This is a genomic window from Planococcus sp. 11815, from assembly GCF_051096385.1.
Classification (GTDB): Bacteria; Bacillota; Bacilli; order Bacillales_A; family Planococcaceae; genus Planococcus; species Planococcus citreus.
On the sequence record NZ_CP096991.1, the window covers coordinates 313806 to 371476 of the forward strand.

The following is a 57671-nucleotide window of genomic DNA, read 5'->3' on the forward strand; positions in this document are numbered from 1 at the left end:
AATACGAGCGGCTGAAAAACCCTTCATTTGCGCCGCCGGGTTGGGTGTTCCCGGTCGTCTGGACAGCGCTGTACAAAATGATGGGCGTCGCCAAATACCGCGCGCAAGAAACAGCCAAACCACTCGGGCGGGAGCGGCAGGTTCTGGCTCCGTATGAACTTCAGCTCGGTTTGAATTTCCTCTGGTCGTTTTTGTTCTTTAAATGGGGGCTGCGGGGAACAGCACTCATCGAAATGGCGGCGCTTCTCGGCGCAGTCATTTGGGCGGCGTATGAATTCTATCAAATTGACCAACTGGCCGGAGTGTTGATGGTGCCGTATATCGCCTGGGTGGCGTTTGCGCTCGGGTTGAATTATTCATTCTGGCAGTTGAATAAATGATCGCCCGAAGTGTCGGAATCCCCAGCGGTTTCGGCACTTTTGTCCATTTTTTGACCTGGTTTTAAAAAAGTATTTCAAACACTGCAAACTGTTAAAAAATTATGATGCATAGTGGTAAGAAAACGACTACAATGAAGGAAGTTGACAACGTTCGAGGCATGGCCTTTTTGGGACTGTTGAAATCAACGCAGTTGAATGGTATCAGGAGGGAAATCAATGTTAAAAGATGTGTTTATCGGCTTGTCTCAAAACCGTCTCCTTACGGCTGCGGCCAAAAAGTACGGCTTGAAATTAGGTGCCCAAACCGTAGTGGCCGGGACCAATATCGAAGAGACCATTAAAAGTATCCGCAGTTTGAATGCGCAGGGAATCAGCGCGACGGTCGACAACCTGGGTGAGTTCGTTTTCGAAAAGGAAGCAGCGCTCGAAGCGAAAGAGAATATCATGGATATGATCGAAGCGATCCACAAGAATAAAGTCGATGCCCATATTTCCTTGAAACCGACCCAGCTCGGCTTGGATATCGATTATGATTTCTGCCTGGAAAACTTGAAAGACATTGTCGCACTTGCCCATAACTACCATATGCACATCAATATCGATATGGAAGATTACGGACATGTCCAGCCGTCGTACGATCTTTTGAATGCGCTTTCGAAAGACTATGATAATATCGGAACGGTCATCCAAGCGTATTTCTTCCGTGCCATGGACGATCTGCAGGAACATAAAGACTTCCGCCTTCGCATCGTCAAAGGCGCTTACAAAGAGCCGGCAGATGTTGCTTACCAGACGCGCGAAGAAATCGATGAAAACTTCATCAAATTGATCGAGTACCATTTGCTGAACGGCAAATTCACGTCGATCGCGACACACGACCATCACATCATCAATCATGTCGAAGCCTTCATCAAAGAACATGATATTTCATACGATAAATTTGAATTCCAGATGCTTTACGGCTTCCGCAAAGAGTTGCAGCGCGAGCTTGCGAATAAAGGCTATAACTTCTGCACATACGTGCCATTCGGCGATGACTGGTACGCCTATTTCATGCGCCGCCTGGCCGAGCGGCCGCAAAACTTGAATCTCGTATTCAAGCAAGTGTTCACGAAAAAGAACAATATCGCTATCGGGGCGCTTGCCGGAGCATTCATCCTGGGCCGTGCCACCAAAAAGCGCAAGTAAACAAAGGCGTCTCTTCCGGAGGCGCTTTTTTCAATTCCTAAAAAAATGGAGGTGTGTAAGCATGTACAAAACGACAATTACGCCGCGTGTCTCTGAGACCGATGCGGTCGGCCATATCAACAACACGAGTTTGCCGGTCTGGTTCGAAGCCGGCCGCAATCCGCTCTTTGAATTATTTACGCCGGACCACGATTTCTCCAAGTGGAAAATGGTCATCGTCAAAACGACGCTCGAATTCACCGGGCAAGTATATTTCGGAAAAGACGCCGAAGTCCATACTTGGGTCGAGCGCATTGGCAACAGCAGCCTCGAGTTGTACGAGGAACTGCACCAGGAAGGGCACTTATGCGCAAAAAACCGCGCCGTCTATGTCAATTTCAATCTGGCACAGCAGCACAGTGAGCCGATTCCGCCCCAAATCCGCGCTGAACTGAACAAGCATCTGCGTGAGGCGAACGGACACTAAACTATATAAGTTAAATCATTACCTACACGAAACGATATTTCAAAAAAACGGAAATCATCAAATCACACCCTATTCGTTCATTAGCAGGTGAAGTTGAAAGACCCACTATTTTATTGTTTGTCTACTTGATGAAAGAGTGGAAGGCGGCGACTAATGAATAAGCGAAAGGCACTTGAGCTTGTTCATTTGCGACGCATCTGCCTCGCAGATGTGGGAGCAGCTGAGTTTTGAACTCAGTCCTTAGCGAACAAGGGGTGGCTGAAGCCATGCCCTGGCAGCTGGCATCGCGACGTCCTGTCGCGCCAGCTGCATGACCCACATCCTGTGGGCCCGAAAGCGTCCGCCTGGAGCGATTTCACCAATCTCTTTAGGTATCATCAACCTTTAATTTAACCTATTATAGTAAACTTGGTCTGATCGAACTTCACTGATGCTTTGCGGATTCTGAATAGTTTTTTAATTAATGCGGCTCTTGAAAGGCCATTTGGACATGCTATAATAAGTCCATTCAAAAGAATATTCACTCATATAATAGCGGGAATATGGCCCGCAAGTTTCTACCGGTCCGCCGTAAACGGACTGACTATGAGAAGCAATGGAACGAAAAGAAACCGCCTATTTCGACAGGCGGCTTCCTTTTGCGTTTCCTTTCGGGAAAGCCCGGAGGACCTTGCTCCACTCATGGTTATGAATGGATGCGCGTCCTCCGGGCTTTTGTGCGGAGGATGCGGGAAAAGGAGCGGAAAACATGAAGCAGTTGGAAGAAAAGATTCTAGCGGACGGGCGGGTTTTGTCCGAAGCCGTATTGAAAGTTGATTCATTTTTGAACCACCAAATCGACCCGGCCTTGATGCAAGCGATCGGGGAAGAGTTCGCTTCCCGTTTTAAAGCAGCGGGAATCACAAAGATTTTGACGATTGAATCGTCAGGCATCGCGCCTGCAGTCATGGCCGGCCTATCGCTCGGCGTGCCGGTCGTCTTCGCGAGAAAGCGTAAATCGCTGACCTTGACGGATGGTTTGTACACAGCCCCTGTCCATTCCTTTACCAAAAATGAAACGAACGATATCTCCGTGTCCCGTGATTTTCTCGGGAAAGACGATGTCGTGATGATCATCGATGATTTCCTGGCGAATGGCCAAGCAGCACTCGGCTTGCTCGATATCGTTGAACAAGCTGGTGCGGCATGTGCAGGCATCGGCATCGTCATTGAAAAAGGATTCCAGCCAGGCGGGAAATTGCTGCGCGATAAAGGCATCCGCGTGGAAACATTGGCGAATATTAAATGGATGGAACCTGGCCACGTGGAGTTTTACGGGGAGGTGCCGAACTGATGAAAAAAGCCTTCGGAGAAGCGGCACTCGGCCTTCAACATGTCCTGGCGATGTATGCGGGAGCGATTCTCGTTCCCTTGATTGTTGGGGCAGCGCTCGGGTTGACGCCGGAGCAATTGACGTACCTCGTTTCGATCGATATTTTGCTGTGCGGCGTTGCGACGCTGCTGCAAGTGTTCAATTCCCGCTTTTTCGGCATCGGCTTGCCGGTCGTGCTTGGCTGTACATTCACGGCGGTCGGCCCGATGATTGCCATTGGCGGCCAATATGGCATTTCGGCAATTTACGGGTCGATTCTCGTTTCTGGCCTATTCGTCATTGTCGTTTCCGGATTTTTCGGCAGCCTCGTCCGCTTTTTCCCGCCGGTCGTGACTGGTTCAGTCGTCACCATCATCGGCATCACACTTATTCCGGTCGCCATCAATAATATGGGCGGCGGGCAAGGCGCGGAAGATTTCGGTTCGCTGTCCAATATCGCCTTAGCTTTCGGGACACTAGCCTTTATCATTTTCCTTTATAAATTCTCCCGCGGCTTTATGCGCGCCGTGTCGATCCTCGTCGGCTTGATTGCCGGAACGGTCGTTGCCGGATTTATGGGCAAAGTCGATTTCACGCCAATCGCAGAAGCGTCGTATTTCCATATGGTGGAGCCGTTCTATTTCGGAATGCCGACATTCGAATGGTCCGCGATCCTGACGATGATCCTAGTAGCGCTTGTGTCACTTGTCGAATCGACAGGGGTCTACTTCGCCCTTAGTGATATCACGAAAAAAGACATCAATGAAAAAGATTTGGCGAAAGGTTATCGTTCTGAAGGCTTGGCGATTTTCCTCGGGGGAATTTTCAACGCGTTCCCGTATACGGCCTACTCGCAAAACGTCGGGTTGATCCAAATGTCCGGCGTGAAGTCGCGCAAGATCATCTTTATCGCGGCCATCATGTTGATCGTTCTTGGGTTCGTGCCGAAAATCGGCGCCATGACGACGATCATTCCGACACCGGTGCTTGGCGGGGCGATGATCGCGATGTTCGGCATGGTCATCGCACAAGGCATTAAAATGCTCAGCGGCGTCATCTCGGAATCGCAGGAAAACTCCATGATCGTCGCTTGTTCTGTCGGCATAGGGCTCGGCGTAACGGTCGTTCCGGAATTGTTCGCGCTATTGCCTGCAGGCGTCCAGATCTTGACGAGCAACGGCATCGTTGCCGGGAGCTTGACGGCGATCGGTTTGAACGTCATCTTCCATATGCTGCCGTCCCGCAAACGAAAACGCGAGGCGCAAGCGGTACAATCCAATCAAGCAGTCACACCCCATGGGTGAATAGAAAAAGCTGTCCCTTCGTAACGCGAGGGGACAGCTTTTATTTTTGCGCCTGGCTTTTTTCGAGCAGGAATTCCAATGTCTTCTGGAGAGTTTCCTGTCCATCGTTCGTGTCCAAGGCGTATTGGTATTCATGCTTCAGGTTCTTATCGGTGCCGCGGAAAAAGACATCAGTGACATCGACGCCTTTGATGCGCAGGCTATCGGCAAGTGCGACCGATTGCGGCTCCAGTGGGTCGGCGTCGCCCGCTGATATGAAGACGTCCGGATAAGCGGGCGTCACGTGCTGGATGGTCGACATTTCATGGATGTTGCCGAATGTCTCAAAACTTTCGGCACCCGTATAGGCGTTCAAGAAGAAATCGATATTCGGGAAGCCGGATTCGCGCACGGTTGCCATATCGTATAATCCACAGAATAATATTGCCCCGCGCAATTGTTGAGGGGAAACGGTTGACGATAAGCCCATCGTTTCAGCGAGATCCGGGTTGGTCTGCAGGGCGGCCAGCTGGCTGGCGATCTGCGCGCCGGCGGAATCACCGCCGACAAAAATCCGTTCCATATCGCCGCCGTACTGTATAGCGGATTCATGTAAAAACTTCAAAGCCTCATTGGCCTGGATGACAGGTCCCGGATATAATTGGCCAGGCGCCAATGCATAGTCGATATTGGCGACCAGATAGCCGGCATTTGCCAGCGTCATGCCATAATCCTGGCGGCTGTCTTTGGAACCGCCGATAAAGCCGCCGCCATGGATCCATAAGATAACCGGCAAGGGGCCGGTAGCGTCTGCTGGATAGTAGAGGTCCATGAAGGCGTTGTCGGACGCATGATAGCGAATGTCTTTGACGACCTCGACATGGGAAGCGACTTCCGCAAAATTCGGAGGCGGGCTATATATGGCAGAGCCAATAATCGGGGCAGCTTTCTGCTCTTCCGTCAACTGGCTGGCCAGCACAAATCCAGCAGAGGCTAAGAAAGCCGCTGCGAGAAGTGCAAGTGTTTTTTTGGAAACGGATCGTTTGCGTTTCATGAGTTCCATCCTCTGCACGGCAGCTACACCGAAAATTCAATCAAGCTTATTGTCATCCTATCACGTGCCATCCTGCTCCTCAAAAGATTAACTGTCATGAAATTGAAATGGAACTGTAAGGTATTGGGGGTTCGACGCCTGCCAAATCGGGTATTTAGAGGAGAGGCCAATGGGTCATTTCTAAGAGTTGAAGGAGGGGTTTTCATGTTCGGATTGAGCGATTTGATAGCACTGGTCATATCTGCATTTATCATTTTACCGGTCGTTGTCTTTATCCGAGAAGCAGGCTATTTAATCGTTAGTGCTTTGCTTGGCGCGAAGAATCCGCGTTTAACAATCGGTTCAGGTCCCCGAGTCTTCAAGATCGGCATGTTTGACGTGAGAAAATATTATCATTTATATAGTTGGTTTGCCTACGATGATTTGAAGAGGCAAAGCAAATTCGCATACATCATGCTTTATGCCGGCCCGATTTTGGCAAATGTCATCGTGGCATTCGTCGTCAACGCACTAGTTGCCAATGGGGTTTTGGATCAATACGAGACTTTCTGGAACCGGTTTGTGTTCTACGGTTTCTATTTTGTGCTGTTTGACGCTGTGCCGATGAAAACGGCGAATGGCATGCCAAACAACGGCATGATCATCTATGAAATGCTGCGCTATGGAAAACGCACCGATTTTAATGATGAACCTTTCCTGCCATCGACAACCGAAGTCGAAGAGCAATACGAAGAGGAAATGGAAAAAGTAGAAGAGATGAAGGAAAATCAAAAAGACATCATTGAAGACGATGAAGATTACTCAGCAGAGCAACAGGAAAAAGAACGCCGTGAGAAAGAAGACATTGAAGAAAGCAAGGAGCGGCAGAAAGAGGAGTTGGAAAAAGCGAAGAAATTGACGATTAAACAACGCCATGAGCCAAAAGGCCAGCGCCCTGAGTGAAGGCAATATGCAATCAGGTTTGTCATGATATGATGGTCATGTCGAAAAAGAGGGAGTGAATATACATGGGTGAAAAAACAAAAGGAATTCATCACATTACAGCGATTGTCGGGGAAGCGCAGGAAAACACCGATTTTTATGCAGGGGTGCTCGGTATGCGCCTCGTCAAGAAAACGGTGAACTTCGACGATCCGGGTACGTACCATTTATATTTCGGGAACGACCAGGGATGGCCCGGCACTATCATGACCTTTTTCCCGTGGGGCAAAGCCTATCAAGGGAAAGTGGGAGACGGCCAAGTCGGCGTTACGGCTTTTGCTGTTCCGGAAGGCGCTTTTTCATTTTGGCGCAACCGGCTGGAGAGCCATAATGTTGTGTTCGAAGAGCACACGCGCTTCGGTGAACCGTATTTGCGTTTTCAAGACCCGCATGGCCTCGAGCTGGAACTGGTGGAGCGCGGAATGGGCGAAGCGAGCGGATGGACCGGAGGCGGCATTACACAAGAAAATGCCATCAAAGGCTTTGCCGGCGCTATATTGTTTACGGCCAATGCGGCCAAAACTGCCGAATTATTGGAAGAAGTGATTGGCTTCGTGCGTAAAGAAGAGCAAGGCGATTATGTCCGCTTTGTCTCGGATGGTGAGTTTGGAAACATATTGGATATCAAGCAAACCCGTGTCGGAACGGGCCAAATGGGCGTTGGCACCGTCCATCACATCGCATTCCGTGCGGACGACGACGTCGATCAATTGGAATGGAAAAACCGCATTGAAGCTTATGGGCTCGGCGTTACGCCTGTCCAAGACCGCAATTATTTCCGGTCGATTTATTTCCGTGAATATGGCGATCTGCTCTTTGAAATTGCCACTGACCCACCAGGCTTCACGATTGACGAAAGCCCCGACGCGCTCGGTGAGGAATTGAAATTGCCGAAGCAATACGAGCAGTACCGAAAACGTTTATTGGCGGAACTGCCGCCAGTGTATGCGCGCCCGCTTGAATAGCAAAGAAAAAGCAGCCTGGGTTTTCAACCCGGGCTGCTTTTTCGGTTTCATGAGGATTTGGAGAGCGCGCCTTTTAACACCAATTGGATGTTCTGTGGCCGTTCAGCGAGTCGTCTCATGAAGTAACCGTACCAATCTTTGCCGAACGGGACATAAGACGTCACCTGGTATTCTTCTGACAGCTCCTTCAACAAATCCGTGCGGAAGCCGTAGAGCATTTGGAATTCAAAACGGTCTTTTGGGATGCCTTGTTCTTTTATATAGTCAATCGCTGCATTGATAATATGGTGGTCATGCGTAGCGATTGAGGTGAACACCGGCTGGTCAAGCCGCAGCTTGATAAGCTTAAGGAAATTGGCATCCACTTCCTCAGCGGATTGATACGCCACTTGTTCGCTTTCCTGGTAGGCTCCTTTCACAAGCCGCAGCCTGACGTTTTGGAGTGCGTCCAAGTCTTGTTCCGAGCGGAAGAGATAAGCCTGGATAACGCTTCCGACACTGTCGAATTCCTCTCTTAAAGTATGCAATATATCGAGAGTGGGTTGGAGATGCTCGTAATTTTCCATATCCAGGTTGACGTAAATTCCTCGCTGTTCTGCTTCAGCCGCAATTTCACGGATATTTTCCAGGCAGAATTGGTCATCGATATCGAGCCCGATTTGTGTCAATTTAACGGATAAATGGGCATCCACTCCGGCTTTTGTGATAGCTTCGGCTGTTTGGATGATTTCGTTTTTTGCTTGTGTGGCTTCTGCGCGGCTGGTGACGAATTCCCCGAGCCGGTCAATAGTGGCGGAAATGCCGTCCTCATTCAATGCGCGAACGGACGCCATCATATTCGGAATATCGGTTCCAGCAACGACTTTTGCAGCGCCCAGCTGAAAGCCCCATTTTTTAGCTCCGCTGTTCAATAGCCGGTTATTGGATAATGCGATAAAAAAACTCCTTGTGATTCCCATTACTAGCCCTCCAGTAAAATAAAATATCAATGGCAATCCGCCCGTTGACAACAGCAGATCTAAGCGTGAATCAACCCAGTAGAACCAGCGGATGCTGAGCTTCTGCAAGGGATCGTTCTCCGTGTGGCTAGAGCATATCATAGAAATGACTGAAAATAAAAACAACTATTGAAATAATTATATTTCTTATTGTCTACCTTCCACTTATTGGGTTTTCGTAAACAAATTATTCAAAAAAGTTTTTCTAGAAAATGAAAATCCTGTCTTTTGAATGAAAAGAAAGCCTTTGTAGCCGCAATGGAAAGGTAAAAGGTGTAAAATAGGCGGTATGTGTTTACAACTATTTGCCGTATACGGAAGGAGGGCTTGCAGATGAGGGCATTAGCGAAAAAAGGATTCACTCTATCTGTACTTATATATGCCGTTCTTCATTTCATCCAGTATTTTTATGCCAATTCTTGGACCGAGGCGATGCTGCCGATTGCCGGCTTATTCAGTTTGGTGTTTGCGTTCGGCGTGTTGCCGCTCCGCAAGTTGCAGCTGCAGACATTCCTCGCGGTCACCGCAATCGGCGTGCTGGCGGCGACGAGCCAGAATTTCTGGCAGGATCTGGCGTCAGCGTTCGTCCAGATGAAAAGCCTGATCGCCTTATTGCTGATTGTTCCGATGATCAGCTGGGTGCTCAGGGAAGAGCCTTACATAGAAGAGATCATGAGCTTCGGCAACAAATGGCTGAACAAGAGCCAAACTTTTTACGCAGGACTGATGGGGATGACGCAGATCATCTCGCATTTCTTGTTGTTCGGGGTCGTGCCGATGATGTACAGGTTCATCGATTCATTTTTGAAAGACCATAAAGATGAAGCATGGGAAAATTACAAGGGCACTGCGATTCTACGCGGCTTCGCCTTGTCGACCATGTGGGTCATCAGCATTCCGAGCTTCATCTTCGCGGTGGGCGCAATGGATGCGGTGTTATGGAAGTCGATGCTACTCGGCCTCGGCGCAGCCATTGCCGGGACCTTGTTGTCTGTGGCCTTTGCGACGGCGGATGAGAAACGCTACGGCAAGGATTTCTCGGCCGTGCTGACGAATGAAATCGATAAGGCGGTGGCGAACTCCCGAAATGCCGGCAGCTGGAACAAAGACGTAGCCGAATTCGCTTTTCTGTTCATCTCGCTGTTCGGCACGATCTTCATCCTCCACGAATGGACGGGCGCTGACTTTCTTGTCGTCATCCCGCTGGTCATTCTTGTCTGGACCTTTCTGTACTTCCTGCTCAAGAGACGGACAGGAAGCTATGCACGGGAAGCGGCGATTTATTATAGAGAAGGTGTATCGAGGCAAGCCCAACAGTTCAGCATCCTGCTCGCTGCTGGCTTGCTCATTTATGCGCTCAATCAATCCGCAGTCGGCGATTACGTCATCGGGGCGATGAATTATTTGACCGGCCATGTGCCGTTTTTGAATTTGTTGTTCCTGATTCCGTTTATCGTCATCTTCTTGGGCTTTATCGGGCTCGGGCCGCTGCCGGTCATCGTTCTCGTGACAGGGGTATTGGAATCGGCGGTGCTGCCGTTTCCGCCTGAACTAATCGTGCTTGCGGTGACCTCAGGTAGCGTCATCTCGATCATCCTGTCGCCGTTTGTCATGCCGGTGATCATCTTAAGCAGCGTCAACGGGTTGAGTGGCATCCGCAATGGCTTGCGCTTCAATTTAAAATTCGCCATTGCTTTCTATATCATGATCCAAGTATTCGTCCAGACTTTACTGTATTTCTGGAGTTAAAAAAAATGCCCGAAGAGCTTAACGGTTCTTCGGGCATTTTTGGGTCTTAATTGAAAGTAGATCCCTTTTGTCATATAATTTAGAAAATATAGAAAAGGGAGGCTGTCTAATGTCCGAGAATGCTGTCGATACCTTATTGGTCAACCGTTATGTCAATGGAGTGCTCGATCCTGACAAGGAAATGCTCGGCCCTGTGAAGGACGGCGGGCACATTATTGCCCACACCGCGCCGGGATGCTGGGGGCCGATGATCACGCCGTGCATCCGGGGCGGCCATGAAGTGACGCAGCCGGTTTACGTTGAAGGTGCAGAGCCAGGCGATGCGATCGTGATCCGCATCAAGTCGGTGGAAGTGACTTCACTTGCTACGGCTTCCGGAAATGACAAGCCGATCGAAGGGCGCTTTCTGGGCGATCCGTTTGTGGCAGTGAAATGTCCGGGCTGTGGGACATTGTATCCCGAAACGGTGATTAAGGGCGTTGGCAGCGGTGCGATCCGCTGTGCCAATTGCGGTGAAGACGTCAGCCCGTTTGAATTTACGCACGGCTACACGATGACGTTCAGCGACAAAGGCGATGTCGGCATTACGGTGTCAAAACAAGCAGCAGAAACCATTGCGCAAGACGGCAAAGAATACATGAAAACTCCTGAACATTCGGTGCAAAACCCTGTGGTCACATTTGCACCGCATGATTTGGTCGGTACGATCGCGCGCATGCGCCCGTTTCTCGGGCAGCTCGGCACGACACCCTCCCGCCCGACGCCCGACTCGCACAATGCGGGTGATTTTGGGTCGTTTCTTGTCGGGGCGCCTCATGAATACACGAGCACGCAGGAAGAGCTCGAAACGCACCGGACAGATGGCCATATGGACATCAGCCGCGTGCGCGCCGGCGCAGTTCTCGTATGCCCGGTCAAAGTGAAAGGCGGCGGTGTCTATTTGGGAGATATGCACGCCATGCAAGGAGACGGTGAAATTGCAGGGCATACTTCCGATGTATCGGGTATCAGCCATTTGCAGGTACATGTGTTGAAAGGGCTTGGAAACGCTGGGCCCATCCTGTTCCCGAACGTCGAAGATCTACCCTATACCGCAAAGCCGTTCACGGAAGCGGAAAAAGCATCCGCCCAAAAACTCGCTGAACGTTTTGGCGTAGAAAAGCTGGAAGATTCGCTGCCGGTGTCATTTGTCGGATCAGGGCCGACCTTGAACGATGCAACGGAAAATGGCATGCAGCGTGCTGCGGATTTGTTCGGTGTCACAGTGCCAGAAATTATGAACCGTGCCACGGTGACCGGATCAATCGAAATCGGCCGCCATCCAGGCGTGGTCACCGTGACGTTCTTGGCACCGGAAAGCTATTTGAAAAAAGCGGGCTTATTCGACCTTGCGAAAGCGCAATATGGATAATAGGAAACCCGCCATTCAAGTGATGAATGGCGGGTTTTTGTGCATCTATTAAGCTTGCGGCGCATGGATATCCCAGGACATTTTCAACGAATCGGCCAAATACTCGGCAGCTTCCACGGCTTCAAAATCATCGACTTGAAACTCTGAGTGGTTGGCTGCATAAATCGATTGGCGCTCGCGGAAAAGCTGCTCCATCTCTTGTAAGGTCTTATCTTTAAGGAGCGGACGCGTTTCTGTCAGCACATGAATGCGTTCTTTCCAGGAATCCCAAGAAATATCGAAATACAGGACGGTGCAGTTGGCCAGGCAATGATTACGGTTTTCTTCCTTTAGAAAAGCGCCGCCCCCGACAGAAATCACGAGCAAGGGCTGGCTGCCAAACGACTGGATCAGTTCCCGCTCTTTGTCGCGAAACGCTTTTTCCCCGTAGGCCTTAAAAATTTCCGGGATCGGCAAGCCGAATGCCTTTTCGATTTCTTCATCGATGTCAATAAAATCGCGGTAAAGCCGGCGTGCCAATAATTTGCCGACTGTCGTTTTTCCGGCTCCCATAAAACCTGTGCAGACGATGCTTTTCTCACGGACGGACAAAGGGAAATTCAACGCAACCACTCTCTTTCTGTTTTAAATAATGTAAGTTTCCACTTCACCACTTTACCGCACTGCATCGGCGAATTGAAAGAGGGAAGTGAAAATATAAAGAACTTTCCACCGCAGCTTGATGAAGATAAAGGGTAGAGAAAAAAAGGAGGGATAGGATGAGCAGCACATACATATTAAGCGGATCCTATGCGACTGCTGAACAGGCGGGTATCACGCTTTGGGAATTAGAATCTGCTACAGGAAAATTGACAAAACAAGCAGAGGTGGCGGGAGTGGAGCGCCCTTCATTCCTGGCGGTCCATCCAAACGGCACCAGCTTTGTCGCGGTCAGTGAAACAGGCGATGGAGAAGTGGTCGCCTATTGGCTAAATCCCCAAAAAGGCTTGATTCAAGAACTGAACCGCCAAAAAGCGGGGGGCGACCATCCAGCCCATATCACGATCGATGAAGACGGGCAATGGGCGGTTTCCGCCACGTATTCCGGAGCGCACGTCACGGTTCATCCGCTTTCTGCGGACGGGTCGATTGGTGAAATGACCGATTCCAAGCGCCATAAAGGAAGCGGGGCGAATGCGGATCGGCAAGATGCCGCCCATCCGCATTCGGCTTTTCAATTGCCGGGAACGAATCGCTTTTTCGTCTCCGATCTCGGAATGGACGCAATTGTCCGCTACCGTCTTGACCTTCATTCAGGAAAGCTTGAGCAGGAAGCTGTGACCAAGACGGCACCTGGTGCAGGGCCAAGGCATCTGGCGTTTCATCCATCCGATGATTTCGCTTACGGCGTGAATGAACTCGATTCGACCGTTTCTGTTTATGCGCTAGAAGGCAAGGGCTTGAAAGAGGTACAGAACATTTCAGCACTGCCGGAACATTTCACAGGAACTAACACTTCCGCTGAAATTGCCGTATCGGGAGACGGGCGCTTTGTCTATGTTTCAAATCGAGGCCATGACAGCATAGCCGTGTTCCAGGTTGCGGAAGGCTTACTGGAATCGGTTGGCCATGCGGATGCCGGAGGAGCGGGGCCGCGCCATTTCACATTGGTGCCTAATAGCCCGTGGATTGTCATCGCGCATGAAGAGTCGGGAACGATCGCCGTCAAGAAAATCGGCGAAGACGGGATGCCAGGCGAGACAGCGGATAGTGTCGACACGGTCGCTCCCGTCTGTGTACGCTTGCTGAAATAACAAAAGACAGAGCCGAAGCCCTGCCCATTCACCAATCGGTTTGCGTTTTTTCCATCAGCCCTAGTTCTTTCAATAACCGGACTGCCGGGCTGTCGTTATTGCTTTCGAACGCTTTTTCCGTACATTCGGAATGCGGCGGGTAATTCAATTCCTGTGCATGGCCAAGCGTCGATTCTTCCAGAAAATTCGTCGGGTCGGATTGTTCGAAGCAGGACGGTGCGATAAACGTGCGATGCGTATGTTCAAGCACAATCCGGCTTTGTGTGGAAGGTTCGTTTTCCTGGGGCATGAAAAACCAGGCAGCCGCAGCAGCAATGAGCACGACTACAGCAACTATGACGAGCGGTTTGCGTTTCATCCTCCCGCCTCCTCGACGAGAATCTCCGCATCGCGGACGATATCTTCAACCGGGGGGTTCAGGCCATCATAGTCTTTCATGATGACGCCTTCGTGGTCGATCAAATAAAACGAAGTGCCATGGATCACTTGATCGTCATCTTGCGGCTTCTGGGCAATCGCCTTGAAGTTTTCAAGCGCAAAGTCGGCGATCTCTTCCTGGGAGTAGCCCGTCAGCAGATGCCAGCTGGTTAAATCGACATCGTAGTTTTCCGCATAAGATTTCAAGGTTTCTGGGGTGTCGACGGTCGGGTCTACGCTGAATGAAACGATTTCGACATCAAGCCCTTGCGCTTGAAGTTCTTCCTGGACGCCTTTCATATTCGCCATCATCGGCAGACAGACAGTGGTGCAATTGGTGAAGACAAAATCGGCCAGCCACACTTTTCCTTCGAGGTCGCTGGATCCGAAATCTTCATTATTATGGTCAGTGAATGTGAATTCTTCTGTTTCCCAATTCAATGGGTCGTCAATGCCTTGGCCACAGGCAGCCAAAAACAAGATGGCAATTAGTAAGAAGCTCAGTAAATAAGTTTGGGCTCGCAAAAATTTCGCGTCCTTTCTATGTTGAAGCTGGTCTGTCTTTAGCCTATTCCAAACCGCGCCTGACGACAAGCCGTTAGATCGGGAAAAATATGAAGACATTGCGACATTCCAGCCGTTTGTGGAATTTCTTGGCAGTCATCGGCATCTTAACAAGGACTTTACATTTCAAATGTAGAATAGAAACTAAACTTGGTTTTGGCCAAAAGGAGGCGCTGCATGGAATTTTTGTTGAACACATGGACGAAAGAACGGCTGCAAGCTTTTCATGAAGGACAGATGGTCGATGGCTATTTGTATTTCGGCGCACATGCATTTGGGGAAGAAACGACATTTTCGGTTTGGGCTCCTGACATTGAAGGCATCGACGTAGTCTGCGTGAATCCCGATACGGAAGACACATCCACTTATCCGTTAGAGCGGCATCCGCATGACGCGAGTATATGGGGGGTGAGCATCCCGGAAAATTTGGAAGGCCGTCTCTATGAATATGCGCTTCGGACGCCAAGAGGCGAAGTGCTGTGGAAATCGGACCCGTATGCACGGCAAAGCGAGAAACGGCCATTCACCAAATCAATCGTCTCGGGTCCTGGGGAGTACGCTTGGCCGTTGGAGGTCCTGAAACACAAGCAAACGATCAACGATAAGCATCTGGAACGGGCGATGGCCATCTACGAAGTGCATCTTGGCACTTGGCGGCGCAAAGAAAATGGGGAATTTTATACGTACCGTGAAATTGCAGATCAGTTGATTCCGTATGTCATCGAGATGGGCTTCACGCATATTCAAATTTTGCCGATTACCGAGCATCCGCTTGATGAATCTTGGGGCTACCAGACAACGGGTTATTTTTCGCCGACAGGACGTTACGGAACAGCTGAAGACTTAAAATATTTTGTCACATCCTGCACAGAGCATGGCCTTGGCTTGTTCTTGGACTGGGTCCCCGGCCATTTTTGCGTCGATCAGCACGGATTGGCGAATTTCAATGGCCAGCTGCTTTACGAAGAAGCGCGGGAAGAGCGCCGGATGAATCCGGATTGGGGCACGTTGAACTTTGACATCAACAAAGGCGAAGTGGTGAGCTTCATCTTGTCGAGTGCCCATTATTGGCTGGAGGAATTCAAGTTCGATGGCTACCGGATGGATGCGCTCGTCAACCTATTGTTCATCCCGAACATCAAAGAGCGTCCGCACAATGCGGAAGGGGCGGATTTCCTCAGGAAGTTGACGGCTAGTTTGAAGCTCCATTATCCGGAGAAATTGTTGATTGCAGAAGATGCCTGGCATTATCCGAAAGTGACCCACCCGGTCGAATCCGGCGGTGTCGGCTTTGACTATAAATGGAATTTCGGCTGGATGCATGACACGCTCGAGTATATGAAAACGCCGCCGGCAGAACGGTCGAAAGCCCATGGGAAAATGAATTTTTCGATGGTGTATCAATATGAAGAGCGCTACCAAGTGATTTTTTCCCACGACACTGTAGCGGATGGGCGAAAATCCCTGCTCAACAAACTGCCGGGCACGAGGGAAGAGCGTTTCCTCCAATTGCGTTTGCTGTTCGGATTTTGGATGGCGCATCCCGGCAAAAAATTATTGTTCATGGGCCAAGAGTTTGGCCACTTCGAGGAATGGGAATTCCAGCCCGAACTCGACTGGGCATCGCTCGAAGATCCGCAACATAAAGGGATCGCTGACTTCATGAAGGAATTGCTGGCATTCTACCGGAGCGAAAAAGCGTTTTTTGAACTCGATGATGAACGCGATGGCTTTATGTGGCTCGATGCCGACAACCATGAACAAAGCGTGGCGACCTTTATCCGCAGGGGATTTTTGCCGGAAGACGAATGCCTCGTGCTGTGCAACTTCTCTGAGCATCATTATGAAAGCTTTCATGTGGGAGCACCGCGCAAAGGCTTCTATGAAGAAATTTTCTCCACCAATTCAGCAAAATTTGGCGGCACGGCTGCAGAGTTGCAGCAGGCGGCAAAAACGCTCGATGTTCCGTGCGACAATCAGCCTTTCTCATTGAAGCTTGACTTGCCGCCGTTCACGATGAGCATCTGGAAAAAAAGAAAAGATGGGAGTGACTTATTGTGAATGAAAAAGTAGTTGCTATGCTTCTCGCAGGCGGACAAGGAAGCCGCTTGAAATCATTGACGTACGATATTGCGAAACCCGCCATTCCTTACGGCGGGAAATACCGGATCATCGATTTCCCTTTGTCGAATTGCACCAATTCGGGTATCAGCACAGTCGGTGTCCTAACTCAGTATCAGCCGCATGCGCTCCACCGCTATATCGGGCTCGGTACGCCTTGGGATTTGGATCGCCATCAAGGCGGGGTGACGATGCTGCCGCCTTATGCCGAAATCGACGGCATCAAATGGTATGCCGGCACAGCCAGCGCGATTTACCAGAACATCAATTTCCTGACCAGCTGCGAACCTGATTATGTCGTGATTTTATCAGGCGACCATATTTACAAGATGGACTATGAAAAACTCGTGGAATACCATAAAGAAAAACAGGCGGATGTCACGGTTTCTGTGTTGGAAGTGCCATGGGAAGAGGCGAGCCGTTTCGGCATCGTCAACACCGATGAAGACATGAACATCGTTGAATTCGACGAAAAACCCGAAAAACCGAAAAGCAACCTGGCTTCCATGGGCGTGTATGTTTTCGATTGGGAAAAACTGGAGCGTTATTTAGAGGAAGACAATAATATTGAAGAATCCACCCATGACTTCGGAAAAGATATCTTGCCGAAAATGCTAAAAGACCAACAAAAAATGGTGGCGTATCCGTTCAAGGGATATTGGAAAGATGTAGGGACGGTCGACAGTCTATGGGAGGCGAATATGGATTTGCTTGATCCATCGGCAGGGCTCGTGCTGCACGATCCGGCCTGGCGGATTTATTCATCGAATCCCCAGTTGCCGCCACAAGTCATCACGAAAACAGGGCGTGTACAAGGTTCGATGGTCAATGAAGGCTGTGTCATTAGCGGGACGGTCAAGCATTCGGTCATTTTCCAGAATGTCCTGGTAGAGAAAGAAGCGGTTGTAGAAGATAGCGTCGTCATGAGCGGCACGAAAATCGGGCAAGGGGCCCATTTGAGCCGGGTCATCGTTCCACCGGACGTGACGGTTCCGGAAAATTACCGGTTGCTCGAACCGGCAGCGGGCATCACGCTGTTAACGCAAGACTTAATCGATTCATGGAAGGAGAGTGGGCAGCAATGACTTTGATGGCCGCAGTGGACGCATCTGTAAAAGTAGCAGGGCTCCAAGACCTGACCATTCATCGATCGGTCTCCTCGATTCCGTTCGCAGGAAGATACCGCCTGATCGATTTCGCTTTGTCGAATTTGGTGAATGCGGATATCAACTCCGTCGGCATTTTCGCTTCGCAGCCCTTTGGGTCGCTGATTGACCATATCGGCGTCGGGAAAAGCTGGGATCTGGATAGACGTAAAGAAGGCTTGTTCTTCCTTCCGACCACCCATCAAAACGGGGGCATCGCGACAGTCGGTTCATTCCGTGACTTTGAAGAGCATCTCCAATTTTTTGAAAAGAGCCGCCAAACACATGTGGTGGTCACGAGCAGTTTTGTCGCGGGGCAATTGGATTATAAAGAAATGCTTGCCCATCACCTGGCATCCGGAAAGGACATCACCGAAGCGGTCGGTGCAAGCGGTTCTTTGAAATCGTATATCCTGTCACGTAGGTTGATGCTTGAATTGATCCGTTCCTATCGGGAAAAGCGCATTCTTAGCGTCGAAGATTTAGTGAACTTGAAAAAAGCGCCCTATTCATATGGCGTTTATGAATATAAAGGGTATTTCGCCATCATCGACTCGATCCAGCAATACTTTAAAGAATCGCTCGGGCTATTGGACGAGAACAACCGCCGATTGCTGTTTTTGCCTCAAGCACCGATCTACACAAAAGTGAAAGACGAGCCGCCGACCCGTTATCTGGACGGATCGAACGTATCGAACTCGATGATGGCAAACGGCAGCACGATCCTGGGCAATGTCAAAAACAGCATCATCAGCCGGGCGGTCACAATCGGTATCAATGCGAGTTTGGATAGCTGCATCATTATGCAGAAATGCACAATCGAGGAAAATTGCGAGCTCGCTTATGTCATTGCGGACAAAGATGTCTATATCGAAAAAGGCGTGAAGTTGATCGGCACAGCTGACCGGCCGATTGTCCTTAGAAAAGGCGAACGGGTCACGAAGGAGGATTCCCAATGAAGATTGTGATGGCCGCCGCGGAATGCGCCCCTTTTGCTAAAGCGGGGGGCCTGGCTGATGTAATCGGCGCGTTGCCGCAGGAATTGGCCCGCCTCGGACACGAGGTGCAGGTCATCATCCCGAAATACAGTTTGATTCACGAACGCTACCAGCAGCAATTCCAGAAAACGGAAGAACATTCCTTGGAATTTAAAGGCGAAGAGAAAAACTATGCAATGTACGAACTGAATGTGCACGGTGTCAGATTCCTGTTTTTGGAAAATGATTCTTATTTTGAACGGGACAGCATTTACGGTCCGGACGATGCCGAGCGCTACGCCTTTTTCAGCCGGGCGGTCCTGGATTTCCTGACGCGTTCTGATACAGCTCCGGATGTTCTGCATGTTCATGATTGGCATACGGCTGTTCTGCCATTTTTATTGAAGGAAGATCCGCAATACCAGCAGCTGTCCGGTCGCGTGAAAACCGTCCTGACCATCCACAATATCCAGTTTCAGGGAAACTTTCCGAAAGAAGTATTTTTGGAGCAGTACCGGATGGACGAAAAATTTTACGAAAACGGCCAAGTTGCCTGGCTCGAAAACTTCAATTCTTTGAAAACCGGTATGCTGTATGCCGATAAATTGACGACTGTCAGCCCGAACTACCGCGATGAAATCTTAACCGAAGCTTACGGGGAACATTTGGAAAATCTGCTTATTGAACGGCAAGCGGATTTGCATGGCATATTGAATGGCATCGATACAGAAGCCTATAACCCGAAAACCGATGAACACATCGCACAGACTTTTAGCGCAGAGGATTTGCAGGGGAAACAAGCGAACAAGCGCGCCATCCAAAAACGCTGCGGCTTGCCGGAAGAGCCGGATGTTCCATTATTAACGATGGTTTCTCGGCTTTCGGGACAGAAAGGGATCGATGTGCTCGAACAAAGCTTGCCTGAATTTTTGGAAGGCGATGTCCAGTTTGTGCTGCTCGGTTCTGGGGAAGTTCATTACGAAGAGTTTTTCCAGCGACTTGAAGTGGATTATGCGGGAAAAGTCTCTGTCCATCTTGGTTTTGATGAAGCCTTTGCCCATCAATTATACGCAGGCGCGGATATCTTCCTGATGCCTTCGCATTTTGAACCATGCGGCTTGAGCCAATTGATTTCCATGCGTTATGGCACGATTCCGGTGGCAAACCGGACAGGTGGCTTGCGCGATACGGTAGACGAATATAATGAAGACGATAAGACAGGAACGGGCTTCTTAAGCGATTTCAAAGCCGGCCATCATTTCGATGAAGCTTTATCGCGCGCGCTGTCCTTCTACGACAAGCCCGACCATTGGAATGCGTTGATCGATAATGGCATGGCGAGAGATTCCTCATGGTCGCGTTCGGCGAAAGAATACGAGAAATTATATACGAGCTTAAACTGAAGGGTGTGTTGAGAATGTTTTACTCCAAGGAGCAATTCAAGGAAGAATTCAACCGGCGATTAACAGTGGAAAATGGGGATAAAACAGAAAACACAGCCTATAACGTATTAGGAAAAATGGTTTGTGAACAAGTGTTGCAGGAATGGGACAAGCAGCAAGCGGCCAACCGGGACAGCGGCGACAAGCAATTGTACTATCTGTCGATCGAATTCCTGCTGGGCCGTTTGCTTGGGCAAAACCTGCACAACTTGGGTGCCTACGATTTGGTAGAAGAAGCGCTCGGCGAACTCGGCTATAAACTATCGGAAATCGAAGAGCTCGAACAGGAACCGGGGCTTGGAAACGGCGGGCTCGGGCGTTTGGCTGCGTGTTTCCTGGATTCACTCGCTTCGCTTGGCTTGCCCGGGCATGGCTGCGGGATCCGCTATCGCGGTGGTTTGTTCACACAGCATTTTATCAAAGGCTTTCAAGTGGAATTGCCGACCAATTGGATTAAAGAAGGGCAAGGCATCGAAGTACGCAGGGAAGATCTTGCACTCGATATCCCGTTTTATGGGGAAGCCAGCATGACTGTAGAAGAGCAAGGCGTCCGCACGGAACTGAAAAATGCGGTGTGGGTCAAAGCCGTGCCATACGATATGCCGATTGTCGGGGCAAAGGGCGGCACGATCAACACGCTCAGGCTCTGGCAGGCGGAACCGTCCGACCAGCCGTTGCCTTATGGGCTCGGTTATTTGGTGAATGAACTCGAGACGGCTAAAATATCCGACCGTCTTTATCCGGATGACGCACTTGATAGCGGAAAGCTGCTGCGCCTAAAACAGCAATACTTCTTGTGCAGCGCTTCTATCCGCACCATCCTTTCGACGCGCAACTTCGACATCGAAGAATTGCCTGAAAAAGTGGCGATTCAAATCAACGATACGCACCCGGCTTTATCGGTTCCGGAATTGATGCGGATCTTGATGGATGATTATGAGCTGGATTGGAATACAGCTTGGTCATTGACGACGCGGACTATCTCCTATACGAATCACACGATTTTGGAAGAAGCGATGGAAAAATGGGAAAGCCGACTGCTGCGCCAGCTATTGCCACGCGTTTACGAGATCATCGAAGAAATCGACCGCCGTTTCAGGGCCGAATGGGAATCGAAGGAATTGGATGAACAGGCGATCCACAAACTGTCGATCATCGACGGAGGCGTCGTGAAAATGGCCGTCTTGGCAGTCGTGGGCAGCTATAAAGTGAACGGGGTAGCAAAGCTCCATACCGAAATCCTGAAAAAACGCGAAATGAAAGAACTGAATGAATACTTCCCGCATAAATTCCACAACAAAACCAACGGGATCACGCATCGCCGCTGGCTGCTTGCGGCAAATCCGGAGTTGTCCTCACTCATTACCGAACACATCGGCCCTGATTGGATCCAACGGCCTGAACAATTAAGTGAACTCGCGTATCTGGCGGACAGCCGGCCATTTTTGGAAGCATTCCAAGCGATCAAAAAGCTGAAAAAAGAGCATTTGATACATCACCTCGAACGAGAGCACAATACTATCGTTGACCCCGATTCGATTTTTGATATCCACATCAAACGAATCCACGGTTACAAGCGACAACTGATGAATATATTGCATGTCCAGCAATTATACAAGCGCATTAAAAGCGACCCGAATTATCGACCGTATCCAAGGACCTTCCTGTTCGGCGGAAAATCCGCACCGAGCTATCATTTTGCCAAACAAGTGATCAAGCTGATCAATACGGTAGCCGAGCGTGTCAATAATGATCCGGTCGCCAGACGCCATCTGCACGTTGTGTTCGTCGAGGACTATAACGTCAGCCACGCAGAGTTCCTGATTCCGGCAGCGGACATCAGCGAACAGATCTCTACGGCTTCCAAAGAAGCATCAGGCACGGGCAATATGAAATTCATGATGAACGGCGCGTTGACCCTCGGGACCTATGATGGGGCGAACGTCGAGATCTTTGACGCAGTCGGCGAACAAAACGCTTTCGTCTTCGGCATGAGTTCAGAAGAAGTCATGCGTTTCGAGCATGACAAAAGCTATAATCCGAAAGACATTATCGAACAAGACCCGTCTATCCGCGAAACCATTGAAGAATTGGCGCGTGGAGAATGGTCGGATGGCCCCCATAATTCCGATTTCATCGTACGCCAATTGACAGAACACGGAGACCCGTTTTTCGTCCTTAAGGACTTAGGGGACTATGCAAAGACGCATGACCGTGTGCTCGATGCATACGAGCATCCTGTCGAATGGGCGAGCATGTGCGTAAGGAATATCGCCGCTTCCGGCATTTTCTCAAGCGACCGGACGATCCAGCAGTATTCCGAAGAAGTATGGGGATTGTCGAAAGTTCCGACTAACTGAAACCGGCAGGAGGATGAGCAATGGCACAAGCAAGTTTCGATAATACCGATCTGGCTGATTACAAAGCGAGCGGCGCGTTGGAAGGGAAAGTGGCGATTGTCACCGGTGCCAGCAGCGGCATCGGGCAAGCGGTCGCGATCGCCTATGCAAAAGAAGGGGCGCGTGTGGTCATTGGCTATCTTGATGACGAAGAAGGCGCCGAAAAAACCTTGGAGATCATCCAATCTTACGGCGGCGAAGGACGTGCTTTAGCAGGAGACCTTGGAAAATCCGAAAATTGCGATGCGCTCGTGAACTTTGCGCTCGAGGAGTTCGGCGCGTTGGATATCGTCGTCAACAACGCCGGGTTCCAATACCCGCAAACTTCGCCGCTCGATATTAGCGATGAGCAAATGCTGAAAACCTTCGAGATCAAGGCGTTTGCGATGTTTTACTTGGTGCGCGCAGCTTTGCCTCATTTGAAAAAGGGATCACGCATCATCAATACAGCTTCCATCAATGCTTACCGGGGCCATTCGGATCTCATCGACTATTCGGGGGCAAATGGGGCGATGGTCGCGATGACCCGTTCCTTGGCAAGACGGCTCGTCCGCGAGGAAATTGCGGTCAACGGCATCGCGCCGGGCCCCATATGGACGCCGCTCATCACGAAGACTTTCGGGGATCTGAACCCGGACGTCGCATCCGATTTTGGAGAAGACGTGCCGGCGGGGCGCCCAGGGCAGCCATATGAACTCGTGAAAGCCTATGTGTTCTTGGCAGATCCGCAAAATTCCTATATGACCGGGCAATTTTTGCATATGAACGGCGGCGACTATATGTCGACGTGAAAGCACGGGGATATCCCGTGCTTTTTTATATGGAGTTTCCGTGTTTTTCGTGAGCTGTGGTAAAATTCGGGTAAGAGGTGGAAAACATGCAAAAGCTAATGTGGCTCGCCGTTTTATTGCTGGGTTTAGTGGGCTGCGTCCCGCTTGGCGAACCGGCTAACCCGAAACCGGCGGAACCGGAGCAAAAAGCCGCGCCGGAACAACCAGGCGGGCTTGCTGTTCATTATATCGATGTCGGCCAAGGGTCCGCTGCCTATCTGGAATGGGACGGCTATTCGATGCTGATCGATGCCGGCGATTGGAACGCTAGTGATGTGCTGATGTATCTGGACAAACTGGAAGTCGAAAAAATCGATATCGCGGTCGGGACCCATCCGGACGCCGACCATATCGGCCAATTGGCGCGCGTCATCGAGACTTACGAAGTCGGGGAAGTGTGGATGTCGGGAAACCCGAGTTCCTCCAATACATTTATCCGGACGCTCGAAGCAGTCGATGAAGTCGAAATTCCATATGAAGAACCGCGGCGCGGGGACGAATACGAGATCGGCTCGCTGGAGATCAAAGTGCTTCATCCGAAAGAATTAAGCGGTGATACAAATGGCGATTCGCTGTCGTTCCGCATTAGTTACGGGGAGACAGCGTTCATCTTTACAGGCGATGCTGACATCCAGGCAGAGCAGGAAATGGTCGCGGGCAATTTGCCGCTGGGAGCGGATATCTTGCTGATGGGCCACCATGGCTCCAATACCTCCACAAGCCTGGAATTTTTGCAGGCAGTCGAGCCCGACGTGGCGATTTACAGTGCCGGCCTTGATAATCCTTATGGCCATCCTTATGCGGAAGTGTTAGCGTCTGTAGAAAACGAAGGTGCGGAAGTATATGGCACTGACGTCAATGGCACAATCATTGTCGAGACGGATGGCCAGGAATATAGCGTTGAAACGGAACGGGAAGGCGTCGCCAAAGAAGGCAGCAACCGCTGTGTGGACATCAACGGAGCCTCAACTGCGGAGCTGACGGAGTTGACAGGAATCGGCGAAGCATTGGCGGAGGCGATCATCGATGAGCGCCCGTTTGAAACGCTCGATGAACTGACGCGTGTCAGCGGCATTGGCGAAGGAAAACTCGCCGGATTGAAAGAACAGGGACTAGCTTGTGTAGGGGAGTGAGCGGATGAGAGGGGTATTGGATCGTTTTGAAGACGGCGGCGTGGCCGTCATCATCGCAGAACAAGCCGGGCGTGAATTCCATGTGCCACTGCGCTATTTGCCGGAAGGCAGCAGGCAGGGGATGTGGTTCACGCTGAGCATCGAAGACGGCCGGGTCGTGGATATCGAAGCAGATCTTACGCAGGCGAATGAGCGCATGGATAAAGCTGAAGAGCTGATGGCGCGTTTGCGCAGCAAAAACACAGGCAGCCGTTTCAAGCGAAAATAAAAAAGCGTATGGAGATTTTTTCTCCATACGCTTTTCTTGTGCTTATTTTTAAATGGATGCGAGTTCGGTCAGTTCCAGGTGATAGTCCGCTACTTCATTGCCTTTATAGAGATTGGTCGTATCGGTGAAATAATTGGAAATGGCAGCGTCGAATTCCTGGCCTTTAGCCGGCAAAGCGACGCGGAAATTCATCTCATATAATAATACGGCAATGTCATGGTAGGCATCGCTTGTCACTTTGAAGTCACACGAGATCTGCCTGCGGCCGTCCGTTAAGCTGCGAAGCTCAAGCTGATCTGTTTCGATTCGGCGGCCGTTTAATTGAATGATTTCACTCATTGTCTATTCCTCCGTTCCGTTTGCTGAAAAGCCTTATAGTAACGGTACCATGAAAAAAACACCAAAGCACAATCATGTGCTTTGGTGTCTGATTTTTTCTGCGCGTGTTTCTTGTCGTTTCGGTTTTTTGATATCGGCATAGATCAATGCGCCGACGAGGAACAAACCTAAGTATCCGACAACCGGATAGAACATGCTGACGAGTTTTGTGAACCCGACAAAGCTCAGGACGTAAGCGATGACTCCGACGATGATGACGAACGTACGGAATTTTGCTGTCCCCATCGGCACGAAGCGTGCGGAGAACGAAAACAGCATGCTGACGCCGGTGTTATAGATCATGCCGAACAAAATGACCGACATGAAGACGCCGAGGGCAGGCGACAAATCATCTGCGATTTGCAGCATCGGCATTTCTGCCGTGCCGACGACATCGACTTTCGAGAAAATCGCCAAATGGCTCAAGATGATCAGGATACCAAGCCCAAGCCCGCCGATCAATCCGCCGCGTGCCGCAATCTTTTCATCTTTTTCCGTCCCGCCCATGACGATGGCCATCGATGCGCCGACCGCGATGTTGAAGGAGACGTAGTTGATCGCAGACAACCACCAGTTTGCAACCGCAGACTCCTGTTCTTTGGCGATGGACTCAAGCGCTGAAAACGAACCGTCCATCGTCACTAGGCTATAGGCAGCGAGTGCGATGACTGACAGAATCAGGAACGGCGTGATGCTCCCGATGATGTTGATGACTTTTTGGACATTCAACATGATCGTCAAGATGATCAAGGCGGCCATGACCGTGCTGCCCAGAGCAGCTGACCAGCCGAATTGCTGGGAGAAAATCGAACCGGCTCCAGCGATCATGACAACCCCTACGCCGAATAAAGTCAAAATAATGATGTAATCGACGATGGTGCCGATCAATCGGCCACTGATGCCGAAAATGGCTTCTTTGTGGGAAGTGGTCCGCATGCGGCTGCCGAGGCGCGTCAAGCTCATCCCGAGATAAGCGAAAAATGCGGTGGCGATTACTGCTGCCACAGTTCCCATCATTCCAAAACTGGTGAAATACTGCAGGATTTCCTGCCCGGAAGCGAAACCGGCACCGACAATGATGCCGATAAAGGCGCTGCCCATTTTGATACTTTTAAACATCTTGCTCCCCCTCATTAAGCGTGCAAATTTACTTGTTTGAAAATTAACCTTTTTCAAATATAGCAAAATTAAAACGTTCTCACAAACCTAATTCGGAAAACAAGAGTATTTTACTAGTTATTCAGTAAGGGCTATGTAGCTAAATAATATTTGTGATATAGCATTTTTTGGAAAGTAAATAATAGGTGACAAAAAAATCCCGCACAGCCCTATGCTGTGCGGGATTTTAGGTGATCATCAATGATCTTTATTGGCCACAATAACCAATTTTCCTGTGTCGAGCACTTCTTCGTACTCTTCAGCTTCTTGTTTCGTGAGGCCGGCTGATTCCAATTTCGCGCGCAATTCATCTCCGCGTGAAGAAGTCATGTTTTTCATGCTGTCGAGGAAGCCTTGTTCTTTCATGCCAACCGATTCTGTATCTAGTGCTTTCGTGATGTCTTTCGTGCGTTTAGGGTCGTGAGCGAAAATATAGATGTCGTCATGCGTGAATCCTTGTGTTTCAAGCTTTTCAATTTCTGCTTTTGCTTGTACCGCGTTTTCAACTGATAGTTTAATTACCAAAACGAATCCCTCCAATATTTTCTTCTTACTTCCTATATACCACGTGCCAAAACTCTTAAACTATGCGGCGTGTGTTGAAATGATATACTGGGGAAAAACGGGAGGAGTGGTGACCATGAAAATTACGCCAATCGGTATTTGGGGCGGCTACCCGAACAAAAACGAAGCGACCTGCGCTTACTTGATCGAACAGGACGGCTACCGCTGCCTGCTCGACTGCGGCAGTGGAGTGGTTGCAGCGGTGCAGAATTATACGGAACTGAAAGACATCGATGCGGTCGTCATCAGCCATTACCACCCCGACCACGTGGCGGATATTGGCGTCTTGCAGCATGCGGCGATGGTCGGCATGCAATTGAAGGAATGGAATGTGCCTTTGCCGATCTATGCGCATGATAAAGACAAGGAAGGATTCGCTTCATTGTCTTATAAAGGCGTTACGGAAGGGCGTGCGATTCACTCGGACGACACGCTGGATATTGGGCCGTTCCAGGTGACCTTCTGCGAAACGGACCATCCTGTCTACTGCCTGGCGATGCGCTTCACGAATGGGGAGCGGACAGCGGTCTTTACGGCTGACACGGCATGGAAAGACGAACTCGTGCCGTTTGCTGAATCCGCTGACTTGCTTGTCGCAGAATCGAATTTATACGAAAAATACCTCGGCATCATCCAAGGCCACATGAGCGGCAGCCAGGCGGGGAAACTCGCCTCAGAAGCTTCAGCCAAACAGCTGCTGCTGACCCATTTGCCTCAGTACGGCGAATTGTCCGAAATCCTTGCGGAAGCGAAGAAAACTTACAGCGGAGATGTAGCGTTCGCTGAAATCGGCAAAAGCTATCAATTATAAGCAGAGCAGATAGTTTGAATTTGAAGGAATTTCCTCCTATCCTTATATCATCCGAATTGGATGAAAGGAAGTTGACACATGACACAACAAACAAAAGAGCTTGCAGTATCCATTCTGGATCTGGTGCCAGTACGCCAAGGCTTTCCGATGGTGCAAGCGTTCGAAGATATGAAAAACCTTGCACGCCATGCCGAGCAGTTCGGCTATAAGCGATTCTGGCTGTCCGAGCATCACAATACACCGACGCTCGCGAGTTCCGCGACGTCGATTCTCATTTCCAAAGTGCTCGAAGCGACCGAGACGATCGAAGTCGGCTCCGGCGGCATCATGCTGCCGAACCATACGCCGCTTGTCGTCGCCGAACAATTCGGCACGCTTGAGACGATGCATCCCGGACGCGTGAATCTTGGTCTTGGGCGCGCACCGGGAACGGATATGCAAACCGCGCGCGCGCTTCGCCGGACAACACAGGAAACTGCGTTCCAATTTCCTGAAGATGTCGAAGAATTGCAGCGCTACCTCGGCCCGCTCGAAGCACAGGAATCCGTTAAAGCCTATCCAGGCGTAGAGACGGAAGTACCGTTATTCATTCTAGGCTCAAGCACATCGAGTGCCGTGCTCGCAGCGAAGCTCGGCTTGCCGTATGCGTTTGCAGCGCATTTCGCCCCGCAGCAACTCGAGTCGGCAGTCGCCATCTATCGCAGCCGCTTCGAGCCTTCCGATACATTATCAGAACCGTATGTCATCGCTTGTGTGAATGTGGTCGGGGCCGAAAGTGCAGAAGAAGCGGAGCAGCTTTCGACATCGAGCGACCAGTTTTACTTGAACGTCGTCCGCGGCACGAAAAATCCATTGATGCCGCCTGTAGATACAATGGAAGGCCGCTGGAGCTATGCAGAAGAAGCGATGGTCAAATCGATGGCGCGCTATACGTTCAAAGGGAATGCCGAGCAATTGGGAGAACAAATCGGCCGTTTCGCCGGTTCATTGCCAATCGATGAATTGATGGCTGTTTCCTATATCTATGACCAGGAAAAACGTGTGCGTTCTTACGAAATCCTAAAACAAGCGGTATCGAATGCTGTCCGATTGCCATGAAATGTTCACCTTACCGGCGGCAACAGCCGCTCGGCTTCATGTATAATACTAGTGAAACTTGAAGTTTAAAGGTGGTAGTAATGTTATGGACTTTCTCTATTTTCCTGAAGATAAATCAGAATATATTCCGGGAATCATCTCGGTCGTCATCATTTTCATCCTATCGATCCTGATCGTCCGCCTGTTGACGAAAGCATCGCGGAAGCAAGTCAAAAAATTGAACGAGCAAGGATACCCGGTGATTTACGACCGCGGCGAGACACGGGAAGATGCTGATGAGCAAGCAACAGCGGAACGGCAAGCACATCCGAATACACCGGAAGAGCCGAAAGACACAAACGGCCCGCCGACCAAAAAGCCCTGACGTTTCAGGGCTTTTTCTCGTTAGTGGAGCGTGTATACTGAAACAATACTTTAAATGAAAAGAGTTGCCATCATGACAAAAAATTTAGCGGGCGGTTTTCAATGGGCGATTTTTCTCATCGCTTCATCCATTGCAGCCCCCATCGCCATCGCAAACATCTTCGGCATGGACACTGCCGATACCGCGCTGTTCTTACAGCGCACCATCTTCGTCCTCGGTATCGCCAGCCTCATCCAGGCCTTTATCGGCCACCGCTTGCCAATCAACGAAGGACCGGCTGGCTTATGGTGGGGCGTGTTTATCGTCTACGCCGGACTTGTCGGCGTCTTGTACTCAACTGCTGAGGAGTCTTTGCAAGTGCTGCAAAGCGGCTTGTTCTATAGCGGCATTCTATTTATTGTTTTCGCAGTCACGGGTGTAGTGGATAAGCTGAAACAATTTTTCACTCCTACAGTCACGTTTATCTATTTACTGCTGCTCGTGCTGCAGATCAGCGAATCGATCATGAAAGGCCTGTTTGGTATTTCATCGGAAGGGGATTTATTGGATGTGCGGGTGCTGTTGGCAGCGGTCGCTGTCATTTTAATCACTTTCTATTTCATGTTCCACCGTTCGGCTTTTATCAGCCGTTACTCAGTACTGTTATCCATCGCTTTTGGGTGGCTGTTGTTTTGGGCGATCGGCAAAGCGCCAAGTATTCCCCGAACTGACGGGGCATGGATGACATTCCCCGACATGCTGGTCTTTGGCCCGCTCGTCTTTGACGGGGGAATGCTGGTCACGACATTGTTCTTGACCATCTTGCTAATCGCCAATATGATGGCTTCGGTCCACGTGATGGAAAGCTTGCTGAAAAATGCTTTTTCCATCCAGTCAGAAGACCGCATGAAGCAGGCATCGGTTGCCTCAGGGCTGAACCATCTGCTTGCAGGGCTTTTTTCTTCTGTTGGCCCTGTGCCGATTTCCGGTTCGGCTGGGTTTGTCAGTGCAACAAGGACTCCAGGACTGCGCCCGTTTATCGTTGGCGGCGTCATCGTCACGGGCATCAGTTTGTTTCCTCAATTGATGGCCGTGCTCGCCGCTTTGCCGGCTCCGGTTGCCTATGCAGTCATCTTTGCGATTTTCTCCAAAATGGTGGAAATGGCTTTCAACGCGCTTGAAGCGGAACCAAATCGCAAACGATCTTATAAAGTGGCGGCTTTTGGCCTGATGACAGGTGTTGGTTTGATGTTCATCCCCACAGAAAGCATGGCCGGGCTGCCTTCAGCTGTCGCGGCCATTTTATCCAACGGGTTGATTTCAGGCACCATCATCGCCATCATTATCGAACAAGTAATGATTCGGTTCGTACGTGTGAAATAAAAACAGGCGGCATAAAGGGAGATACTTTATGCCGCCTGTTTTGTATTAATTTTGCTGTTCGATTTCTTCAGTTAAGCGTTCGAGCTCATCAATCAATTCGCCGATATAGGCGATTGTGTCGCGGAGTGGCTGTTCGGTTGTGATGTCGACGCCTGCCATTTTGGACAATTCGACAGGGGTTTTCGTTCCGCCTGCGTTCAGTACGCCGATCCATTCATCGACGGCTGGCTGGCCTTCCGTCAAGATGCGCTTCGACACTTGTGTGGAGATGGTCAGCCCGGCGCTGTAGGTATATGGGTAAAGGCCCATATAATAATGTGGCTGACGCATCCACGTCAATTCCGCACCTTCTGTGACTTCGACATCATCTCCCCAGAATTCCTCAAGCACGCCGCGTTTCAGCTCATTGAGCACACCTGCGTTGACGTTTTCCCCAGCGTCAATTTTTTTGTACACTTCACGCTGGTAGGCCGCTTCAAGCAAATGGGTGACGAAGTTATGGTAATAGGTTCTCGCCACAATCGACGAAATGACCCAGCGCTTGAATTTCGGGTCTTCGGAATTCTTCAGCAAATGATTCGCCACAAGCATTTCGTTCATCGTCGAAGGCGCTTCGATAAAGTACAGGGAAGGACGTGCGTTGAACAGGTTCTGCTCGCGGTTCGCGTGATAGAAATGACCCGCGTGGCCCAGTTCGTGCGCGAGTACGAATACTTCGTTCATGCGGCCGGTCCAGGAGATCAGGATATACGGATGGTCGCCATAAGGGCTCGCACAGAATGCGCCCGTCGACTTGCCTTTGTTCTGCGCAAAATCGATCCAGCGTTCATCGTACGACCGTTCCACCATATTCAAATAATCCGTTCCCATGATGCCAAGCGCCTCATTGATATACTGTTTCGATTCCTCGACCGTGATTTCCGGATCGTATTCGGGATCCAAGGAAATCTTCAAGTCAGCAAAGGTCATTTTGTCCAAACCGTGCGCTTTTTTCAGCAGGCGTGCGTATTTGCGCATATGTGGCGCCAGTTCCGTCTGGATCAAATCGATTTGACGGTCATAAAGCGTGCGGTCGACTTCCTGGTTGAACAGGAGATATTCGAAAATATTATCATAACCGCGCAAATCGGCAGTCGTTTTTTCGGTTTGTAATTGCATATCATAAGTTTTGGCCGTCGTGTGCTGGTAATCGCGCAGCTTATCGGAAAACGCCTTGAATGCGGCGCGGCGCATCTCGGTATCGGTTTCCGCTTCCCAGTCACCTTCGAACGACACATAGCTAAGCGGATAGGATTTGCCGTTTGCTTCAAAATCCGGGAAATCCATATCGACCATTTTCGTCGTATTGTATAGCTCGTAAGGCGCTTGGAAGACAGAGGAGTAGGAAGCCAATGCTTTTTCCGCGGCCGGATGCAATTGATGCGGTTTTTTGCGCAGTAATTTCTTCAAATAGCCTTCAAACTCTTTGGATTCTGACATCGCCTGTTTTAGCGTGTCTTCCGGCAATTCCAGCAGTTCGCTCGTCACAAAAGCGAGGCGGCTGCCGATCTTTGCGGAAAAAGCGCTGTATTTCCCGGCGCGCATCTGTGCTTTCGCATCGGTTTGGTCTGTGCTGTAGGACAGGCTTGCAAAAGTGCCCGGGGCGACCAGTTTTTCGGCAATTGCCAAATACGCTTCAAGTGCTTCCAATGCCGACTGGGCGTCGGTGATCTGGCCTTGGAACTTCTCGGCATAGGCTGCTGTCTCTTGGTCAATCTCCTCCAGAGAGGAATCGAATGCTTCGGGGCTTGCCATCAAGCTTTCTAAATTCCATGTTTCTTCTATAGATATTTCTGAACGTGGCGGTAAACTTTTAACCAATGATTTTCTCTCCCTTGTATTCCGGATGTCGAACTAATCATAAGTATAATGTCCAAATCACGAAAAGTAAAAAAGTTTTAAAATTAATAAGAAAATTATGAAAAATAGGTTTAAGCGATAAATGAGGCGGGTATCCAATTAGTACAAGGCGGAATGACCGTCAGAAGACACGAGCGGTTTTTACCGGAATCGCCTTCTGATGAGAATATGCACAGCCTTGGCGGAAAATTTGCTTTACTGGCGATATAGCTCTTGTCGGGAACCAGATGAAAATGGTTCAGCCTAAGAAGTTTCAACAGTAACAGGTAGGTTTTTTGTGTAAGTGCAACTGAACGCCTGGCTGCAAAGTCTATTGATCACTGAGAGGTATATGTGAGAAATCCAAAGACGGCCAGCGCCATTAAACTGCATAGGCGGGAGTTTTACATCGCCAACATGTACGTTTGTAGAAGAATTGAATAGAATTTTCCGCGTGCGAAAATCCTCCACGGACGAATCGGAGGATAAGGTAAGGAAGAGCATGATCCGAGTTTATCGGGTCATGCTTTTTCTATGCCTTCTGGCAGGCATCTTTCGCGATCATGTGGAATAGAGCAGAGGATAACTTTTGCAAAAGGAGTGGACGAGATTGAGTGAAACGGTAGAACATGCAATTCAAGATGAGTATGGAAAAGATTTTGCCTGGTGCTACGGATGCGGCCGCCTGAACGAAGACGGGCTTCACTTACGGACAGGATGGGATGGCGAAGAAACCGTGACTTTCTACGAACCGCGGAAAGAACATACGGCAATTCCCGGATTTGTTTACGGGGGATTATTGGCTTCGCTTGTGGATTGCCACGGCACGGGATCGGCGTCGCTCGCCCTTCACCGTAAAAATGGGCATGAGCCTGGCAGCGGGGAAGAGCCGCCGCGCTTCGTGACAGGTTCATTGCATGTCGATTTCCTGAAGCCGACGCCTCAAGGCAAGACCTTAAAAGCGGTAGGGAAAGTTGAAGAGATCCATCCGAAAAAATTCAAAGTGAATGTGGAAGTATTTGCAGGGGGTGTAAAAGTCGCAAACGGCGAAGTGGTTGCCGTGTTGATGCCATCGACTTTCACTTCTTGAAATGAAATGGGCGCCGGAGCCATCCGGCGTTTTTTTATGCGTTTTATCCCTTAAAGTCTATAAGACTTGTAGGGATTAAGGGGATGCTGTATGCTCAATGTATTCAAAGCTCTATTTCTAAGGAGGAACCCGAATGACGGAGAAAGTTTATGTAATTCATGAAAACGAAGAATGGACAGTCCATTTGTTTCGGCGCTTGGAAGAGCTCGGCGTGCCCTATGAAGATTGGTTTACCGACGCTGGATCGGTCGATTTAACGAATGAGCCGCCGCAAGGGGTGTTCTATAACCGCATGAGTGCTTCTTCGCATACGAGAGGGCATCGGTTTGCGCCTGAAATGGCCGAAGCGAAAATCTCTTGGCTCGAGCGCCACAACCGGCGCGTCGTCAATGGCAGCCGCGCACTCCGGCTTGAAGTGAGCAAAGTGAACCAATACATGGCGCTTGACGCAGCGGGAATCCGGACGCCGAAAACGGTTGCGGTGAGCGGGAAGGAACAACTTCTCGCAGCTGCTTCGGCTTTTGAAGGCGAATCATTCATTACCAAGCATAACCGTGCCGGAAAAGGGCTTGGTGTCCGGTTGTTCCATTCATTAGAAGCGCTGGAGGAATATGTGGGCGGTGGTGAATTCGACGAATCCGTGGATGGCATCACTTTATTGCAGCAATATATTCAAGCACCTGAGCCGTTCATCACGCGCTGCGAATTTGTCGGCGGCAAATTCCTCTACGCGGTGCAGGTGGATACATCGGAAGGGTTCGAATTATGCCCGGCCGATGCATGCCGGCTTGAAGACATCTCCTGCCCGGCAGATGGTGCGTCGGAAACACGCCCGAAATTCCAGATCATCGAAGGATTCGATAATCCAATCATCGCCAAATACGAACGCTTCCTTGAAGAAAACGGTATTGAAGTGGCCGGAATCGAATTTATTCAAAATGCCGATGGCGAATTGTTTACTTACGATGTCAACACCAACACCAATTACAATGCCGATGCGGAAGCAGAAAGCGGCATGTACGGGATGCTTGAATTGGCGAAGTATCTGGAGAACCAGCGGCAAAACCTTGCCACTTTTGCAAAGTAAATGGAGATTAACATGAAAAGAACGGCCGGATGCAAATTCGGCCGTTCTTTTCATATTGTCGATAAAGTTAAGAAGCCGTATTTTCCACAGCTGATCTCAAGACCCTGTGGGCAGGAGAGCTTCCTCGTCACTAAAAAACCGTCTACTCAACACAGCTTCGCTCATTCATTGCCGGGGGATGGACGTTTACTACCCGCCATTCAAGGGAACGGTTGAAAAAAGGGATTTGTTTGCGGAAGGGAGTGAACTCGCGATGGATAAAGAAACGCAGGAAGTGGAAGAACGGACGCCTTCGGAAGTGGAAGATGTGGCGGACGTGGAAAGCAAGGAATTAAAAACGGCGTCGAAATTCGATGGCATCTATAGCCGTGTCTCCTCGAACCGCCTGGAAAACTTGCGCACGACCCACATCGAAAACAAGGCGAAGGAATTGGCGCGCAAAGGCCACCGCTAAACTATTCCTCGCGCGGTAATTTTGCCATGGCGTTTGCGACTTCAAACGCTAAATCGTCGTTGCCGAATGATTGCAGTACTTCGAGCAGGACATCACCGCTGATGTCGTATTCAAATGCTTCGGTTTCTTCCATTGCTGTTTTCAGCAGTTGATTTTCAGCCTGTGCTGGATATGCTGCCGTATAAAGTGCGAGCGGGTCGATTTTATGATTGACGCACCATTGCACAAAGACGCGGACCATCGTTTCTTCGTCTTGCTGGTATTTCTTGATGATGAAATCTTCACGGCTTTCGTATTCCATGCGGGTCACTCCTTTTACAGAATCTTGGGATGTTTTTACAATAGCAGATAAATCACTCGGTTGCATGGACTTCCTGCATTGTTTGCTCTAGAATGGTCCATAGCACTGATAGTATCGGAGGGGAAAGAATGAAATTACTTCAAGTACGTAAAGGTCAATTCGTCTACTACAACAACGAATTGCACAAAGTTTATTCCGTTAAGCCGCTCGCTAAAAAATCGGTTTTGATGTTCCGCGTCAAGGACATGGAGCAAGTAGCAAGCCGTGCAGACGAAGTATCGCTCTATAAGCCGAAACATATGGATTCGTTCCTGTTCTTCGGGGAGCGCTACACATTGCGCGAAGACGTTTCCGCAGAAGAAGGCGGCTACATCCTGATCGCCAAGCCGGACCCGGATTATATGGACCATTATTCCTTGAATGAGTTCGAGAAAATCGAATCGGTTGAAGGCAAGAATGTCATCACGACAAGACAGAACACGGTCAAGTCGAGAGAATTTTTCGTGATGGTTCCGGGAGAAGAGCAAGGCAGCAACGACATTGCATATTACGATAAAGGGAAAGTGTCAGCAGAGCAGCAGCAGCATGATGCACAGCTTGCAGACGATCTGCGCGACAGAAGCTCGATTCGCCCGTCAATCGGCGATGTCTATTTGAACCTTGATAACACAGGCACGGCCATGGTCGTCGCGATCATGGGTGAAGAAGTGACACTTGGAACAGGTGACAAGCTGACGTTCCACGACTTGCATAAAGCGGACAATTGGAGCTACCTCTACAACGTAGCGGACGGCGATTTCCGTTAATAAAAAAGGCGGCCAATGAATGAACGAAGCATCCGCTGAGTTCATTCATTTGCGACGCATCTGCCGCGCAGATGTGGGAGCACATCTTTTACGTGAGGTTTGAGCAAAGCGAAAGCAGAGCAAACGGTTTTTCTTTTGAATGAACGAAGCATCCGCTGAGTTCATTCATTTGCGACGCATCTGCCACGCAGATGTGGGAGCACAGTTGTTATGGGAAGCTTGAGCAAAATGAAAGTTAAACATTTGGAGTTTCTCGATACTAAAAAAGGGAGCCGCAGCGGCTTCCTTTTTTTTATGCTTTATTTCACCAGAACATCCTGGAACTCTTCTGTGCGCTCGATTACTTTTTTGGCGTATGGGCATTGCGGGTCCACTGATTTGCCTTCGTTTCTTGCATGCTCAACCATTTTGCCGACCAGCTCTTTGCCCATGCCTTGGCCGCTAAGCTGCGGGGCCACTTCGGTATGATCAACCGTTAGCACATCGCCGTTTTCGACGTAGCTGACAAAGCCGACTTCCTCTGAACCGTCGATCATGGCAATGCGATTGTCTTGATGTTGAAAATCCATTTCAATTTCCTCCTTTTTAAAAAAGCATTCTACTTAAAAGGTATTCCCGTTCTTTTCAATAATATGCATAGCGGGTATGAAAGAAAAAAGGAGGGATGGCATGGAAGCCAATCAACAAGAACAACAGGCAGTCAACCAGATCGAAGAAGTCTTCGGTGAGCATAAAGGCTATCGGCGCGCGCATGCTAGAGGCGCAGGATATAGAGGACTGTTCGAAGGCAGCGGAGAGGCCAGTGAATTGACCGATGCTGCGCATTTTCAAAATGTAAAGGTGCCAGTATTTGTGCGTTTTTCCCATTTCTCGCCGGATCCCACTTGGGCGGATGCCATGTCGCCAGTCAAAGGCATGGCAGTCCAATTCAAGATCGGGCCGGAAGAGGTGACAAATATCGTGTCGGTGACTTCACCGGTGTTCTTCACCCGTTCACCGGAACGCTTCATGGAAATGCTTGAAGTATCCCGCTCTTTTCAGAAGGGCAGTCCGAAATTAGGGGAGCTGGCAGAGCTGCTGACGGATTTTCCTGAAGTGAGAGCGATGTTCTCGAGCGTGAAGAAAATGACGGTGCCAGAAAGTTTTGCGACAGGCATCTACCATTCCATCCATGCGTTCTATTTTGAAAAGGAAGGCAGCAAGAGACAGGCAGTGAAATATGTATTCGAGCCGGATGCAGGTGAAGACAAGCGTTCCTTAAAGGATATGAAAGACTTGCCTTTCGGCTATTACGAACGGGAATTGGCTGAGCGAACCACACGCAGCCCCGTATTTTTCAAGCTGTATGCCATCATTGGTGAAGCAGGCGACCCGACGGACGATCCGACGCGCGATTGGCCAAAAGACCGTGAACGCATCTTTCTTGGGCGATTGATGATCGAAGCGCCCGACGAGCAAGCTGAACAAGCCTTGTATGATCCAACCGCAATGACCGCAGGCATCAGTTGTTCGGAAGATCCGATTCTCCAGTTCCGCCGCGGTGCATACCGGCATTCTTACGAAAAACGCATAGCCGAAAATGAATGAACGGAAAGCGGTCTGAAAAGATTGCTGAAAATGTGCTTCTAAAGTAAAAGACAACCCGCTACATATCAGCGGGTTGTCTTTTTTAATAGAGCTTTCCTTGTTTATGCAGCACCGTCGATAAACGCTGTACGGCATGGATAAAACAAGTTTCGCGAAGTGGATATGGATTCCCGAAATATTGGGGAAGGATCGTGTCCATCGTTTCCTGCATTTTTTCCAACAACAGGCGGAATACTTCCGATTCTTCGTGGTATTGGGTTTCGCGGCCTTGCAGCCATTCGAGATAGGAGACGATGACACCGCCAGCATTGGCTAAGATATCCGGGATGATGATAACCCCTTCATTGTCCAAATACTCATCGGCAACACGCGTCGTCGGTGCATTTGCGCCTTCTACGATGATCTTGGCTTGGATGTCCTCCATATTGCCTTGGTGAATCTGGTCTTCAAGCGCCGCCAAAAAGAGTACATCGACAGGTAAAGTCAATAATTCTTCGCGCCCCCGGATTTCTGCTTTTATCCCAGACTGGTCGAGTTCTGCTGCATCTTTCGGTAAATCTCCCCGATTGCCGGAAGTGAAAGCGATCAAACTTGGTATATCGAGGCCGTCTCCGTTATACAGCGTGACGTTGCGATCGCTGACGGCGATCACTTGATTGTTCAAGGCGCGACATTGATAGGCTTCAAGTGCAGCGACAGATCCAACGTTCCCGAACCCTTGGACCGCCATTTTCAAGGGACGCTCCGCATGCTCCAAAGCTGTCTGCGCAAACAGGTTCCCGGAATTTTTTAGATGCTCTTTGTGTGCCAATACGTAATCGTGGATCAAATAGCGGAAAGTGAAATAGACCCCTTTGCCGGTCGCTTCCCGGCGTCCGAGCGAACCGCCGTTGACGACGCTTTTTCCGGTGAAGCTGCCGAGATAAGGCTTGCCGTGGTGGATCTTTTTATATTCCGCCATCATCCAGTCCATTTCGCGTTCGCCAGATCCCATATCGGGTGCTGGAATGTCTTTATCCGGCCCGATGACATCGGCAAAATAGCGGACATATTTACGCGAAACGATATTTAATTCCTTTTCGCTGTAATTGCGCGGATTGATGACGATGCCGCCCTTGCCTCCGCCGAAAGGCACTTGGTGAAGGGCATTTTTCAAAGTCATCAAAAAGGCCAAATTGACGACTTCATCTTCATTGACCCCTTCATAAAAGCGGATGCCGCCTTTATATGGCCCTAAGCTATCGTTATGCTGCACACGGTAAGCGGGGATCCGTTCGATTGTCCCGTCTTCTCGCGGGACACGTAAAAATGATTTATGGATATTGTTCGGCGTGGAGATAATTGCGCTTAATGAGTTAAATGCTTGAGTGCGGACCCCGTCGGTCAAATCAGGTAAAAATTCCTTTTTTTCGTATAAGGCATCGAGTGAATCCTGAATGATTTTCTTCGTTTCTTCTTCCAACGTGAGCACCTCCAAGATATTCATACTTCCTTATACCCCTTGGATGCGGCTTTAAGCTTAAAAAAAACCGCCGTTTTTTTAACGGCGGTCGGGAATTTATTTTTTGCGCTGCATTAATTGATGCTCCGTGTTCAAGGCTTTGAACAGCGCGATGACCATCAGGATCATGACGAACGAAAACGGCAAAGCCGCAATGATGATGGTGTTTTGCACAGCTGTCAAACCGCCTACAGAAAGCAGGATCGCAGCGACGAGCGACTGGGCGATGCCCCAGAGGATCTTAATCTGGTTGCTCGGAAGCAACGAACCTTTTGTCGATTGCATGCCCAGGACGAAAGTCGCCGAGTCTGCAGATGTGATGAAGAATGTGCTGACGAGCAAGATCGCGATAATCGACATGATGATCCCAAGCGGCAATTGGCTGAATGTCGCAAACAAAGTTTGTTCGGTCGGGAAGGCGGTCAAGTCGACACCGCTTTTTTGGATATCGATCGCAGTGGTCCCGAATGCGCCGAACCATAGCGAACCGAAAATCGTTGGAGCGAGGACAACGCCAATCAAAAACTCACGGATCGTCCGGCCTTTGGAGACACGGGCGATAAACATGCTGACGAATGGCGCCCAGGAAATCCACCATGCCCAGTAGAAGATTGTCCAGCCATCGAGCCAGCTGCGGTTTTCCGCATCAAGCGGTGCAGACTGGAAACTCAAGCTGATCAAATTCTGGACATAAGCCCCGAATGTTTCCGTAAAGAGATTGAGGATCAGAATCGTCGGGCCCAGAATGAGGACCAATACCAGCAAAGCGATGGCCAGGACCATATTGGTATTGGATAAATACTTGATTCCTTTGTTCAGTCCCGACCAAGCCGAGATGATGAACAAAAGTGTAACGACACCGATGATGACCATCTGCACCCAGTATTCCTGGGGTGCGCCGAATAGGTAAGCAAGCCCGCCGTTTATTTGGGCAGCTCCGAAGCCAAGCGATGTGGCGACGCCAAAGACGGTGGCGAATACAGCCAATACGTCAACTAATGTGCCAAGCGGGCCGTTCATCCGATCGCCGAATAGTGGCTTCAATGTGGTCGAAATCAGAGCTGGCTGCCCTTTGCGGAATTGGAAGAACGCCAGGGACAGTGCGACCATTCCATACATGGCCCAGACGTGGATGCCCCAATGGTAGTAAGTACGCTGCAAAGCTTCCTTGAAAGCTTCATCCGTTCCGGGTTCAGCTGTCGCTGGCTGGATGGCGAAATGAGACAGCGGTTCAGAAGCGCCGTAGAAGACGAGCCCGATGCCCATTCCGGCTGAGAACAGCATAGCCAGCCAAGTAAATGTGGAAAATTCAGGCCGGTCCGAATCCCGGCCGAGGCGGATTTTGCCGTAGGGGCTAACGATGATGACGATGACAAAAATCAGCAGAAGCGCCATGATCATCAAATAATACCAGCCGAAAGCTGTATTGATATAAGTTCGGATTGTTCCTGTAGCCTGTTCAAATACTTCCGGCGCGATAACTCCGAAGCCGACGGTCAAAATGACAAGTGCGAATGCGATATAGAAAACTTTAGTTGCTTTGTTCATGTTTCCTCCTATGATGTTTTTTTAACATAACTATTAAAGGTATAGGAATGCGGAAGAATAGTCAAATGCTTAGCAGATAATAAAAACTTGTGATTTGATATTCTTATTTGGGAAAATGAGGATAATAAAATCCCCTGCACAGACTGCGCAAGGGAGTCATTCACCAGCCGTTCCATTCGTTTTGCTGTTCCTCTTCCGCGACGATGCGCAGATCATCGGCCGAGATGATGAGGATGTCGTATTCGTTCTTTTCAGCATAGCGTTCGGCTTCTTGTTTGATGAACTTCGGCGAGCCTTCCGTTTCCTCGTCGTAAATCAGCAGGATGCCGTCGGAATTTCGGAGGAAGAACTTATTTTTCTCGACAAACTGCCACGGCGCCTCATAAGGCTTGTTCGTCAAACTGCGGTGGAAATCGGCTTGGGATAACAGGAATTCGTATTTTTCCTGTTTCGCTTCGTTCCAGTTTTTCTCCTGGTCCTCGAAAGGTGTAAGAATGGCGAAATGCAGCTGTGGAAATTCCTCCTGCAATTCGATCACCACTTCAGCGGCCCAAGTTTCGACGCCCAGCTGGCCGCTCAAGATCACCCATTCGAGCCCTTCGTCGACCAGTGCGCGCAGGCGGTTTTCGAGCGCTTTCTTGATAAAGCGCACCCCTTCGTGCTTGTCGTCGAATATGCCGAGCTCATGTGGTTTATAGCCGGTGATGACTAAGCGTTTGAGCATATCGTCTCCTCCTTTATGCAAATCAGTGTTATCAGTTTAACGCATTTTCTTCCATTATGGAGAATGCACGTCTCGTTTGCATTACCAGTCTTTGTGTAACTGAATATTCGCTTTATGGTAAGCTGAACGAAAAAAGGAGTGAGATCAGTGGCCAATATTGAAGAGGTAGAGCAGGCAAGAAGCCGCATTCAAAACATCATCCATAAAACGCCGATTGTGCATTCACAGTCGCTCCAGGAAAAATGGGAGCGCCGCGTGTTCTTGAAAGCCGAGCATTTGCAGAAGACGGGCTCGTTCAAGATCCGCGGGGCGGCGAATGCTGTGACGAATGCCGTATCGAACGGGGCGACGCTCGTAACGGCCGCTTCTTCCGGCAATCACGGACAAGCGGTCGCTTATGTGGCCAACGAGCTCGGCATCTCCTCTGTTATCGTCGTGCCGACGGACGCAAGCCCGGCAAAAGTCGCAGCGATCAAAGCATATGGCGGACGGGTGGAATATTGCGGCACGACTTCAGCGGAGCGGATTCCGCATGCCAAGTCGCTGGCGAACCAACTGAGTGGCGTCTACATTCCCCCGTATGACCATCGTGACATCATCGCTGGACAAGGAACAGTCGGCTTAGAGATAGTCGAACAAATGCCGGATGCCGATGTCATCGTGGTGCCTGTCGGCGGCGGCGGATTGATTTCGGGCATCTTGACGGCAGTGAAAGCACGGCGTCTGGATGTATTGGTGATCGGCGCAGAGCCGGCGCTTGCGAATGACACGGCCTTATCTTTGGAGCGGGGAGAGATTACAGCGATCGGCCCGACCGAAACGATTGCCGACGGCTTACGGACCTCGCAGCCCGGCGACTTGACCTTCCCGATTGTAAACGAGTTGCTCGACGGGCTGGTGTTGGTGGAAGAACAGGAAATCATTGAAGCGATGCGCGATATCGCTGTCCGCACGAAGCAGCTGGTGGAACCTTCAGGGGCAGTTGCCGCAGCGGCCATCATGTCGGGCAAAGCAGGCACGGCGGATCAAACCATCATCGCAGTGATTTCAGGCGGCAATGTCGACCTCCCGCGTTTTGCGGCGCTGTTGAACGCTCCTGAAAATGAATAGATCGAATTGCTTTGAGCCGAGCCCTGATTGTGATGGGGCTCGGCTTTTTGGCGCGGGTAGGCGATTGCATAATGGCGATGAAAACGGTAACATAAAGTTTAAGTATTCTGAACATACCGACTAGTCGGTATTTATAATGAAGGGGGAAGCAATATGCCAGTGATGGATTTATTCGATTTAACCGGAAAGACAGCAATCGTAACAGGAGGCGGCAGGGGGCTTGGTGCACAGATTGCAGAAGGATTTGCGGAAGCCGGTGCCAATGTGGTGCTATGTTCACGAAAAGTAGAAGCGTGCGAGGAAGTCGCTAAGCAACTCGAAGCGAAGGGCGTGAAAACTTTGGCGCTCGCTTGCGACGTCACCAATCCACAAGACGTTAAAAATGTTGTCGAGAAGACTGTCGAGGCGTTCGGGACGGTCGATATCCTCGTAAACAATTCAGGGGCTTCCTGGGGAGCGCCTGTGTCAGAGATGCCGCTTGAAGCATGGAATAAAGTGATGGCGGTCAATGTGACTGGCACGTTTCTTATGAGCCAGGCTGTTGGGGAAGTGATGATTTCCCAAAATAGCGGAAAGATTATCAATATCGCTTCGGTCGCAGGGCTCGGGGGGATCGACCCGCAGCTGATGGATGCAATCGGCTACAATACAAGCAAAGGTGCGGTCATCACATTTACAAAAGATTTGGCGGCGAAATGGGGGCGCCATAATATCAAGGTCAACGCTATCGCACCTGGATTCTTCCCGACGAAAATGTCGAAAGACGTGATGAAGCACGGCGAGCAAGGCTTGCTGGCGAGGACGCCGCTAAACCGTTTCGGGACAGACGAAGACCTGAAAGGCGCGGCTTTATTCCTGGCAGCGAGAGCATCGGATTACGTGACGGGCGATGTCGTGATGGTCGACGGCGGTATGCACGCCATGTAAGGGATCGGCCACTGGATGCAATACATATTTGAACAACAAAGGGGACGGAGAAGATGAAAGCTGAGGCGAATATATACCGGGGCGCTGATTTCTTGATAAAAGCCGCGGGTCCGATCTTTACACCTGAACAGTTTACCGATGAACACAAAATGATTGCGAAAACAGCGAAGCAGTTTCTGGAGAAAGAAGTGCACCCGCACAACGAACGGCTGGAGGGCCAGGATTTTGAACTTGTCCAGGAGCTCTTTCACAAAGCGGGAGAACTTGGCTTGCTCGCGCACAGCATTCCGGAAGCTTACGGCGGGCTCGGGCTCGATAAAATCAGCAAAGGGCTGGTCGGCGAATCGCTCGGACCGGCAGGCGGATACGGCGTGGCGCATTCCAACCATACATGCATCGCGACCTTGCCCATCACGTATTTCGGCACGCAAAAACAGAAAGAATATTATTTGCCAAAACTTGCAAGCGGCGAATTTATCGGAGCGTATTGCCTGACAGAACCGGGAGCGGGTTCGGATGCCTTAGCTGCCCAAACGACTGCGGTGCTGAATGAAGAAAGGACGCATTATTTGCTGAATGGTTCGAAGTTGTACATCACCAACGCCGCGTTTTCCGATACCTTCATTACCTATGCGAAAGTGGACGGCAAAGCGTTCACGGCATTTATCGTCGAAAAGAAACATCCTGGCTTATCGCTCGGACCTGAAGAGAAGAAAATGGGCATCAAAGGTTCCTCGACGCGCCCGGTCATTTTCGAAGATTGTAAAGTTCCGGTGGAAAACGTGCTTGGAGAAGTCGGAAAAGGCCATCTTGTGGCATTGAACGTCCTGAATCTCGGCCGCTTTAATTTAGGGTCGGCCTGCATGGGTGCTGCTAAATTCAGTTTGTCGCTGGCGCTTGGCTACACGCAGGAGCGCAAGCAGTTTAACCGCGCCATTTCGGATTTTTCGGCGACGCAAGAGAAAGTGGCGAAGATGGCTGTGCGCATTTTCGCTTTGGAATCGTTGCAATACCGGACCGCGGGCTATCTTGAAGAAGCGCTCGGCGGATTGTATGAATCGCAGGACCACGGATTGATCGCCAAGCGGATGATGGAATATGCCGCTGAATGCGCCATCTGCAAAGTATACGGTTCAGAAACCTTGGATTTCGTCGCGGATGAGAGCCTGCAGTTGTTCGGCGGCTACGGCTATATCCAGGAATACAAAATCGAGCAAGTGTACAGGGATTCACGCATCAACCGCATTTTCGAAGGCACGAATGAAGTCAACCGGCTGCTCGTTCCGGGCAATGTATTGAAAGCTGCCGCAAAAGGCGCACTTGACCTGGAAGCAGCAGCGACGCAAGCAGTTGAAGAAATGCAGACGCCGGAAGTGCCGTATATCGGAACGCTTGCCCGCGAAACGGAAGCCGTGCGGGCGATGCGGCGCGTCTTCCTCAGTATGCTCGGGCTGGCCGCAAAATCCTACGACCCAGGGATCGGGGAGCAGCAAGAAGCGCTTTTGAAACTCGCCGACCTTGCGATTGACTTGTATGCGGCCGAATCAGCCGTCGCGCGGACGCAGCAAGCGCTCGAACAGAATGAAAACAAAGCTCAACATAAAGTGGAGATGACACAAGTGTTCATCGATGATGCCTTGCTCGAAAGCGAGATGACGGCGCGTCAAATACTCCAAGGCATGACAGAAGGAGAAGAACTGGCGCGCTATACAGCGATGGCGACCGGCGAACTCAGCCGCTTGCAACGCGGCGGGACAGTTGCAGCTAAACGCCAATTGGCCCGAACGATTTATCAGGCAGGGCAGTATATCAGCTAAGGGGGAAACGAGATGAAAGTGGTGAAATTCGAGGAATATGGTGGCCCGGAAGTGCTCCAATATATCGATTCGGAACAACCAAAGCCGAAAGATCATGAAGTGCTCATTGAAGTGAAAGCGGCAGGTGTCAATTATGCCGATACGGCAAGACGTGAAGGGAAATATGTCGTGCCGACCGAATTGCCATATATTCCGGGCTCTGAAGTGGCGGGAGTGGTCGTCGAAGCAGGAGCGGGCGTCACCCGTTTCAAAACGGGCGACCGCGTCGTCGCCTTGATCGAATCGTCGGGTTACGCTGAATATGTGGCGATTCCGGAGCAGGTATTGACGCCGGTGCCGGAAGGCGTCAGTTTTGAAGAAGCTGTCGCATTGCCGCTTCAAGGCTTGAGCGCTTACCATATTTTAAAAACGATGGGCCGTTTGGAACCGGGCGAAACGGTATTGATTCACGCTGCTGCCGGAGGCGTCGGGACGATTGCCGTGCAGCTTGCGAAACTTTTTGGTGCCGGGAAAATCATCGCTACGGCGAGCACGGAAGAAAAACTGTTCCATGCCGAGAAGATGGGCGCCACTCATTTGGTGAATTACAGCGAAGATGGCTGGGTAGGGCGCATCAAAGAAATCACTGAAGGCAAAGGCGTCGATCTGGCGCTTGAAATGGTCGGGGGCAGCGTCTTCAACGATACGCTGAAGACCTTGGCGCCGTTCGGGCGATTGGTCATTTTCGGTGCGGCAAGCGGAGAGCAGGCGACATTCGCACCGGGTCAATTGATGAAGCGCAATCAATCGGTCATCGGTTTTTTCCTGCCGCAGATCATGCGCAAGCCAGAATTATTCCAGAAAAGCTTTCAGGAGTTACTCGAATATATGGATAGCGGGCAATTGAAATTGACGATCGGCGGCACATATCCGCTCGAACAGGCCGCTGATGTGCACGAATTGCTGCAAAGCCGCAAAACGATCGGGAAGCTGGTGCTGAAGCCATGAACGACGTCCAACAAGCCGAAACCCAAGAGCTTTTTGACAAACTTGAATTGAAGCCCGTGAGGCATCCATTGCCGTTTAGGCTGAACCACGTCAATTGCTTCATGGCAAAAGGGGAGGATGGCTGGACGATTATCGATACCGGGTTGAACAATGACGCTTCGAGAGAGTTGTGGGAGCAGGAAATCGGGGATGACAAGGTGGAGCAGATTCTCCTGACCCATTACCATCCCGATCATTTTGGCTATTCAGGCGGATTGCAGCAAAAGACCGGCGCACGGCTGTCGATGAGCAAAATCGATGCGGACGCAGGAATGAAATCGTGGGATGATGCATTTTTGAATGCCTTGCCAGGCTATTACGAGGCAGCGGGCATCCCACAGGAAGCGTCGCAGGAAATGGCGGACAATACGAGAGCCTTTCGACCGCTCATTTCCCCGCTTCCGAAAGTCGATCATCATTTCGAGGAAGGGGAAAAAGTGCGCATCGGCCGCTTTGATTATGAAGTGCTGTTCGTGCCAGGACATTCGGATGGCATGGTGTGTTTTTACCAACGCGAGCACAATGCGCTGTTGGCGGCGGACCATATTTTGCCGCGTATCACGCCGAATATTTCCTATTGGTTTCACGGCGACCCGAATCCGCTTATGACGTATATGCATTCTTTGGAGAAAATCCGTGAACTGGATGTGGAATGGGTCATCCCATCGCATGGCGAAGCGTTCCAAGGGGCTAACAAACGAATCGATGAATTGCTTGCCCATCACGAGGAACGTTTGAATGCGACTTGGCGGATGCTTGAACAACCGCTGACGATTTTTGAAGTGCGCGAGCGTTTATTCGACCGGCCGTTGACAGTCCATGAAATGCGTTTTGCAGTTGGGGAAACTTTGGCGCATCTTGAATATTTACGCGCCGAGGGCAGATGCGAACGGGTGATGGAAGCGGAGCGCTGGATTTATAAACAAATTTAAAAAGGATGTGTCAGGATGAGAATGTTGATGGTAGGAGCAGGAGGCATCGGAGGTTATTTCGGTGCGCGTTTACTGGAAAAAGGGGAAGACGTAACATTTTTGGTCAGGGAAGGACGCAAGAAAAAGATTGAAGAAGAAGGCTTACGCGTCAACAGCCGGCACGGAGATCTGCATCTCCAGCCGGCTCTTTTGACGAAAACGATGCAAGCCGAGCCGTTCGATATTATTCTGCTATCGACGAAAGCGTATCAGCTTGAACAAGCCATCGAAGACATCCGTCCATTTGTCGGCGAAGAGACGATGATCTTGCCGCTGCTGAATGGCATTGCGCACGTTGAACAGCTCATCTCTGCATTCGGGGAGGAAGCGGTAATCGGCGGCTTATGCTTTATCGAGACAACCATTGCCGAAGACGGTTCGATTGTCCAGACGAGCCCGATTCATCAATTGGTTTACGGGGAACGGGGAGGCGAAAGGACAGATCGCATCGACAAATTGAAAACGCATTTCGATGGAACGAAAGCGGAATTTGTTTTGAGTGAGGATATCGATCAAGACATGTGGCATAAATACATGTTCATCACGGCGATGTCCGGCATCACCTCGCTCATGGAATCGCCCATCGGCCCGATCCGCAAGCTGCCGTCCGGCCAATCTGCCATCCAATCGCTGCTCGAAGAACTTGAAGCGGTCATGATGGCAATAGACGCGCCAATCAAAAAAGGGATTGCCGCCATCCAGCTCGACAAAGTGAACAGCATGGACGACAGCATGAAATCATCGATGCAGCGCGATATGGAGAAAAGCCAGGGCATCGAAGCCGACCATCTGCAAGGGCATCTCATTGAAAAAGCCCAGCAAGCCGATGTTCCGGTGCCAGTGCTCGAGACCGTTTATACGAAGCTGAAACTGTATGAAGAAAATAACAATAGAAAGAAATAAAAAACAGAACATTTACAATATTAAATTACTCCTCTATGATTAAACAAGATGTGCAGAAATTTCAAAAAAGACAAAAGGGAGTTGGGAAATGTGAATGCAATTGCTTTAGCTGCTATGGGGTTATTTATATTCGTTCTCGGATACCGGTTTTATTCCAAATTCGTAGCAGAAAAGATCTTCAAGCTCGACCCGAATTACGTGACACCGGCCCACCGTTACAAAGACGGCGTCGACTTTGTGCCGACCAATAAGTTCGTCTTATGGGGACATCATTTTACATCGGTTGCAGGGGCTGCACCGATTCTCGGGCCGGCCATCGCCGTTTATTGGGGCTGGCTGCCAGCGGTCCTATGGGTCGTCTTCGGTACGGTGTTCGCAGCCGGCGTCCATGACTTCGGGACGCTTGCGCTGTCAGTCCGCAACAAAGGGCAATCCGTCGGGACGCTCGCCCACCGCTTGATCGGCCAGCGCGGGAAAGTGTTGTTCTTGTTTATCATCTTAATCTTGGTTCTCATGGTCAATGCGGTATTCGCTTGGGTCATCGCGAATTTATTCATCTCGTATCCCGCCAGCGTCATTCCGGTATTCATCCAAATTCCACTTGCGATTTGGATCGGCTACGCTGCTTACAAGCGAAATATGAAAATGCTTATCCCTTCTTTGATAGCGCTTGCAATCATGTACGGGACAGCAGTCATTTCCAGCCAAGTAGACTTTTTGCAAATCGATCTTGTCCGCTATATGGGCGGGGAAGAAGGCGCCGGCCTGTTCGGTCTTGGGGCCATTTCCAGCGCATTCTTCATCTGGATTGTCGTGTTGATGATTTATGTCTACATCGCATCCACCTTGCCGGTTTGGAAACTTCTCCAGCCGCGTGATTTCATCAACTCCCACCAATTGATCGTCGGCCTTGCAATTTTGTATCTAGGGCTATTGTTCACGAATCCTGAAATCACAGCTCCGGCAACCAACCCGGGCGCAGATGTCTCTTGGTTCCCGTTGCTCTTCATCACGATTGCTTGTGGTGCGATTTCCGGTTTCCACGGACTTGTTTCTTCGGGGACTTCATCGAAACAGTTGGATAAAGAAACAGATGCACGCTTTGTCGGGTATTTGGGAGCTGTCGGTGAAGGCGTGCTCGCGTTGATCTCGATCATCGCCGTCATCACGCTATTCCCTGACCGTGCAGCATTCAGTGCTTCTTACAGCAGCTTTGCTGACGCAAGCGGCGCCGGTCTTGGAAACTTCATTGAAGGTGCGACCATCCTTGCTTCCGGTTTGATGATTCCGGGGTCAGTCGCTTCAACGATCGTTTCGATCATCGTCGTTTCGTTCGCTGCCACAACACTTGATACATCTGTCCGCCTCATGCGTTATATCATTTCAGAGCTCGGCGTGGAATACAAAGTGCCTCAACTTGAGAAAAAGCACGTTGCGACGTCGATTGCGGTGCTTTCGAGCATGGCGCTTGTCATCTTGCCGGAAGGTCCGAACGGATTCGGTTCTGGCGGCTACTTGCTATGGCCACTGTTTGGGACATCCAACCAGCTGCTTGCCGGAATCAGCTTGCTGTTGATTTCGATCTGGCTGCGCAAGCTCGGAAGAAATTACATGATCACCATTATTCCGATGGTGTTCTTGATGTTCATGACGTTATGGGCGATGTTCCAGCAGGTGTTCCTGCAATGGGCTTGGTACAATGAAGGGTCGAATACATTGCTATTCGTCTTCGGGGCCATCATTTTCGTGTTCACTTTATGGATCATCTTGACGGCTGCACAGGCGCTCATGAGCAAATCAAATCCTGGATTTTCAGACGAAGATTTGAAATAATGGCTTTACAGAAGGTGCAGGAAATCTGCCGCCATTAGAACGTTCATTATTTATAGTAGGAAATGCCAAGGGATCATATTCATGATCCCTTGTACTTTTTTCAGGAAGAGGTGCCGTTATGCCGATTAGCGACAAACTGAAAAAACTAATCGACTGGTATGAGGCTGTCTTGGAACATCCGCACCGAACGGAAATTGCCCGGGAACTCCGCAGTGAAGACGATTTGTTCTTATTGATGCTGTATTCGGAAATGCTCGGCATCCCGAATCCGGTCTATTACTACACGCTCGAGCTTTATCCGTACATGATCGAAGAATTCCACGACTGGCATTTGCGTATGGGAATGGAAAAATCCCCGCTGTCTGGAATCCGTTGCTGCTGATATTTAACGAAACGAGGGAATGGCATGGACGTGTTATCGAAAAGCATTATTTTTGTCGGAGGCAAGGGCGGTGTCGGCAAATCGACATCCGCTGCAGCCATCGCCTGGCAATCCGCAAAAGCGGGGTACAGGACTTTGCTGGTCTCTACTGACCCCGCGCATAATGTCGGGGATATCTTCAACGAACAAATCGGCGGCCGCACAAAAGAAATCGCCGACAATTTATACGCGCTTGAAATCGATCCGGAAATCGAGACGGAAAATTACATCAAAGGCGTCAAAAACAATATCCGCGGGACGGTCCACACAAGCATGATGGAAGAAGTGAACCGCCAGCTCGATACAGCAAAAGCCTCTCCTGGAGCGGATGAGGCGGCGCTTTTTGACAAACTGATCCACATCATTCTCGAGGAGCGCCAGCATTTCGACAAGCTGGTGTTCGATACGGCGCCGACAGGGCACACGATCCGGCTGTTATCGCTGCCGGAGCTGATGGGCGTATGGATTGAAGGTTTGCTCGATAAGCGCCGCAAAACCAATGAGAATTATACGGCGCTGTTGAATGATGGCGAACCGCGCGAAGACCCGATTTACGATGTCTTGCGCGAACGTCAGGAACGCTTCTCGAAAGCGCGTGATATTTTACTCGACGCTAAGCAAACCGGTTTCGTTTTCGTCTTGAATCCGGAGCGCCTGCCGATTTTGGAGACAAAAAAAGCACTGGAGCTATTGGATAAATACCATCTCCACGTGAAAACCTTGATCATCAATAAAGTGCTCCCGGAACAAGTGGAAGGCGCGTTTTTCCAAGAACGCAAAAAGCACGAAACCAAGTATATGGACATGATTAAAGAAACATTCCCAAAACAGCAGCTATTGTATATTCCGCTGTTTTCGCAAGACATCATCAGCAAGCAACAGCTAGAACAATTCAGCCAACATTTTCAGGAGGGTGACGCAGTTTGAAAGCATTCGTAATGGAAGCAGGACAATATAAACTAAAAGACATGCCCGAACCAACAGCGCAGCCAGGAGAAGTAGTCGTGAAAATCCGCGACGCAGGCGTCAACCGCCGCGACCTTGGCCTGTTGAAGCGCTACGGGGACAACCCGGAAGCGTTGATTATCGGATCAGACGGTGCGGGCGTTGTCGAATCGCTCGGAGAAGGCGTGACGGCTTTTGAGGTGGGTGACGAAGTGATCATCAACCCGGCACTGCGCTGGGATGAAAACAGTGACGCCCCGCCAGCAGGCTTCGATATCCTTGGGATGCCGGATCACGGGACGTTCGCTGAAAAAATCGCCATTTCCGCAGAACAGCTCGAGAAAAAGCCGGCCCATCTATCGTGGGAAGAAGCAGCTGGGCTCGCTTTGCCTGCTTTGACCGGGTACCGTGCTTTGTTCACGAAAGGGCAATTGAAAAAAGGCGATACTCTGTTCATTCCGGGCGCAGGAAGTGGCGTCGCGACGTTTTTGATTCAGTTTGCGAAAAACGCTGGTGCGACGGTCATCGTTACCTCAAGAAGTGAAGACAAACTTGCCCAGGCAAAAGAAATCGGCGCTGACATCGCCATTCCGACCGACAGCGATTGGGTCAAGGAACTCGAAGGCCAAACGATCGACCTCGTCATCGACAGCGTCGGTGGTGCAACGTTCAACCGTTCCCTCGACGTATTGAAAAAAGGTGGGCGCATCGTCATTTTCGGTGCGACGACCGCTGATAATGTCGATTTCAATTTGCGCAGCTTCTTCTACGGACAATATCAATTGTTCGGCTCCACAATGGGCAGCCGCGAGGAACTGCGTGACATGATCCAGCACATCGAACAGCACGATACCCATCCTGTCGTCGACCGCGTCTTTTCCTTGGAGGAAGCGCAAGAAGCGTTCGATTTTTTGGCGGAAGGCAAGCAGTTCGGCAAAGTAGTTTTGCGTGCTTCCGAATAAAAAAATGAAACTTTTTTGATCATCGGCCGTATATAAGGGTAAGAAAGCAATTTGACTGGAGGTCAACCTAATGGAGAACACAGGAATGAAAATACTCGTCCACGCCAGTGCGTTTTTCCTTCCGTTTCTTGTCCCGGTGATTGTCTTTATTCTTTCGGCCGATCAGGAAGTTAAGAAACTATCGATTCAAGCTTTATTGTTCCAATTGGTCATGAGTGCATTGATTTTTGTATCAAGCTTACTGACAGTGGTTTTAATCGGATTCCCGCTCTTGCTGTTGTTCGGCGCCATTGGTATCATCGTGCCGATCATCGCGATCATCAAAGCCTTGAACAACGAGCCTTACGATTATCCGGTCGTCGGTTCGTGGTACCAATAATGGAATAGAAGTAGCATCATAAAACCCGCCGGGAATTTTCTCCGGCGGTTTTTTTGTGGAATCAAGTGTGTTAAGTACGAGAGAGGGAAGTAGTAATTTTTATATGGGGGATTGCGCTCCAATCGAACACCCCATATAGCTCGGACTACGTGAAGAGTATAGTATAGGAAAGTGAGTAGAAAAGCTTCCGCTTTTCGACTGCGTTACAGGGGGCTGCTTTCCGAGGGGCGGGTGTTGAGCCAATGTGCCGCTAAGTGCACGGCACATTTGTCTCGCCAGCCTGCGCGGTCCCTCAGGAGTCAGCCCCCTTCCACTCCGTCTCTAGCTTTAGAGGGGAAAATCATTTCTTCAGCTCCTTTAAAATGAAATGTAGAAATTCATCTTATTATATAGCTTGCTTCAAACAGGTAGAAGAATGAAGGGTCACGTGTCTTCATCCACAAAACAAACCCATAAATTTAACTTGCTCAATTAGCGGCTTGTCAGACGCACCATCTCGGGAAGCGATTCCCCCGCTAGCCGGCAATTGGTTAGAGAAGCAGATCTGATTATACATTCTTCACATAACGGAATCTTTAAGCCGCCGAGCGACACGGGTGAGCCGACGCAATGAGACAGGCGTTCTTCCTGGCTTATTGCGGGAGGCCAACCCAAAGCAAGGCGGCGAATACCAACATGGAGCTCCATTCAATATTCAGCAACCTTGTTACAAGAAAACTTTCGCTATCAAGTCCAGCTAAGCGCGACCGCCAAGCGACTTTGATTTTCCATCATTCAAATTCACCAATAAAAAAAGTGCAACGGCCTGAGCCGCTGCACTTTTTGTTATTCGAAAATATAAGATAAAGCTTTGATCGCCTCGTCGCAAGTTTCGACGGTGGCGTTCGCTTTTTGGGATAGCTCTTTTAGCGGATGGTGCAATTTTTCAGGGCGGATAACGATGAGCGGCTTATGGCTTGCCAATGCGGCGCTTGCATCCATCGCTGTGTTCCACTGCTTGTACTGCTCGCCGAACAAGGCGATGACGAGGTCCGATTTTTCCATCAACACGCTCGTGCGCAAATTATTGAAGCTGGATGCTGCGGCATCCTTGAAGATGGCGCTTGGCTGTTCGCCAAGGATCTCTTCGCCAATATTGTCGGAGCGGTCGTGGTCTTCCATCGGCCCGACGAAATCGACTGGCAAATCGAGCGCCAAGGATTTCTTTTTGATTTCTTCGCGCCAGGAGCTGTGAATTTCGCCGGCAAGGTAAACGGTTAATCTCATGAGTCTCATCCTCCATTTTCCATTTCCTCTTAGTGTAGCATAAAGCAGTAAGAGTCGGAAAAGGATTCAGACAATTTGGCGTTCTTTCGTGCGGACGGGCATGCATGAAAGTACATGGCTGATTTTGAAATGGCGCTTCTCGCGGCGCAAAAAACAGTAAGCTTGGAACGAATCACCGCTGACTTTCAGGATTTTGACGCGGCGTTTGCTGATGGTACCGTCATTTGCGATATACATCATGTCGATCAATTGCCGGTATTTGAATGCTTTTAGAAGTTGTGCTTTCATGATAACCCTCCTTAGATAAGAACGTTTGTTCTCATTATATACCGGGCAGGGGAATGAAACAAGTGAAATGAATCGTGTATAATGGAACGAACGTATATTCTTTTATATAGAAGAAAGGGGAGCTTTTCATGAAATTCATTCATACCGCTGACTGGCATCTCGGGAAATTGGTGCAGGGCGTACATATGACAGAAGACCAGCGATTTGTGCTGGATCAATTGATCAAAGCAATCGAACAGGAGCGTCCCGATGCACTGGTTATTGCGGGTGATTTATATGACCGTGCCGTGCCGCCGATAGAAGCGGTGCGTTTGCTGGATGATCTGCTCGCAAAAATCGTGCTGGATATGAAAGTGCCGATTATTGCCGTGGCAGGCAACCACGACAGCCCGGGAAGGCTTGATTTCGGGAGCCGCGCATTGAAAAGCAACGGCCTCCATATCGCGGGCCCGATCCGGCCTGAATTCGAACCGGTCGTTTTGAGCGATGAAGCGGGCGAAGTTCATTTCCATCTGGTGCCGTACACGGATCCATCGATGGTGCGCTATGTATTTGAAGATCCGGACATCAAAACCCATGACGATGCGATGAAAGCGATGACCGGACGCATTTCCGCTGAAATGAATCCGTCGGCTCGCCATGTGTTCGTCGGCCATGCGTTCGTGACGCCTCGCGGAGAACAGGAAGACAATACGAGCGATTCCGAACGGCCGCTTGCGATCGGCGGGGCGGAACACGTCAGCGCGCAGCATTTTCAGCCGTTCCATTACACAGCGCTCGGCCATTTGCATAAAGCGCATTACGTATTGAATGAAACGATCCGCTATTCAGGGTCGCCATTGAAATATTCAATATCGGAAGAGCATCATCAAAAAGGGTTCCATGTGGTCGAATTAGCTGCAGATGGATCTGTCACGGTCGACAAGCGCTTGTTCGAAGCAAAGCGCGATATGCGTTCAGTGGAAGGGACAATCGCGGAAATTATGGAGCATGAGAGAAGCGACGATTATGTCTTCGTTACCTTGCTCGATGAGACGCCCGTTTTGTATCCGATGGAAAAAGTGCGCTCGGTGTATCCGAACGCGATGCATGTGCAGCGCAAAACGTTCGCGAAAGAAGCCGGCGAATCGACCATCAGCAGCCGCCGGAAAATGGACCCGATGCAATTATTCAACGCTTTCTATGAAGAAGTAAAAGGAGATGCACCGTCTGCAGAAACAGCTGAACTGTTCGGTGACGTGTTGCAGGAATTCCTGCAGGCAGATTCTGAACGTGAAGAGGTGAAGTCATGAAACCCGTTAAATTAAAACTGACGGCATTCGGCCCATACCGTGACAGCGAGGAAATCAATTTTGAGGATTTGGAAGGCAATCGCCTATTTGTCATCTCAGGCAGCACCGGTTCCGGCAAGACCAGCATTTTCGACGGCATTTGTTTCGCGCTCTACGGCTCGGCAAGCGGCTCGGACCGCAGTGAACCGAAAAACCTGCGCAGCGATTTCGCCAAGGATTCGGTCCATACTTCGGCAGAATTGACCTTTGAAGTGCACGGCACCACTTACCGCATTCTGCGCCAGATGAGCCATGTGAAAAAAGGCAATAAAAGCGCGACCGGTGAACGCTATGAATTTTTCGAAATGACCGATGCGGGCGAAAAGCCATGTGTCGAGCGGCAAATCGTCTCGGAGCTCAATCGGCGCATCGAGGAGATTCTCGGGCTTACTTTCTCTCAGTTCAACCAGATCGTCATGCTGCCGCAAGGGGAATTCCGCAAGCTATTGACGTCTGAAACGGATAATAAGGAAGCGATTTTGCGGAAGATTTTCCGCACCGAACCGTACCGCTTGGTTGCCGAGCGGCTCAAGCAGAAAAAAGAAGAGGCGCAGGACCTTTTTAAAGCGCAACAGATGCTTTATAAAGAACAACTGCAGGCGATTGCAGGTTCGTTGCCGCAGCGTGAATCGGCTCTTTTTGAAGTGTTCGCACAAGGCGATTTCCAGCGCAGCCAATTACTCGCCGGGCTTGAAGAGGAGATCCGCCATTACGAATCGGAAAGCATCAGCCTGCAGGAGCGCTATCAGCAATCCTATGATTTCCACAATAAAAAAATGGCCGAGTTCCACGAAGCGAAAGGCTGGAACGGACGCTTCGACGAATTAGAAGCGAAACAGCGCCACTTGCAAGAACTGGAGCAACAGCTTCCAGCGGTCAAAGAATGGGAGCAGCAAGTCACAGCAGCGGATCAAGCGGGCATGATCACCGGCTTGGAAGAGCAGGTGATGGATCTTGTAGCCAATGAACGCCAAAAACGCGAAGAATTACGTCGTGCCGAGACGGCTGAACAGAAGGCCCAGGAAATGAAGCGGCAGGCGCAGCAAGTGAAAGACGAAGAAGAAAGCCGCCATGAACAGCGTCAAGCTGCACAGCAAGCGCTGATTCGTTTGCATGATATGGAAGCAGGCGTAAAGGAACTGGAACAACAGCGTGCAGCTGTCCAGCAATTGGAGAAAGCTGCCATTCACGCCAGAACGGCATTGCAAAGAACGGATGAACAAGCAGCAAGCGCCGAGCAACAACTGGCGCAAACGAAATCATTCATTCAACAGTTGGAAGAAAGACTGGAGCAGTTCGACGAAAAGCGGAACCGCCAGAACCGATTGGCGGAACAACAGCGCGTCTTGGCGGAATATCTTCGCTTGGAGCAAAAGCTCGAAGGTTTGGCCGAGCAATCAGCGGGAGATCAGGCGAAGTTTGAACAAGCGCAAAAAGCCTATCAAACGATGGAACATGATTGGTTTGCCAATCAGGCAGCGCTGCTCGCATCGAATCTGCACGACGGAGAAGCATGCCCTGTTTGCGGCAGCCTCGACCACCCAGCAAAACAGCTAAGCAGTTCTGCAGCAGTGGACCAGCAAGCGATGGAACAGGCCAAGCAAGTGTTGGCGCAAAGCGAGCAAAAATTCCGTAAAACGGAAGCGGAACAAGCCGCAGTTCATGAGCAGGCGGCAGTGAAGCGCGAGGAACTGGACGGCATGTCGATTGCTGCTGAACAAGCGTCAGCGCAATTGGAGACGATACGGGCTGAACAGCATTCATTAACTGGAGAGCTCGAGCAATTGCAGTCCGATAAAGAGCAGCTGCGCAAGCGTAAAGCGACATTCGTAGAGATGGAAGACCAGTTATCAAGATTGAAGAAAC

The 57671-nt window shown here is 50.1% G+C and carries 55 protein-coding genes, 1 pseudogene and 1 riboswitch (2 of these 57 cut by a window edge); of the genes and pseudogenes, 40 read left to right on the forward strand and 16 right to left on the reverse strand.

Annotated features, from left to right (window positions below; all coding sequences use genetic code 11):
• From M1Q06_RS01725 to M1Q06_RS01745, 5 genes are all read left to right on the forward strand, one after another.
• Positions 1-380 carry the 3' portion of a TspO/MBR family protein gene (locus tag M1Q06_RS01725; RefSeq protein ID WP_434401198.1) on the forward strand. The gene continues 118 nt to the left of window position 1, outside the view, so the window shows 380 of its 498 coding nt (coding positions 119-498); its start codon lies beyond the left edge, outside the window; it ends in the stop codon at positions 378-380.
• 216 nt (positions 381-596) lie between these two features.
• A complete protein-coding gene (locus M1Q06_RS01730; RefSeq protein WP_121300779.1) occupies positions 597-1568 on the forward strand; it encodes a proline dehydrogenase family protein in 972 nt (323 codons plus the stop codon).
• Positions 1569-1629: 61 nt separating this feature from the next.
• Positions 1630-2034 (forward strand): acyl-CoA thioesterase, encoded by a 405-nt coding sequence (locus M1Q06_RS01735; protein WP_434401200.1) that lies wholly within the window; start codon positions 1630-1632, stop codon positions 2032-2034.
• A gap of 504 nt (positions 2035-2538) precedes the next feature.
• Positions 2539-2640, forward strand: a riboswitch (purine riboswitch).
• Between the two features lie 142 nt (positions 2641-2782).
• Positions 2783-3367 (forward strand): xanthine phosphoribosyltransferase, encoded by a 585-nt coding sequence (locus M1Q06_RS01740; RefSeq protein WP_121300991.1) that lies wholly within the window; start codon positions 2783-2785, stop codon positions 3365-3367.
• Complete coding sequence (locus tag M1Q06_RS01745) at positions 3367-4689, forward strand: nucleobase:cation symporter-2 family protein (protein ID WP_434401202.1); 1323 nt, start codon at positions 3367-3369, stop codon at positions 4687-4689. The genes M1Q06_RS01740 and M1Q06_RS01745 overlap by 1 nt, the downstream gene beginning before the upstream one ends.
• A gap of 40 nt (positions 4690-4729) precedes the next feature.
• Here M1Q06_RS01745 and M1Q06_RS01750 read toward each other — a convergent pair whose 3' ends face one another.
• Positions 4730-5722, reverse strand: coding sequence for an alpha/beta hydrolase (locus M1Q06_RS01750; RefSeq protein WP_434401204.1), 993 nt, complete (start codon positions 5720-5722; stop codon positions 4730-4732).
• Between the two features lie 204 nt (positions 5723-5926).
• Between M1Q06_RS01750 and M1Q06_RS01755 the strand changes: the two genes are divergently transcribed.
• Positions 5927-6664, forward strand: coding sequence for a hypothetical protein (locus M1Q06_RS01755; RefSeq protein ID WP_121300783.1), 738 nt, complete (start codon positions 5927-5929; stop codon positions 6662-6664).
• 65 nt (positions 6665-6729) lie between these two features.
• Positions 6730-7668, forward strand: a complete 939-nt coding sequence (locus M1Q06_RS01760; RefSeq protein WP_434401206.1) for a ring-cleaving dioxygenase — start codon at positions 6730-6732, stop codon at positions 7666-7668.
• Between the two features lie 47 nt (positions 7669-7715).
• Here M1Q06_RS01760 and M1Q06_RS01765 read toward each other — a convergent pair whose 3' ends face one another.
• Positions 7716-8627: a proline dehydrogenase family protein gene (locus M1Q06_RS01765; RefSeq protein ID WP_434401208.1), complete on the reverse strand. Its 912-nt coding sequence runs from the start codon at positions 8625-8627 to the stop codon at positions 7716-7718.
• 372 nt (positions 8628-8999) lie between these two features.
• Between M1Q06_RS01765 and M1Q06_RS01770 the strand changes: the two genes are divergently transcribed.
• On the forward strand, positions 9000-10415 hold the full coding sequence (locus M1Q06_RS01770) for a hypothetical protein (RefSeq protein WP_434401210.1): 1416 nt from the start codon (positions 9000-9002) through the stop codon (positions 10413-10415).
• Positions 10416-10524: 109 nt separating this feature from the next.
• On the forward strand, positions 10525-11826 hold the full coding sequence (locus M1Q06_RS01775; protein WP_121300787.1) for an acetamidase/formamidase family protein: 1302 nt from the start codon (positions 10525-10527) through the stop codon (positions 11824-11826).
• 48 nt (positions 11827-11874) lie between these two features.
• Here M1Q06_RS01775 and M1Q06_RS01780 read toward each other — a convergent pair whose 3' ends face one another.
• Positions 11875-12378, reverse strand: coding sequence for a shikimate kinase (locus M1Q06_RS01780; protein ID WP_121300992.1), 504 nt, complete (start codon positions 12376-12378; stop codon positions 11875-11877).
• Positions 12379-12584: 206 nt separating this feature from the next.
• Here M1Q06_RS01780 and M1Q06_RS01785 point away from each other — a divergent pair, with 206 nt between their 5' ends.
• Entirely contained in the window at positions 12585-13619 is a 1035-nt protein-coding gene (locus M1Q06_RS01785) for a lactonase family protein (protein WP_434401212.1), read from the forward strand.
• Positions 13620-13647: 28 nt separating this feature from the next.
• On the opposite strand, the gene M1Q06_RS01790 is transcribed toward M1Q06_RS01785, so the two are convergent.
• Positions 13648-13977 carry a hypothetical protein gene (locus M1Q06_RS01790; protein ID WP_121300789.1) on the reverse strand — a complete coding sequence of 110 codons (330 nt, stop codon included), beginning with the start codon at positions 13975-13977 and terminating at the stop codon, positions 13648-13650.
• Complete coding sequence (locus M1Q06_RS01795; RefSeq protein ID WP_241663043.1) at positions 13974-14561, reverse strand: SCO family protein; 588 nt, start codon at positions 14559-14561, stop codon at positions 13974-13976. The genes M1Q06_RS01790 and M1Q06_RS01795 overlap by 4 nt, the downstream gene beginning before the upstream one ends.
• Positions 14562-14777: 216 nt before the next feature.
• Between M1Q06_RS01795 and glgB the strand changes: the two genes are divergently transcribed.
• The 8 genes from glgB to M1Q06_RS01835 all read left to right on the forward strand — a co-directional run bounded on the left by glgB (position 14778) and on the right by M1Q06_RS01835 (position 24915).
• A complete protein-coding gene (gene glgB, locus M1Q06_RS01800) occupies positions 14778-16661 on the forward strand; it encodes a 1,4-alpha-glucan branching protein GlgB (RefSeq protein WP_434401215.1) in 1884 nt (627 codons plus the stop codon).
• Positions 16658-17806: a glucose-1-phosphate adenylyltransferase gene (locus M1Q06_RS01805; RefSeq protein ID WP_434401217.1), complete on the forward strand. Its 1149-nt coding sequence runs from the start codon at positions 16658-16660 to the stop codon at positions 17804-17806. Before glgB ends, M1Q06_RS01805 begins: the two co-directional genes overlap by 4 nt.
• Positions 17803-18825 (forward strand): sugar phosphate nucleotidyltransferase, encoded by a 1023-nt coding sequence (locus M1Q06_RS01810; protein ID WP_121300793.1) that lies wholly within the window; start codon positions 17803-17805, stop codon positions 18823-18825. The genes M1Q06_RS01805 and M1Q06_RS01810 overlap by 4 nt, the downstream gene beginning before the upstream one ends.
• Positions 18822-20246, forward strand: coding sequence for a glycogen synthase GlgA (glgA, locus tag M1Q06_RS01815; protein ID WP_434401219.1), 1425 nt, complete (start codon positions 18822-18824; stop codon positions 20244-20246). The genes M1Q06_RS01810 and glgA overlap by 4 nt, the downstream gene beginning before the upstream one ends.
• A gap of 14 nt (positions 20247-20260) precedes the next feature.
• Positions 20261-22645 (forward strand): glycogen/starch/alpha-glucan family phosphorylase, encoded by a 2385-nt coding sequence (gene glgP, locus M1Q06_RS01820; protein WP_434401221.1) that lies wholly within the window; start codon positions 20261-20263, stop codon positions 22643-22645.
• A gap of 20 nt (positions 22646-22665) precedes the next feature.
• Positions 22666-23475 carry an SDR family oxidoreductase gene (locus M1Q06_RS01825; RefSeq protein ID WP_434401223.1) on the forward strand — a complete coding sequence of 270 codons (810 nt, stop codon included), beginning with the start codon at positions 22666-22668 and terminating at the stop codon, positions 23473-23475.
• Positions 23476-23561: 86 nt separating this feature from the next.
• A complete protein-coding gene (locus M1Q06_RS01830; RefSeq protein WP_434401225.1) occupies positions 23562-24647 on the forward strand; it encodes an MBL fold metallo-hydrolase in 1086 nt (361 codons plus the stop codon).
• 4 nt (positions 24648-24651) lie between these two features.
• Positions 24652-24915: a DUF3006 domain-containing protein gene (locus tag M1Q06_RS01835; protein WP_121300798.1), complete on the forward strand. Its 264-nt coding sequence runs from the start codon at positions 24652-24654 to the stop codon at positions 24913-24915.
• 48 nt (positions 24916-24963) lie between these two features.
• Here M1Q06_RS01835 and M1Q06_RS01840 read toward each other — a convergent pair whose 3' ends face one another.
• From M1Q06_RS01840 to M1Q06_RS01850, 3 genes are all read right to left on the reverse strand, one after another.
• Positions 24964-25254 (reverse strand): DUF3219 family protein, encoded by a 291-nt coding sequence (locus M1Q06_RS01840; protein ID WP_434401227.1) that lies wholly within the window; start codon positions 25252-25254, stop codon positions 24964-24966.
• A 72-nt stretch (positions 25255-25326) separates the two neighbouring features.
• Positions 25327-26412, reverse strand: coding sequence for a YkvI family membrane protein (locus M1Q06_RS01845; RefSeq protein WP_121300800.1), 1086 nt, complete (start codon positions 26410-26412; stop codon positions 25327-25329).
• 237 nt (positions 26413-26649) lie between these two features.
• Positions 26650-26976, reverse strand: coding sequence for a general stress protein (locus tag M1Q06_RS01850; protein ID WP_121300801.1), 327 nt, complete (start codon positions 26974-26976; stop codon positions 26650-26652).
• A 115-nt stretch (positions 26977-27091) separates the two neighbouring features.
• Between M1Q06_RS01850 and M1Q06_RS01855 the strand changes: the two genes are divergently transcribed.
• From M1Q06_RS01855 to M1Q06_RS01870, 4 genes are all read left to right on the forward strand, one after another.
• A complete protein-coding gene (locus M1Q06_RS01855) occupies positions 27092-27826 on the forward strand; it encodes an MBL fold metallo-hydrolase (RefSeq protein ID WP_434401230.1) in 735 nt (244 codons plus the stop codon).
• Between the two features lie 78 nt (positions 27827-27904).
• Entirely contained in the window at positions 27905-28924 is a 1020-nt protein-coding gene (locus M1Q06_RS01860) for an LLM class flavin-dependent oxidoreductase (RefSeq protein WP_434401232.1), read from the forward strand.
• Between the two features lie 85 nt (positions 28925-29009).
• The gene (locus tag M1Q06_RS01865) at positions 29010-29288 is read left to right on the forward strand and encodes a hypothetical protein (protein WP_121300804.1); all 279 of its coding nucleotides are present in this window, start codon (positions 29010-29012) and stop codon (positions 29286-29288) included.
• A gap of 72 nt (positions 29289-29360) precedes the next feature.
• Entirely contained in the window at positions 29361-30650 is a 1290-nt protein-coding gene (locus M1Q06_RS01870) for a purine/pyrimidine permease (protein ID WP_121300805.1), read from the forward strand.
• A gap of 45 nt (positions 30651-30695) precedes the next feature.
• On the opposite strand, the gene pepF is transcribed toward M1Q06_RS01870, so the two are convergent.
• Positions 30696-32510, reverse strand: coding sequence for an oligoendopeptidase F (pepF, locus tag M1Q06_RS01875; RefSeq protein ID WP_434401234.1), 1815 nt, complete (start codon positions 32508-32510; stop codon positions 30696-30698).
• Between the two features lie 628 nt (positions 32511-33138).
• On the opposite strand from pepF, the gene M1Q06_RS01880 reads away from it, so the two are divergent.
• The 3 genes from M1Q06_RS01880 (at position 33139) to M1Q06_RS01890 (ending at position 35159) form a co-directional block, all read left to right on the forward strand.
• Positions 33139-33618, forward strand: coding sequence for a PaaI family thioesterase (locus tag M1Q06_RS01880; RefSeq protein WP_121300807.1), 480 nt, complete (start codon positions 33139-33141; stop codon positions 33616-33618).
• Positions 33619-33751: 133 nt separating this feature from the next.
• Positions 33752-34705, forward strand: a complete 954-nt coding sequence (locus M1Q06_RS01885; RefSeq protein WP_434401237.1) for an ATP-grasp domain-containing protein — start codon at positions 33752-33754, stop codon at positions 34703-34705.
• 178 nt (positions 34706-34883) lie between these two features.
• Positions 34884-35159 (forward strand): hypothetical protein, encoded by a 276-nt coding sequence (locus M1Q06_RS01890; RefSeq protein WP_434401239.1) that lies wholly within the window; start codon positions 34884-34886, stop codon positions 35157-35159.
• 1 nt (position 35160) lies between these two features.
• Here the strand turns inward: M1Q06_RS01890 and M1Q06_RS01895 are convergent, their stop codons facing one another.
• Positions 35161-35460, reverse strand: a complete 300-nt coding sequence (locus M1Q06_RS01895) for a hypothetical protein (protein ID WP_274625050.1) — start codon at positions 35458-35460, stop codon at positions 35161-35163.
• Positions 35461-35588: 128 nt separating this feature from the next.
• Between M1Q06_RS01895 and M1Q06_RS01900 the strand changes: the two genes are divergently transcribed.
• Positions 35589-36266 carry a hypothetical protein gene (locus tag M1Q06_RS01900; protein WP_121300811.1) on the forward strand — a complete coding sequence of 226 codons (678 nt, stop codon included), beginning with the start codon at positions 35589-35591 and terminating at the stop codon, positions 36264-36266.
• Between the two features lie 299 nt (positions 36267-36565).
• Here M1Q06_RS01900 and M1Q06_RS01905 read toward each other — a convergent pair.
• A pseudogene (locus tag M1Q06_RS01905) lies at positions 36566-36847 on the reverse strand (GNAT family N-acetyltransferase); the annotation flags it as partial.
• 88 nt (positions 36848-36935) lie between these two features.
• On the opposite strand from M1Q06_RS01905, the gene M1Q06_RS01910 reads away from it, so the two are divergent.
• Positions 36936-37853, forward strand: a complete 918-nt coding sequence (locus tag M1Q06_RS01910; RefSeq protein ID WP_434401241.1) for a catalase — start codon at positions 36936-36938, stop codon at positions 37851-37853.
• An 82-nt stretch (positions 37854-37935) separates the two neighbouring features.
• On the opposite strand, the gene M1Q06_RS01915 is transcribed toward M1Q06_RS01910, so the two are convergent.
• From M1Q06_RS01915 to M1Q06_RS01925, 3 genes are all read right to left on the reverse strand, one after another.
• Positions 37936-39339 (reverse strand): Glu/Leu/Phe/Val family dehydrogenase, encoded by a 1404-nt coding sequence (locus M1Q06_RS01915; RefSeq protein WP_434401243.1) that lies wholly within the window; start codon positions 39337-39339, stop codon positions 37936-37938.
• A 72-nt stretch (positions 39340-39411) separates the two neighbouring features.
• Positions 39412-40902 (reverse strand): glycine betaine uptake BCCT transporter, encoded by a 1491-nt coding sequence (locus M1Q06_RS01920; protein WP_434401245.1) that lies wholly within the window; start codon positions 40900-40902, stop codon positions 39412-39414.
• Positions 40903-41062: 160 nt separating this feature from the next.
• Entirely contained in the window at positions 41063-41626 is a 564-nt protein-coding gene (locus tag M1Q06_RS01925) for an SLOG family protein (protein ID WP_058381959.1), read from the reverse strand.
• A 147-nt stretch (positions 41627-41773) separates the two neighbouring features.
• Here M1Q06_RS01925 and M1Q06_RS01930 point away from each other — a divergent pair, with 147 nt between their 5' ends.
• The 11 genes from M1Q06_RS01930 to M1Q06_RS01980 all read left to right on the forward strand — a co-directional run bounded on the left by M1Q06_RS01930 (position 41774) and on the right by M1Q06_RS01980 (position 52920).
• Positions 41774-42736 (forward strand): threonine ammonia-lyase, encoded by a 963-nt coding sequence (locus M1Q06_RS01930; RefSeq protein WP_434401248.1) that lies wholly within the window; start codon positions 41774-41776, stop codon positions 42734-42736.
• Between the two features lie 153 nt (positions 42737-42889).
• Positions 42890-43663, forward strand: coding sequence for an SDR family oxidoreductase (locus tag M1Q06_RS01935; RefSeq protein WP_121300817.1), 774 nt, complete (start codon positions 42890-42892; stop codon positions 43661-43663).
• Between the two features lie 53 nt (positions 43664-43716).
• The gene (locus tag M1Q06_RS01940; RefSeq protein ID WP_434401250.1) at positions 43717-45480 is read left to right on the forward strand and encodes an acyl-CoA dehydrogenase family protein; all 1764 of its coding nucleotides are present in this window, start codon (positions 43717-43719) and stop codon (positions 45478-45480) included.
• A 12-nt stretch (positions 45481-45492) separates the two neighbouring features.
• Positions 45493-46467, forward strand: coding sequence for a quinone oxidoreductase family protein (locus M1Q06_RS01945; protein ID WP_121300819.1), 975 nt, complete (start codon positions 45493-45495; stop codon positions 46465-46467).
• Complete coding sequence (locus M1Q06_RS01950) at positions 46464-47438, forward strand: MBL fold metallo-hydrolase (protein WP_434401253.1); 975 nt, start codon at positions 46464-46466, stop codon at positions 47436-47438. The genes M1Q06_RS01945 and M1Q06_RS01950 overlap by 4 nt, the downstream gene beginning before the upstream one ends.
• A gap of 15 nt (positions 47439-47453) precedes the next feature.
• Positions 47454-48380 (forward strand): ketopantoate reductase family protein, encoded by a 927-nt coding sequence (locus tag M1Q06_RS01955; RefSeq protein WP_434401255.1) that lies wholly within the window; start codon positions 47454-47456, stop codon positions 48378-48380.
• A gap of 90 nt (positions 48381-48470) precedes the next feature.
• Positions 48471-50213, forward strand: coding sequence for a carbon starvation CstA family protein (locus M1Q06_RS01960; protein ID WP_121300822.1), 1743 nt, complete (start codon positions 48471-48473; stop codon positions 50211-50213).
• A gap of 118 nt (positions 50214-50331) precedes the next feature.
• A complete protein-coding gene (locus tag M1Q06_RS01965; protein ID WP_101189361.1) occupies positions 50332-50595 on the forward strand; it encodes a cory-CC-star protein in 264 nt (87 codons plus the stop codon).
• Between the two features lie 24 nt (positions 50596-50619).
• Positions 50620-51561: an ArsA family ATPase gene (locus M1Q06_RS01970; RefSeq protein WP_058381951.1), complete on the forward strand. Its 942-nt coding sequence runs from the start codon at positions 50620-50622 to the stop codon at positions 51559-51561.
• Entirely contained in the window at positions 51558-52541 is a 984-nt protein-coding gene (locus M1Q06_RS01975) for a zinc-binding dehydrogenase (RefSeq protein WP_434401258.1), read from the forward strand. The genes M1Q06_RS01970 and M1Q06_RS01975 overlap by 4 nt, the downstream gene beginning before the upstream one ends.
• Positions 52542-52611: 70 nt before the next feature.
• Entirely contained in the window at positions 52612-52920 is a 309-nt protein-coding gene (locus M1Q06_RS01980) for a DUF4870 domain-containing protein (RefSeq protein ID WP_274625870.1), read from the forward strand.
• An 825-nt stretch (positions 52921-53745) separates the two neighbouring features.
• Here M1Q06_RS01980 and M1Q06_RS01985 read toward each other — a convergent pair.
• Entirely contained in the window at positions 53746-54186 is a 441-nt protein-coding gene (locus tag M1Q06_RS01985) for a YtoQ family protein (protein WP_434401260.1), read from the reverse strand.
• 66 nt (positions 54187-54252) lie between these two features.
• Positions 54253-54474, reverse strand: coding sequence for a transcriptional regulator (locus tag M1Q06_RS01990; protein WP_121300827.1), 222 nt, complete (start codon positions 54472-54474; stop codon positions 54253-54255).
• A gap of 128 nt (positions 54475-54602) precedes the next feature.
• Between M1Q06_RS01990 and M1Q06_RS01995 the strand changes: the two genes are divergently transcribed.
• Together M1Q06_RS01995 and M1Q06_RS02000 are read left to right on the forward strand one after the other, a co-directional pair.
• Positions 54603-55766, forward strand: coding sequence for an exonuclease SbcCD subunit D (locus tag M1Q06_RS01995; protein WP_434401262.1), 1164 nt, complete (start codon positions 54603-54605; stop codon positions 55764-55766).
• Positions 55763-57671 carry the 5' portion of an SbcC/MukB-like Walker B domain-containing protein gene (locus M1Q06_RS02000; RefSeq protein ID WP_434401264.1) on the forward strand. 1181 nt of this gene lie beyond the right edge of the window, so only the first 1909 of its 3090 coding nucleotides appear in the window; its start codon is at positions 55763-55765; the stop codon falls past the right edge of the window. Before M1Q06_RS01995 ends, M1Q06_RS02000 begins: the two co-directional genes overlap by 4 nt.

Bases quoted from the DNA above. Each gene is read 5' to 3' on its own strand.
- M1Q06_RS01910 (WP_434401241.1), top strand. From the start codon at position 36,936: ATGGAAGCCAATCAACAAGAACAACAGGCAGTCAACCAGATCGAAGAA.
- glgB (WP_434401215.1), top strand. From the start codon at position 14,778: ATGGAATTTTTGTTGAACACATGGACGAAAGAACGGCTGCAAGCTTTT.
- M1Q06_RS01870 (WP_121300805.1), top strand. From the start codon at position 29,361: ATGACAAAAAATTTAGCGGGCGGTTTTCAATGGGCGATTTTTCTCATC.
- M1Q06_RS01745 (WP_434401202.1), top strand. From the start codon at position 3,367: ATGAAAAAAGCCTTCGGAGAAGCGGCACTCGGCCTTCAACATGTCCTG.
- M1Q06_RS01920 (WP_434401245.1), bottom strand. From the start codon at position 40,902: ATGAACAAAGCAACTAAAGTTTTCTATATCGCATTCGCACTTGTCATT.
- M1Q06_RS01825 (WP_434401223.1), top strand. From the start codon at position 22,666: ATGGCACAAGCAAGTTTCGATAATACCGATCTGGCTGATTACAAAGCG.
- M1Q06_RS01730 (WP_121300779.1), top strand. From the start codon at position 597: ATGTTAAAAGATGTGTTTATCGGCTTGTCTCAAAACCGTCTCCTTACG.
- M1Q06_RS01985 (WP_434401260.1), bottom strand. From the start codon at position 54,186: ATGAGATTAACCGTTTACCTTGCCGGCGAAATTCACAGCTCCTGGCGC.
- M1Q06_RS01760 (WP_434401206.1), top strand. From the start codon at position 6,730: ATGGGTGAAAAAACAAAAGGAATTCATCACATTACAGCGATTGTCGGG.
- M1Q06_RS01900 (WP_121300811.1), top strand. From the start codon at position 35,589: ATGAAATTACTTCAAGTACGTAAAGGTCAATTCGTCTACTACAACAAC.
- M1Q06_RS01785 (WP_434401212.1), top strand. From the start codon at position 12,585: ATGAGCAGCACATACATATTAAGCGGATCCTATGCGACTGCTGAACAG.
- M1Q06_RS01840 (WP_434401227.1), bottom strand. From the start codon at position 25,254: ATGAGTGAAATCATTCAATTAAACGGCCGCCGAATCGAAACAGATCAG.
- M1Q06_RS01970 (WP_058381951.1), top strand. From the start codon at position 50,620: ATGGACGTGTTATCGAAAAGCATTATTTTTGTCGGAGGCAAGGGCGGT.
- M1Q06_RS01885 (WP_434401237.1), top strand. From the start codon at position 33,752: ATGACGGAGAAAGTTTATGTAATTCATGAAAACGAAGAATGGACAGTC.
- M1Q06_RS01790 (WP_121300789.1), bottom strand. From the start codon at position 13,977: ATGAAACGCAAACCGCTCGTCATAGTTGCTGTAGTCGTGCTCATTGCT.
- M1Q06_RS01830 (WP_434401225.1), top strand. From the start codon at position 23,562: ATGCAAAAGCTAATGTGGCTCGCCGTTTTATTGCTGGGTTTAGTGGGC.
- glgA (WP_434401219.1), top strand. From the start codon at position 18,822: ATGAAGATTGTGATGGCCGCCGCGGAATGCGCCCCTTTTGCTAAAGCG.
- M1Q06_RS01950 (WP_434401253.1), top strand. From the start codon at position 46,464: ATGAACGACGTCCAACAAGCCGAAACCCAAGAGCTTTTTGACAAACTT.
- M1Q06_RS01995 (WP_434401262.1), top strand. From the start codon at position 54,603: ATGAAATTCATTCATACCGCTGACTGGCATCTCGGGAAATTGGTGCAG.
- M1Q06_RS01980 (WP_274625870.1), top strand. From the start codon at position 52,612: ATGGAGAACACAGGAATGAAAATACTCGTCCACGCCAGTGCGTTTTTC.
- M1Q06_RS01755 (WP_121300783.1), top strand. From the start codon at position 5,927: ATGTTCGGATTGAGCGATTTGATAGCACTGGTCATATCTGCATTTATC.
- M1Q06_RS01740 (WP_121300991.1), top strand. From the start codon at position 2,783: ATGAAGCAGTTGGAAGAAAAGATTCTAGCGGACGGGCGGGTTTTGTCC.
- M1Q06_RS01775 (WP_121300787.1), top strand. From the start codon at position 10,525: ATGTCCGAGAATGCTGTCGATACCTTATTGGTCAACCGTTATGTCAAT.
- M1Q06_RS01895 (WP_274625050.1), bottom strand. From the start codon at position 35,460: ATGGAATACGAAAGCCGTGAAGATTTCATCATCAAGAAATACCAGCAA.
- M1Q06_RS01765 (WP_434401208.1), bottom strand. From the start codon at position 8,627: ATGGGAATCACAAGGAGTTTTTTTATCGCATTATCCAATAACCGGCTA.
- glgP (WP_434401221.1), top strand. From the start codon at position 20,261: ATGTTTTACTCCAAGGAGCAATTCAAGGAAGAATTCAACCGGCGATTA.
- M1Q06_RS01770 (WP_434401210.1), top strand. From the start codon at position 9,000: ATGAGGGCATTAGCGAAAAAAGGATTCACTCTATCTGTACTTATATAT.
- M1Q06_RS01735 (WP_434401200.1), top strand. From the start codon at position 1,630: ATGTACAAAACGACAATTACGCCGCGTGTCTCTGAGACCGATGCGGTC.
- M1Q06_RS01915 (WP_434401243.1), bottom strand. From the start codon at position 39,339: ATGAATATCTTGGAGGTGCTCACGTTGGAAGAAGAAACGAAGAAAATC.
- M1Q06_RS01835 (WP_121300798.1), top strand. From the start codon at position 24,652: ATGAGAGGGGTATTGGATCGTTTTGAAGACGGCGGCGTGGCCGTCATC.
- M1Q06_RS01860 (WP_434401232.1), top strand. From the start codon at position 27,905: ATGACACAACAAACAAAAGAGCTTGCAGTATCCATTCTGGATCTGGTG.
- M1Q06_RS01935 (WP_121300817.1), top strand. From the start codon at position 42,890: ATGCCAGTGATGGATTTATTCGATTTAACCGGAAAGACAGCAATCGTA.
- M1Q06_RS01865 (WP_121300804.1), top strand. From the start codon at position 29,010: ATGGACTTTCTCTATTTTCCTGAAGATAAATCAGAATATATTCCGGGA.
- M1Q06_RS01780 (WP_121300992.1), bottom strand. From the start codon at position 12,378: ATGGGAGCCGGAAAAACGACAGTCGGCAAATTATTGGCACGCCGGCTT.
- M1Q06_RS01945 (WP_121300819.1), top strand. From the start codon at position 45,493: ATGAAAGTGGTGAAATTCGAGGAATATGGTGGCCCGGAAGTGCTCCAA.
- M1Q06_RS01855 (WP_434401230.1), top strand. From the start codon at position 27,092: ATGAAAATTACGCCAATCGGTATTTGGGGCGGCTACCCGAACAAAAAC.
- M1Q06_RS01845 (WP_121300800.1), bottom strand. From the start codon at position 26,412: ATGTTTAAAAGTATCAAAATGGGCAGCGCCTTTATCGGCATCATTGTC.
- M1Q06_RS01810 (WP_121300793.1), top strand. From the start codon at position 17,803: ATGACTTTGATGGCCGCAGTGGACGCATCTGTAAAAGTAGCAGGGCTC.
- M1Q06_RS01955 (WP_434401255.1), top strand. From the start codon at position 47,454: ATGAGAATGTTGATGGTAGGAGCAGGAGGCATCGGAGGTTATTTCGGT.
- M1Q06_RS01925 (WP_058381959.1), bottom strand. From the start codon at position 41,626: ATGCTCAAACGCTTAGTCATCACCGGCTATAAACCACATGAGCTCGGC.
- M1Q06_RS01940 (WP_434401250.1), top strand. From the start codon at position 43,717: ATGAAAGCTGAGGCGAATATATACCGGGGCGCTGATTTCTTGATAAAA.
- M1Q06_RS01750 (WP_434401204.1), bottom strand. From the start codon at position 5,722: ATGAAACGCAAACGATCCGTTTCCAAAAAAACACTTGCACTTCTCGCA.
- M1Q06_RS01990 (WP_121300827.1), bottom strand. From the start codon at position 54,474: ATGAAAGCACAACTTCTAAAAGCATTCAAATACCGGCAATTGATCGAC.
- M1Q06_RS01890 (WP_434401239.1), top strand. From the start codon at position 34,884: ATGGACGTTTACTACCCGCCATTCAAGGGAACGGTTGAAAAAAGGGAT.
- M1Q06_RS01965 (WP_101189361.1), top strand. From the start codon at position 50,332: ATGCCGATTAGCGACAAACTGAAAAAACTAATCGACTGGTATGAGGCT.